The organism is Kiritimatiellales bacterium, assembly GCA_041656295.1.
Lineage (GTDB): Bacteria > Verrucomicrobiota > Kiritimatiellia > Kiritimatiellales > Tichowtungiaceae > Tichowtungia.
Genome location: JBBADV010000018.1, coordinates 1 through 51,330 on the forward strand (window position 1 = coordinate 1; position 51,330 = coordinate 51,330).

The following is a 51,330-nucleotide window of genomic DNA, read 5'->3' on the forward strand; positions in this document are numbered from 1 at the left end:
ACGGCTTTAGCCGTGGATGAATGAGCCTCCTGAATGCCGCGAACGCAAAGTTTCGCGGCGTTCAGGTCAGCTCCGGGAGGAGCTGTGATGAAAAAAAGAACCCCGAGTTTACTCGGGGGTATCTATTTTTACTTCGTCGTCATCAGAAAAATCCGCGACCCGAAGGCGAGAATGATGAACTCGCCGCCGTACAGCGGTTGAACAACCGCCACACCGGCGAGATCCATCGTAAAAAGTAAGGAATCAAACCGGCAGTGCCGATAAGTAACCCGATCACCCAGTGCCGGTTTCTAATCAACCGTTTCACAGATTTCCACGATTAAAAACGACAGACGCGGCAGATCGTTCTGCGCCGATTTCTGCAGTACCGGCGAAATGTTAAACAATCCCATCGCCAGTACCGCCAGCAACATCCCGATGATTTTTCCATCAGCCATATCACGTTGATAGCAGATACGGTCCCGCGCGCAATTCATCTGTGTTATCTGCGGTGAAATAAAAAACAAGATATTATCCGCCGAATTTATTGTATGCCTGGATAATGAACGGTTTTACCAATTCGAATTCATCTTCTGACTGAATAGTAAATTCAGATTCGCCGGTTCCCCAATGTCCAATATTTAGAACATTGCGATAAAATTTCGGCGCAGATTTTACTTCAGTGGGTCTGAGTTTCAGAAAAAGTTTAATGCATCGCACCTGAGGCTCAACGCAAATAATATTTTGAGACACTTTATATGCTATATAGTGTTTTTTGGGAACCTCTTCAATGGACGGATCAAGCCCTATGATGAAGTCCTGAATATTATGTAGCAGAGATTTTATCGTTTCGGATTTGCCGGTCAGATGCCTGTCGAATGTATATACTGGTGCTAAAGTTTTTTTCATTTTTCCGAGACCGGAAGCATTTTTCTTTTCTCCGGACATAACGCCGGAGTTTTTCTTAATGGGCGATGACACGGAGGAGCGCGTTGCCTGAAGTATTTCCTCTAGATGGAGTACATTGTTTTTGTAAAGGCGGTAAGTCCACAATTCAATATTCGCGCCCATAACCTGGACTGCGTGGATATCGTATTTTTTATAACTTGGCGCGATACAAATAACACGAACGTCCGACCAGTCCACTTTTACATCGTTACCGAGTGTGTTTTTGGCCGCCATTTCGAAATCACCTTTATGGTCGAAGATCCAGTGCAGATAAAAAAGGCTTTGGTTGATCAGCTCGGATGATTCGATTTTTTTGTATTCGATGATTACTGGATTGTTTTCTTCAGAAAGTGCGAGGCTGTCGATTCGTCCGGAGTGCACCGCGCCGGTGGAAAATTCCGTGGCAACAAACCGGCAGTTAAAAACCGGGCTAAGATTTTTCTCAATTAGAGTTTGAATGTCTTTTTCCACCGGGAAATTAGTTTTCGCAACCGGCGTTAGCGTTGTTTTGTTAATTTCAAATAGCGGCATAGCGTTTCCTTTAAAAAATCCTACATAAGCATAATATGATTTTAAAATCCGGCAACCATCCTGTTAATCCTGTCAAAATAATTTTTTCCGTGCCGAGTCAGGTTTTTTCTGCGTAGATACTGCAGTTTAACGAAGGAGATGTTGTGCCGGTTAAAAGTATGACAGGTTTTGGTACAGGTTCGGCGCGCGGCGGGAAATACCGTGTGTCGGCGGAGTTGAGTTCGGTGAACCGGAAACAGCTGGATGTAACTTTGCGTCTGCCGCCGCAGATTTCCGGCACGGAATCGAAAATTCAAAAGCTGATTCAGGATCAGATTTCGCGCGGACGGATTACCGGTGTAATCGCGGTGGAGATGAATTCCGGCAGCGGCGCAGCGGTGGATTCAAAACATGCGGAGGAGATGCTCGGCACCTTGCGCGGGCTGTCGAAAAAACTGAACCTGCCGGATGATCTGTCGGCGAAAGATTTGTTGCAGATTCCGGGGTGTTTAAAGTTTCCGGCGACAGCAGAAGACCATGATGAAATTTTTGCATTAACGGAAAAGGCGGTCACCAGTGCACTGAAAAAATTGAATACGATGCGTGTGCAGGAAGGGAAAATACTGGAAAAAGATTTTTTAGCGCGGCTGACCGTACTGGAATCAATCCGTAAAAAAATTGCCGCGCGTGCGCCGGTGATTGCGGCAATGTACCGGAAAAAACTTTTTGCCGGCCTGGAAAATGCAGGGCTTGAAAATCTGTCAAAAGATGATCGCGTGATTAAAGAGATCGCGCTGTTTGCAGAGCGCAGTGATATTTCTGAAGAGACGGTGCGGCTGGAAAGTCATATTCAGCAGTTTAAGAAAATGCTGCGCACGAATGAGCCGGCGGGACGTCCGCTGGATTTTCTGGCGCAGGAAATGTTCCGTGAGATTAATACGGTTGGATCGAAAGCGAACGATCTGCAAATCACAGAGCAGGTGGTGAAGTTTAAAACAGAACTGGAGCGTGTGCGGGAGCAGGTTCAAAATGTTGAATAAACACACCCCGTTACTTTTAGTGGTTTCAGCACCGTCCGGTGCCGGAAAATCATCGCTGTGCACCCGGCTGGCGGAGTTTTTTCCGGAACTGGTGTATTCCGTTTCATGCACCACGCGCGCACCGCGCGGGACAGAAAAAAACGGTGTGCATTATTTTTTTCTATCGCCGGACGAATTTGAAATACGGTTAAAAAATGATGAATTTCTTGAACATGCTCTGGTGCACGGCAACCGTTACGGGACGCTGAAGCAGACGGTATACGATGCACTTGCGCAGGGACGCGACATCATTATGGATATTGATGTGCAGGGCGCGCAGCAGATTCGCGACGCGTGTGCGGCACTGCCGAATGATGATCTGATTAAAAAAAGTTTCGTTGATATTTTTATCATTCCGCCGTCGATGGAAGAATTGCTGCGCCGGTTACGCGGACGTTCAACGGATGCAAAGGATGTGATTGAACAGAGAATGTGCAATGCAGTTGAAGAGATGAAACAGCAGTCGCACTATCAATATATTGTTGTGAATGATAAAATCGAAACAGCGGCAGACGAACTGAAAAAAATCATCCAGACAGAGCATAAAAAACGGCAATAAAAAAATTTGTTTTTATGTAAACAATCGTTGCAAGAATTTTTTTTAAGAGCTATATCTTCTCTTAACAGACACATAAACCATGGTGGTTTGTGGAGGAAACCTGAGGAGAACAGGATATGGCAGCTAAGAAGAAAGCAGTCAAGAAGGTTGCTAAGAAGGCTCCGGCGAAAAAAGCCGCGAAGAAAGTAGCGAAAAAAGCCCCAGCGAAAAAAATCGCGAAGAAAGCTCCGGCGAAAAAAGCGCCAGCTAAAAAAGCCGCGAAGAAAGTAGCGAAAAAAGCGCCAGCTAAAAAAGCTCCGGCGAAAAAAGCTGCGAAGAAAGTAGCGAAAAAGAAATAACAGCCTTCGCTGATTATTTTGGCAGCTCCGGATTTCCCGGAGCTGTTTTTTTATCTGTGCTGTTTTTCATTTTACTTCATATATGCGCGCGCTATGCTCATGCCGGTTAATGAAGGAGGCGGTCTCCCATGAAATGTCCTAAATGCGAACATCGCGAAGATAAGGTCATCGACAGTCGTGAAGTGCGCGAAGGCGCGTCCATCCGCCGCCGCCGGCTCTGTTTAAACTGCGGGCTGCGCTTTACCACCTATGAAGAAATTATGCGTGCCGCGATGCAGGTTATTAAACGCGATGGACGCCGCGAAGAATTTTCGCGGGAAAAACTGATCAACAGCCTGGTCATTGCCTGTCAGAAACGACCGATCAGCATTCAGCAGATTGATCAAATCGCCGGCAGCATTATCACACAGATCGAAGCAGAGTATGAGCGCGAAGTCCCTTCCACCGCCATCGGCACAAAGGTCATGGCCCTGCTTGAAAAACTTGATGAAGTAGCATACGTCCGGTTTGCATCGGTGTACCGCCGGTTTAAAGACGTCAGCCAGTTTATGAATGAGGCGGAAAGATTAATCGGTCGCGAATGATTGATGTGCATCAACAGAAAATTCTAAATGAACGCCGGCAGTGGTCCGGTTGCGTTCAGCGTTTTTTGCAGTACGCCGAAATTGAACCGCGCGAAACGGCAGAGGCAGTTATCGAAAGTCTCGCGGTTTTCTGCCAGGGGCGTACACAGATTCAAGGACATGAGCTTTCGCTTTTAACCGCACGCGCGTTTTGTGCCGCCGGCGATTGTGCCAGCGCCGGAAAAATTCTGCATGGTGAACGCACGTTCCGGCGGCACACAAACTCATGGCTGCGGGTTTTATCAGCACGCTATCCGTTTCCGGAACTCTTTCCGCTGTTTGCGGCACGCGCGCTGCGGCCGGTGCGTTTAACATCTGCCGGCGTGCTGTGGATACTCGATTTTTCCCGCATGGACTTTTCCGGCGTTGATTGTCATGAGCTGATTTTGTTTCAATCGCTGCGGCAGCTTACGGAAAAAATTTCAATGGTGTGGAGTAAAGATACCGGTGCCGGAATGTTAGGTATCAAATACATTTCTAAAATCGCCGGGGCAGTTTGTGAAGAGCAGCTGCTCGGTTATTTGCGCGCTGTACTGAACTGTTGTGCGCGCAAAAACAACTGGCACACTGTTCCGGAAATTTTACAGATTGATTTATGATCTCCGCTCCCAAATTTCAAATTTCAGACTTCAAACTTCGAATTGCCGGCGCTGCTTTTTCCGGCATGCTGTTGTTTTTCAGTTTCCCGCCGTTCCATTTTGCATTTTGCGGATGGTTTGCGTTAATTCCATTAATGTTCGCGTGCACCGGAGTTCCGGCACGGCGCGCGGCATGGCTCGGCTGGATTTCCGGCGCAGTGTTTTTTATCAGCACACTCTACTGGCTGCGCAATGTAACTATTCCCGGCGGATTATTTCTCGCGCTGTACTGTGCGCTGTATCTGATTCCGTTTGCGGTTTTCATTTCCTTGCGCTGCGACAACTGGCGCAGCGCCAGCGGCATTAAAAATATTCTGTGGAGCGCCGGCGCGGCGGCAGTCTGGGCGGCGGCGGAATATGCGCGCGCGATTTTTGCCACCGGCTTCCCGTGGAATATGCTCGGCGTCAGTCAGTATTTACAAACGCCGCTGATTCAAATTGCGGAGCTTGGCGGCGTGTATCTGATTTCGGCGCTGATGGTTTTCACAAACGTTTCCTCCGGAGTAACCGTCTTGCAATACGCCGCCGGAATTCGCGGGAAAAAATATCGTATGCATACGGAACTGATGGCGGCGCTGATTCTCGTCGCGGCGGCGTGGTCATTTGGTTTCCACCGCATGATTAACCGTCCGGCTCCGGTACGCGAACCGCTGCATGTCGCGTTAATTCAGCCGAATATTCCGGAAGTCGGCAACTGGGATCTCGCCGACCCCGAACTGATTTATGAGCGGCTTGAAACGCTGACGTCGTTCGCCGTGATTACGCCCAATCTTGATCTGGTCATCTGGCCGGAAACCGCCCTGCCGGACTTTGTACGCTTCAGTCCGCGCAGCGCCGATCTCGTGAAGAAAATGATCAACGCTGGCGGCGGCGTGCCGATGCTTGTTGGCAGTATGGACGTGCGGTATACGAAAACTAATGAGCCGCAGTTTTATAACGCATCATTTTTTTTCACCGGTGCCGGAAAGCTGCAGTCGGTTTACTACAAACAGCATCTTGTTCTGTTTGGCGAATACATTCCCTTTGAGAACTACATTCCATTCATTGCTGCACTGACGCCGATCGAAAGCAGTTTCCGGCCGGGCCGGGAAACAGTACTGTTTCCGTTTCCGGATGCAGAACACTGTTTTTCGGTGCTGATCTGTTTCGAAGATGTGCTGCCGTATCTTTCGTGGCGCGCGGTGAAGTCCGGTGCGGCGTGGCTGATTAATCAGACGAATGATTCATGGTTTGATCCGGACAGCGGATCGGTGCAGCATCTGGCGAACTCTGTTTTCCGGTGCATTGAAACGCGCCGGCCGATGCTGCGCTGCACAAATACCGGCATGACGTGCGCACTCAGCCCGTACGGCGAAATCAGCCGTACGCTGGCCGCGCGTACCGAAGGATTCCAGGTTGTCTCTGTAACTCCGGCGCCGCCGGAGTTGCCGGCGACATTTTATGTCCGTCACGGCGATCTTTTCGCGCAGGCTTGCCTGCTCACCGGCGTTGCGCTATTGATTGGACTTTTTATACAGCGGAAAAAATCCAATGCTTGAAGAGTTGAAAGAACAGATTTCGGGTGTCGATGCGCGACTGGAAGAGATGCGCGGTTATCTCGGCATCGCTGGAAAGATCAGAGAACTGGCCGTGCTCGAAACGCAAGCCGCCGCGCCGGAGTTCTGGAACGATCCAAATGCTGCGACCGCCAACATTGCCGCCGTAAAAAGTTTGAAAGCGGTTATCGAGCCGTTTCAAACGATTGAAGCGCTGCTTGACGATGCCGGAGTTCTGCTGGAGCTCGCCGCAACCGAAGACGAAGACGGGCAGCAAACGGCGGTTAAAGAAATTCAACAACTGCTGGACGACTGCGAGCAGAACTTTCAGTCGCTCGAAATGCAATCACTGCTCGGCGGACCGCTCGATGCAAAAAATGCCTATCTGAGTTTACACGCCGGCGCCGGCGGAACCGAATCATGCGACTGGGCGGATATACTGTACCGCATGTACCGTCGTTTTGCAGAGCGCTGCGGATTCACTGTAGAAGTACTTGATCTGCAGCCCGGTGAAGAAGCCGGTATTAAAAGCGTTACCTTTCAGATTTCCGGCGCGTACGCATACGGTAATTTAAAGAGCGAGCGCGGCGTTCACCGGCTTGTGCGCATCAGCCCGTTCGATTCAAATTCGCGCCGGCACACTTCGTTCGTCGCTCTCGATGTTACTGCTGAAATTGACGACGACATTGCTGTTGAGATCGAAGAAAAAGATATGCGCATCGATACTTACCGCTCCAGCGGCGCCGGCGGGCAGCATGTTAACACCACTGATTCCGCTGTGCGCATTGTACATGTTCCCACCGGAATCATTGTTCAGTGCCAGGCCGAGCGCTCGCAGCATAAGAATCGTGAAAAAGCATTGAAGATGCTTAAAGCCAAAGTATACGAGTACGAGCTCGATAAACAAAAACAGGCCGCAGAGCAGTTTTACGGCGCGAAGGGTGAGATTGCGTGGGGACATCAGATCCGCTCCTACGTCATGCAGCCCTATACTATGGTCAAAGACCACCGCACCGATTTCCAAATCGGCAATGTTCAGTCTGTACTCGACGGCAATCTGGACGGGTTCATCGAGGCCTATTTAAAACTGAAACAAAAAGAGAACGCTTAACATTGCAGATTTTTTAACCGCCAAGGCGCCAGGCTTTTTTCGAATCGTGATTTATGGATTTTTTTCAAAAATAATTCCTGGCGTCTTGGCGGTTAAGAAAATCCTGTTATTCTGTCGTAATGAACATGCTGGATAAAATTGTCGCTCGCAAACGGATTGAAATTGAAACACCGGGATATTTCCGCACTATTGAAACGGCGGTTGAACAGTTGCCGCATGTCGGAACCGCCTGTACCGAATGTGACGGCTCGCCGGCGCGCGAACCGGTTCCGGCGTTTGTGGCTGCATTAAAGGCGGCACCGGTCGGACTTATCGCCGAGGTCAAACGATGCTCACCGTCCGCCGGGATTATTCGTGATCCGTTTGATCCCGCCGGGATTGTGCAAAGATATGAAAATTCCGGTGCACAGGCTGTGTCCTGTTTAATGGACAGGGAATTTTTCGGCGGCGGTGAAACTCAGTGGAATGCTGTCCGCGCCGCAACCAAACTGCCGCTGCTCTATAAAGAGTTCGTTATCGACCCGCGCCAGATTTTTCATGCCGAAGCGCTTGGCGCATCCGCCGCTTTACTGATTGCCGCAATTTTAACCGGTACGGAATTAAGCGACTTCATCCGGTTGACTGAATCATGCGGCATGACGGCGCTCGTTGAAGTGCATACTGCCGAAGAGATGAAGCGCGCGGTTGACGCCGGCGCAGCACTGATTGGAATCAATAACCGGAATCTCAAAACATTTAAAACCGACCTTCAAACCACATTTGATCTGTGCGAACTTGCACCGGCAGATTGTACGCTTGTCAGCGAAAGCGGCATTCGCACCGCCGCTGATATTAAAAACCTGCATGCCGCCGGAATCTCTGCTGTCCTCGTCGGCGAAAGCCTGCTTCGTCAGCCGGACATCGGTGAGGCAGTTAAAAAATTGATGCAGATTTAAAAACGCTCAAAAATCACACGGCAGAATAAACTGCCGGCGAATTATTTATTTTCACTGAGATCGCAATTCGGCCGGAAAAATTCGAACCATTCGGCAAGTCCGTAGCTGATGTGCATGACGGGAACCATAAACAGAACAAGCAGGTCACGCGGCCGCCGCGTATGCACAACTGTCTCCAGTCCGATGAACGCGGCTGCAATTCCGTACAACAAAATATTTGCTGCAAGCAGTATCGCTGCACTGTTAAAAAACGGCGCCAGCGCTCCCAAAAACAGCAACGATAACACCCAGGCTGCCGGAATTAATGTGGCCCACTCAATGCCGGTGCCGGCGCGGATTAGACGAATGCGCGTTGCGCCGTAACCCCACATCTGCCGGCAGAACCGTTTTACAGACTGGCGCGGATAGTGGTACACCCACGCTGCCGGAATGAAGAGCAGTTTATAACCCAGCAGCTGCGTCCGCCAGGATGCGATCATTTCTTCGCCGGGATAAAATTCCGGCGGGAAGCCGCCCATTTCCTGGAAAGCTCTTTTCCGGTATGCGGCGTTACAGCCGATAATCCGGCTCCATATAATTTCGCGCGTACCGGTGTCACCGGTTTTATACCGTTCGGCAGCATAACCGGCGGCACGCGATGTCAACGCCAGACCGGCGAGCCGCGCAGCAAGGCCGATATCTTCCGGCACCAGCGACGGTCCGCTGACTAAACCGACATGCAGGTCTGTAAATGCGGCAAGAATATGTTCTGCCCAGTCCGGTGCGACGGTAACATCGTCATCCAGAAACGCGATAATCTCCGCTAAACTTTCTGATGCGCCGCGATTTTTTTTACGGCTTGAATCGCCGGTTTTATACGCAATAGAAATATGACGCACATTGGAATTGTTTGCGACAATGGCTGTGACTTCACTCAGAACAGAAGGACTGGAAATTTCGCCGACAATAATAATTTCAAGCCGGTTTGAATTTTGCATCGCCAGAACTGACGTGAGCGTACGCACCAGAATCGGCCGCCCCATCGTCGGAATCACAATCGAAATCGCCGGCGTTGTATTTCCTAATGTCATAGCAGCAGTTTATCGTGCAGCAGGAATCCTGCAAGGAGCTTGTCATAAAAGGACACATGAGCTCTTACAATGTCCTCCGCTGCAATTTGTCCGAAAAAATTCAGTACATCATTTGTAATTTCGCAGAGAAGGCGTATATTACATATTTTAAGCCGGTGCAAGGAAGGCGTCCCGGCGCACATGGAATTGAATGAAGGATATGTGATGCAAAGTTCAAACAACGCACAAGTAAAATTTTATACCGGTGAGAATATTCCGCTGGAGCTCCATAAAGTTCGTGTTGTTCAGAAGCTGCACCTCCGTCCAATTCAACGCCGTTACGACGCGCTGGAAGAGGCCGGCTACAACACGTTTCTATTAAACACCAAAGATGTATTTCTCGATATGCTCACCGATTCCGGCGTGAATGCTATGAGTGATAATCAGGTGGCGTCGATGATGGTTGCAGATGATGCATACGCCGGCTCGCAGAGTTTTGATAAGATGAAAGCGGCGGTTGAAGCGGTATTCGGCAAACGGTTGATTCTGCCGGTGCATCAGGGGCGCGCCGCCGAAAATATTATTGCGCGTACATTCATCAAGCCCGGCGATGTCATCCCGATGAATTATCATTTTACCACCACCAAAGCGCATTTTGAACTCAACGGCGGAACGCTGTGCGAAATTTATACGCCGGAAGCATTTGTGATCCATAGCGATTTCCCGTTTAAAGGCAATCTCGACATTGGCAAGCTGGAAGCCGTTATTCAGCAATACGGCACGGAGCGCGTACCGTTTATCCGCCTTGAAGCGTCAACCAATCTGATCGGCGGTCAGCCGTTTTCCATTGCTAATATGTATGAAGTCCGTAAAATTGCTGACAAATACGGTATCATGATGCTGCTTGATGCATCACTGCTCGGCGAAAACGCGTGGATGATCAAACAGCGCGAACCGGAATTTAAAAACAAGAGCATCAAAGAAATCCTTGCGACGATGTCCGGTCTTTGCGAGCTCGTTATTTCTCCAGCCGCAAAGTCAGTTCGTCGCGCGGCGGCTGTATCTGCACCAATGAGCCGGCACTGTTTGAAAAAATGAAAGAGCTGGTGCCGCTCTTCGAAGGCTTTATCACTTACGGCGGAATGTCAGTGCGTGAAATTGAAGCGATGGCTGTCGGACTGCATGAAACGCTCGACGAAACCGTTATTTCACAATCACCGGCATTTATTGCATATCTCGTTAATGAACTCGACAGCCGCGGCATTCCGGTGGTTACGCCGCCCGGTGCGCTCGGCTGCCATGTTGATGCGATGGAGTTTGTTTCCCACATTCCGCAGGAAGACTATCCCGCCGGCGCGCTCGCCGCAGCCTATTATTTGATTTCCGGCATTCGCTGCATGGAACGCGGAACACTGTCCAGTGTGCGCGACGAAAGCGGCAACGATGTGCTCAGCGACATGGAACTGATGCGTATGGCATTCCCGCGCCGCGTGTTCACACTCTCACAGACGCGCTACATGCTTGACCGTCTCATCTGGCTTTATGAAAATCGCAACCTCATCGGCGGACTCAAATGGCGCGAAGAGCCGAAAGTGCTCCGGTTTTTCCTTGGGAAACTCGATGCAAAAACCGGCTGGCCGCAAGAGCTGATCAAAAAATTCCGCGCCGATTTCGGCGACAGTTTATAATTTAGAGTCAATCGTTTTTGTTTGTAACCGCCGGGGAAAATTATGTCATTCACGGCCGTCAAAAAAATGCAGAATCCGGCGGACTGTCCGTTTGTTTTTTTTGTTGAGACGAGTCACGGCGGCGTAATCCATAAAGAACCGTAACCGTTGTGTGCGCGACAAAACTTTTTTAGCAACTTTATCCAGGCAGGCAATATCTTTAATCTTCCGGCGGGTCAGGAATGGCGGTATCCAGAATGTTCCGCACGGGCAGTCGATCAAAAAAACCTTTGGATCGCCGGATTTTGTAACGAGAATATTGCGCCATTTAAAATCTTCATGAGCAAACCGGCGCTCGTGCATGATACGGGCAATCCCGGCGAGCTGTTTTGATACCGCGTCGACCCACTCCGGGTTTTTTAGACGGGGGTCATCGGTCTCCGCCAGTTCCGTTAGATCCATCGTATCAGGAATTTCTTTTGTAACCAGTGCACCCCGGCGGAAAAGGAAAAGCCAGCGACGTTCGCAACCGTACGCCACGATGTCCGCTGTCGGAATCCCCCACGACCGGAAACGCTGCAGATTTTCGATTTCACCGAACAGCCGCGGACGCACAAAGCGCCGGCGCAGACGTTTACTGATGAAAAAATAACGTTTAATATAAAAAACTCCGCCGGCGATTTGTGCACGCACAACGGTGCCGAGAACGCCGCGTGAAACCTCATCGCCTTCCAGAGTAAACACAGAGTGCAGAGAGCTGAATGCTTCGCCGGTTTCCTCCTCTCGATAATCAGGATGAATATACCACGTTCTCAATATGACATTTCCGTTTTTTCCACTGCAGCTATCATTCATTAATTTTCGTTGGAATCAATGGCGAAGGCTCTTGCAGTTCAGGATGCAGGCGTTTTCTCCGCCGGTGTTTTTTTGCCCGCTTGGCAGTCATCAGTTTAAAACGGTTGTGCATCCAGAACCATTGTTCAGGATATTTGAGAATCATTGTTTCGATGATTGTTTGATAGTGCTGTGTCAATTTTAAAATCTGCGCCTCTTCCGGCGATCCGTCATCACTCCATTCCACCGGATCGAACATAATCCATGCATAATTTTGTTTGCCGGTTTTAACCATAAAGGCCGGCACAATGGTTGGATGAAACCTGATTTGCAATGCCGCTGCTGAAGCGACGGCGAGCACATCCCGGCCAAAAAATTTGACAGTCACACCTTCTTTTACATTCGTTTTCTGATCAATTAAAAACGATGCCGCTTCACCGCGTTTTAATGCTTTAACGATATGCAGCAATGCATTCTTTTTGGGAATAATCCGGTTGCCGAATTTTGTGCGTATCGGCGTTAGAATGTTTTTATCAATCAGCGCATTATCTCCTTTGCGGGCGATAATAACCGAGCTCCAGTTCTGCGCTGCGCCGTATGCCGCCAGCAGTTCCCAGTTTCCAAGATGCCCTGTCAAATGAATAACGCCGTGTTTTGCCGCCGACCTGATCTGTGAATATCTTTCATAGTTTGAGCCGGCGTCGACCATTTGAAGAATGCGTTCCGGCGTCAGTTTACCGGTCATGATCAAGAGGCTTTCGCCGGTAAATACCGCCATATTCTGAAATGACATCCACGCGATGCGAAACCGTTCGCTCCGGGTTTTCCCGGGGAAAACAATTTTCAGATTCTGAAATGTCAGTGTGCGCCGCCGGAAACTGAACATGAAAAACAGAGCGCCGAAAATTCTTAAAAGTACATAGATCAGCCATTCCGGAAGAAGTTTCAAAAAACCGTACAGTGTCAACAGCGCCGCGTATTCAATTCGTTCTCTGACCGGATTCATGACAGCATCTCCGTTGCGGCGCAAATCACTTCATCCGCTGGAATCGTTTCAATGAAGCGCATATCATTCCGGCGCGTGTGCTTTGAAATTTTTTTTGAGTTTTGCAGCAGCGGTGATTCAATCACGCGGCACCGCCTGCCGTAAGGGCCGGTGCGCACCGGCGATGTTGGACCGAACAGCGCCAGCACCGGAATGCCGGCCGCCGCACCCATGTGCATCGGACCGCTGTCGACAGTGATTAAGAGATTCATCTGTTTTAGCAGTGAGCCGAGTTCAATCAATGATGTTTTTCCGGTGTGGTTCTGCGCGCCGGAAATTGCTCCGGAAATTTTTTCACCGGTATCGCGATCCGCGGCAGAACCGATCAGGTGAATGGTTGCAGCATACTTTTTTTGCAAGGCAGCTGCCGTTTCAATAAACCGTTCTGCGGGCCAGTTTTTTCCCGCGGCACGTGAACAGGGGCAAAGTGCAATATTTATTTTTCCCGCCAACGGCTCCCTTGCAGGGAAGGTGACGGCGAATTCAGGAATTTCCGGCACCGGCAGGTTCAGAAATCGCACAACATCCAGCAGTTCATCGACGGCGTGCCGGTGTTTGTTTTTTTTACCGGCCACTGCGCTGTAAAAAATTCGTGTGCCTTCGCGCGCAGCAGACGGTCCAATGGTTTTTCCGGCACGCGCCGCTGCTGTAATGATTCCGCTTTTTAGCAGCCCTTGCAGATCAATTGCGTAATCATAGCAGCGCGACCGGAGTGCATGGAAAAACTTCCGGCCTTCTCCGATTAAATTCCGGCGGGGGAAACAGATGACATTTTGCACGTCGTCAAAATGCTGCACGAGCGTTTGATATTCCGGTTGAACCGCCCAGTCAATTTCAGCGCCGAGTCCCTCTTTCAATGCGCGTACCGTTGGCAGCGCATGGAACAGATCTCCGAGAGAACTCAGTTTGACGATTAAAATCCGCATGCTGAAAAAGTTAGATCACAATTTTTAATCCGAGCGCCTTGCAGAACTCAACAAAATCAAGGCAGCCTGTTTCTGCGATGTATTTCAGGATTCCGATGTCAAGCTGCTGATATTGGTGAACGGCGATATTTCTGAATCCTGTCATTCCGCGCATTTTCCGGCAGAGCTCATCAAAGATAATTCCGGCGTTTTTCAGCAGGTTAAATGATTCGGCTTTGCTTTGTGGAATGCCGAGATGATGTTTTGCTGCCAGGTGCATTGCCATATCAATTGCGGCTTCGCAGGCGCGCTGAATATTGAGCGTCAGCGCATCGACGCACGTGAAATCATCCAGTTGCGGACATGCATTATGTTCTTGTTTAATTCGGTGAACGCACCGTTCAATAATGGATGCTTTATTTAGAAGAACATCATCAGGCTGTATATGCATGAATTACCTCTTTTCGGCTTTCCTGAAGATCTGCGTACATCGACAGGCAGTGCATGATAAAGCTGTCACTGGAAAATTTATTTTTTGTGAATAGCGGGAGTCCGTGCTCAACTACTTCTTTTGCATAGATCAGGTTGTTTGTGCTGAGAATGCCAATATCCGCCGTGCGCTCAAAAATTTGTTCAAGATCGCCGGCGAGGCGCAAGCGTGTTTTTACATCAGTTGTTTCGCCGGACATTGGCAGAACGGCGATGTCGACATCACTGTCCGGACGCATTTTTCCGGCGGCGGCGGACCCATGAAGAAACGCGGCGCAAATTTCCGGCGTTTCCCGAAGCCGCTTTGTTGCGGATGCTTGCTGTTCGGTGGTCAGTTTCATAATTCTTCCAGTAAATCGTGCAGATAAAGCTGTGTGATCAGATCGCAGTCGAGGCGGTGCCCGGCTTTATAGGAGGTGATTTCGCCGACGAAACGCGCATCGGGAATCAGTGCAATGGCCGCGAGCAGGTCGAGCGAACTGCGGTGCCAGATCGCTTCAAGTGATTTCCCGTTGTAGATTAATCGCGGTTCATTCTGATATCGGCTTCTGCGTGCGATAAGAATATTTTTATCGGTGTATCCGAGGTTACGGATATCGGCGAAAATTTTCCCGAACGTTTTGCAGTAGATCCACTTGCTGTACGGTGTATTCGTGCGCGCTTCAGCGCCGGTAAGAATATTTTCATACGTTACCGGAAATGTGAGCCGCTGCTGTCCAATGGCAGTTGAAAAGTTGACCGCGGCGTCGATTGTCAGCATCGGAGTTTTATTCTCCGGCGGCGCAAGTGTCACAAACTGTCCGGCGCTCCAGCCGAGCGTCACCGGCTCTTTCACCGTAACATATTTAATCGGGCGATCGACATCCTTGCGTCCGGCGCGGTTCAGCGCTTCGATCAAATCCAGGCTGCCGCGTTCGAAAAGCGGAGGGTCTCCGGAATCAATTTTAATCATCAGATTATCGATATCCATGCCCATGCGCAGCGCAATGATGTGCTCCGCCATACGAACATAGTTGTGCGGATTGCCGGCGCGCAGCACAATGTTGCTGACGATAGAGCCGGTCGTCCAGACGTTGTCGATCGCAACGCGAACCGGCAGGGAGTTCGGCTGATCAGTGCGGTCGAGCCACCAGCCTTCGCGGCCGGTCGGTTCGAATGTGATTGTTGTCACTGATTTTCTGGAGAAGGTTCCCTGGCCGGAAACAGTTACGCCTTGTGCGATCGTTTGCTGTGCTGTGCGCGGCGCACCGCCGGTCTGTCCCCTTAGATCGCGATCAACCGGAATCCGGTTGAACTCGTCGTATGAAGCGGCAATGATATTTTGATTCCCCGCCAGCAGGCGTCCGGGAGTTTTTATATTCATGATATTATAATCCCATGGTTAATTTAACGTGGTCAACGATACGAAAGTCGTTATAGTGTTGCCATTCTAAACGTAAAAAATAACAGCACTGCAAAGCGGTTTTTAACAAAAAATCATCAAAAACGAAGAAATAAAAAACACGAGAGAAGCCTGCATGATTTGTGTCAGAAAAATAATTTTCAGATCCGGGTTTGAGATTTTTGAACGGTCGTCCGGTTTCCGCCCAAAAGCAGCCGCTTACAGCTCATAATTAAGGACTGAAAACGATGAGTCACATCCGGTTTAAACCCCTGTATTCACTTTTGCTTGTCTTCGTTATCGCGCCGGTGCTGGCTGCATTTGCAACGCCGTGGATCTATCAGTTGTTACAGAGTATCGCGCCGCCAGGCTCTGTTTTTGATGCGCCGTTCCACCGCGTCGGTTCCCGCCTGGTTGTAATTTTTGTTATGCTGTTTCTGTATCCCGCATACCGTCTAAGCGGACTGCAAAGCGGGGCGGATGTTGGATTAACTGATGCGCCGAACCGGTACGGACTTTTATTATCCGGTTTAAAGATCGGTATAATCAGTGTTTCGCTTGTTTACCTGCTTGGTCTGCTGCTCGATGTCTATTTTTGTGACGCCGGCACCAGAACGCCATCCTATCTAATCCGGAAATCCGTACAGGTACTTATCGGCGGAATACTGGTTGGTGTTTTTGAGGAAATCCTTTTCCGCGGATTTCTTTTTACGCTGTTTCGCAAGAGTTTGGGAGTTGTTGCCGCAATTTGTGTCGGCAGTTTTCTGTTCTCTATTGTTCACTTTATGCGCCCGTCCAATCCTGAAATTCTTACTCAGTGGAACTCCGGTTTTATGCTGCTTGCACATTTATTTGATCGCGCCGGCCACCATTTTCTGACGGAATTCTGCGCGCTTTTCATGATGGGTGTCGTGCTCTCCATCCTCACGCTTTGGACGCGCTCGGTATACGTTGCGATCGGGCTGCACACCGGCTGGGTCTGGGTCATGGGATTTTTCCGGCTCTTTATGGATAATAATAAAAGCATGCTCTGGCTTTATGGCGGCAATGAATGGATTTCCAATTCATGGAGCGGAACAATTCTCCTCGGCGCAGTTTTAATTTACATCTGCATCACACGCCGCCGGTGGATCGCGGCTGCTTCGCCGGAAAGCGAAACCGCACCGCCGGAAGCCGATGCGTTAGTAACAGAAGAATAATTCATTCGTCGCAAAAAATGCTATAGACGAAAAACAAATGAATAAAAATCGGCAATCGGTAATCGGCAATCATAAATTCTCAGTCCTTCGTTCTGCCGGAATCGTTAGCGGCTGCACCGTGTTCAGCCGTTTTCTTGGACTGATCCGCGACATTTTAATGGCCGGCGCATTTGGTACATCGCTCGTCATGTCCGCCTTTGTTGTGGCCTTCACGGTACCGAATCTGTTCCGGCGCCTGTTTGGTGAGGGGGCGCTGTCTGCCGCATTTGTACCGGTGCTGGTTGAAACGCGTGAGAAAGAGGGTGATGCCGCAGCCTGGAAATTCGTTAATCGCGTCCTCTCGCTGCTGTTCACCGTTCTAACAATAATGACGCTCATCATTATCGTTGCGGTTGCGTTCATTCCCGCCGCGAGCGAAAAAACCGGCGCTGTATTCAGTCTGTTGCAAATCATGATGCCCTATATGATTTTCATCTGTCTGGCCGCCGTATCCATGGGCATCCTCAATTCGTTTCACCACTTTGCCGTACCGGCGTTCGCGCCGGGAATTCTCAATATCCTCTGGATCGGCGCACTGATTTTTTGCGTACCGTTTTTTGGAAAAACGCCGGAAGAAAAAATCCGGTTCGTTGCATGGGCCGTCCTGCTCGCCGGAGTTTTGCAATGGGCAGTTCAGTGGCCGGTGTTACGGCGCTTCGGCTGGTCACCGGAGTTCACGGCGCAATGGAATACGCCGCGCATTCGTCGCATGCTGCTGCTCATGGGACCGGCGGCGGTCGGCATGGCCGTTACGCAGGTTAATGTTATGGTTGATCGACTGCTCGCGCTGTGGATCGGGCAGGGCGCGCCGGCAGCGCTTTTCTACAGCGAACGCCTCGTCTATTTCCCGCTCGGCATCATCGCTACCGCACTCGGCACCGTCCTGCTGCCGGTCTTTTCGAAACACGCCGCCCGCGCCGACCATTCACAAATTCTGGCCGGAATCAGCGACGGACTGCGCCATCTGCTTTTTATCATGACGCCCGCCGCCGCCGGACTTTTAATCATGGCGTTTCCCATTGTTCGAATGATCTTCGAGTGGCAGGCGTTCGACTCAGCCTCAACCTGGATGACCGCTGCTGCCCTCATCTGCTATGCGCCGGGACTGGTTGTCTTCAGCCTCGCAAAAGTATTTGTACCGGCATTTTATGCACTGAAAGACACTAAAACACCGGTGCGCATCGGTGCCGGCGCAGTACTGTTGAACCTGATTCTAAATCTGATTTTCATCTTTACCCTGCCGCAAAACATCAAACACGCCGGAATCGCCGCTGCCACCGTTATCGCCGAAGCCGCGAACATTTTCTGTTTAGCATTTATTTTACAGCGCCGCATCGGCGCGCCCGACTGGCGGCGTATCATTGCAACCGCGTGGCGCTCACTCACAGCGGCAGTTCTCATGAGTGCTGTTTGCATCCTCGTTTATAACCTGCTGCCGCACGGCAGTAAACCGGCACAAATCATCTCCGTACTGCTCAGCATCGGTGCCGGCGCCGGAATGTACTTTACCGTCGGAATTTTATTCCGTATGGAAGAAATCAGAGAATTTTTAAGAGTGTTTAACAAAAGGAATAACTCATGAAAAAAACAGGCATCTCATTAATCGCATGCGTCTCATTTCTCTCATTCATCTCTGCATGCAGCAATGAAAAGGAACGAAATCCAGATCGTTCACAGCCTGACGAAATCGTCACCTATAAAACAATTGGCGATACCGAACTCACCCTGCATTTTTTCTATCCGGAAAAACATAAAACCTTTGCCAAAAAACCGGCGATCGTCTTTTTCTTCGGCGGCGGATGGATTAACGGTGCCCCCGGGCAGTTTTTCGGACAAAGCCGCGCGCTCGCTGAACTCGGCATGGTCGCCATTAATGCCGACTACCGCGTTGAAAAACGTCACGGTACATCGCCGTCCGAATGTGTTAAAGACGGGAAATCCGCTCTGCGCTGGGTTCGCAAAAATGCCGGCAATTTTGGTATCGACCCGAACCGCATTGCCGCCGGCGGCGGTTCTGCCGGCGGACATATTGCCGCCGCCACTGCGCTCGTTGAAGGCTTCAATGAAGAGGGCGAAGATATATCCGTGGACTGCCGCCCGAACGCGCTGGTTCTCTTCAATCCCGTTTTTGACAACAGCGCAGCAGGCTACGGTTACGATCGCGTTAAAAAGTACTGGCAGGAATTTTCGCCGATGCACAACATAAAACCCGGTGCGCCGCCGACACTCGTCATGCTCGGAACGCAGGATAAATTGATCCCTGTGGCTACCGCCGAAAAATACAAAGCGTTAATGGAATCTGCCGGCGCGCGTTGCGACCTTAAACTCTATGAAGATCAGCCGCATGGCTTTTTCAATAAGATTAAATACGATGAAACTCTTGCCGATACGATTGAGTTTTTAAAATCGCTCGGGTATATAAAGTAAACGACAATCTTTAACTATGAAAACAATCGGTCCACATGTGAGTGCCGGCGGCGGTGTAGCAAATGCGCCGTTGAATGCGGTTGCCGTTGGTGCAAACGCGTTCGCCTTTTTTACGAAAAATCAGCGCCAGTGGCACGCCGCACCGCTGTCTGCAGAACATATTGCCGCCTTCAAAAAAAACTGTATCGAACATGGATTTACACCGGCACAGATTCTGCCGCACAACAGTTATCTGATTAACCTCGGGCATCCTGAAGAAGACGGACTTAACAAATCGCGCACGGCGTTTATCGATGAAATGCAGCGCTGCGAACAGCTGGGGCTCGACCGGTTGAATTTTCATCCCGGCAGCCATCTGAATAAAATTTCTGAACAGGAATGTCTGGCGCGCATTGCCGAATCCATCAATATTGCGCTTGCGAAGACCAAAGGGGTTACGGCTGTCATTGAAAACACCGCCGGACAAGGTTCAAATATGGGTTATACGTTTGAACAGCTGGCCGGAATTATTGAACAGGTGAACGACAAAAACCGCGTCGGTGTTTGCATCGACACCTGTCATGCATTTGCCGCCGGTTATGACCTGCGCACAAAAAAAACCTTTCATGCGGTGTTCGACGAACTGGAAAAAACCGTCGGCCTGAACTATCTATGCGGCATGCATCTGAACGACACAAAAAAAGATATCGGCAGTAAAGTTGACCGGCACGAACTGCTCGGTCAGGGCGCATTAGGCATAGAATGTTTTAAACTCATCATGCAGGACGACCGCTTTGAAGGTGTGCCGCTTATTATGGAAACACCGGACCCGGAACGCTGGCCGGAAGAAATAAAACTGCTGCGCAGTTTTGAAAAATAAATAAGTTAAGGTGCCGAAGGAATCCAGCGATAAAATGTTCCGGGAAAAAACTTATTGTAAAACCAGTGGCAGAGAAAAATCATCGCCGTTTTTTTGAATTGTATTAGTCACGATCCGATCTGACAGTCAACTCTGTCAGGATCGCGATTTTATCAAGCTAGAGCGTGTCGTCACGAAACTTTTAGCCAGAGCGCCAGACACCGGATATGAACTGCGGCGAGGAATGATGAGAGATGTTTGGCATATCGTGTCGCGATGCCGCGCCATTGCTTGAGATGGGCAAAAGCATTTTCCACCAGATGCCGCAACTTGTACAACGCCTCATCATAGAGGCGCTGTTCTTTATGATGTTTCCGCGGCGGGATCACCGGAACGATGAATGCGTCCCGGGCTTGTTGTATGAGCGCATCCGTGTCATAGCCGCGATCGGCCAGCAGATACTGCGCATTAATCCCTTCAATCAACCGGCCTGCATGAGTACAATCCGCTTCGGTACCGCTTGTAACAAACACTCGGACCGGCATACCATGCGCATCCACGGCCACATGTATCTTGGAGTTTCGCCCCCTTTGGTGAGCCCGATGCCCTGATTACCGCCTTTGGCTCCCGCACCGTGCTGATGAACTTTCACGTGACTGGCATCAATCATCAGCCATTCATAATCCGGCTCAACCACCAACATCTCCAGCAGTTTTTCCCATAACCCTTTATCACGCCAGCGGCAGAATCGGCGATGAGTATTCTTCCAGTCGCCGTAATCCGGCGGCAGATCCCGCCACGGCGCACCCGTGCGCAAAATCCAGAAAACAGCATTGATAAATCGCCGGTTATCGCGGGCTTTACCGCCCCAGCTGCCGGCTCTGCCGGGTAGTAACGGTTCAAGCAGACTCCAGGTTTTATCTGAAATGTCGTGCCGCCGATGGGAAGGAAGAGAGTCTTGTTTCATGCATCGGTTTTATTGAAATCATTTTCCTGTGTCAATCATATCCTGTGACGACACGCTCTAGGGAATGAAATATTAGATGTGCAGCAGATGTTATTTGAAAAAAAAGGCACAATCCCAATGTTTGGCAATAAAAACACCCCTCAAGAAACAGAGAATCCTTATGTGAAAAGTTCAATTTATAATAAACGAGATTTGGTAACTGACTTCGTATTACCAAATGGATGTTTAACAATGGAGCTTATGATTTCAGCAGGAGGGTGGAATTGCGAGTTTTGGGCAAGGAGCGGGTCGATAAATGATATTTTTGATGTAGTAGCAAAAGAATTATCGACGATCTGGTCAGAAGTCCGAGAAACTGAAAGAAAAAAAGGCAGAGGCATGCTATATGCGATAAGGCGATTCGATCTCGCCACCGAGAAAGAAACAATAGCTAACTTTCTTATCAATTGTATTGAATCCATTATGACGACGGTCAATGCGACCTTGAAATAGAATTGTGAACGAACAGCGCGAAAGGATCTCTTTCGCGCCGGTTTTCTTTTTACCGATTATATTTCCTGCAAATTGAGTTCGAGGCGCTGTTTTACGGAATCGAATGTTGCACCGTCAACGGAGGCTACTTTATAGCCTTTTTTCATTAAGCGGCGGATATACATCCGGTTGTAACAAAATGCAGCGACGGTGTTGGTTGCTGTCAGAAACATTAAAAACAGCAGCGTGATCACCAGCATGCCAGCAAAATCTTTCCGGAACAGACAGACAAACGGTCCCCAGAAAATCATGGTCCATGAAAATCCGGCAGGAGCTCTGCGGGTGGTTCCGATTTCCGGATGTTTAAAATGAATTACTGCATACGCCATACCAATCTCCTTTTGTTAATGGTTGGCTCACATTCTGCCTGTTCCAGTCGGACATACAGCGTCTGGCGGAAATTTTGTGACTTAAGAAATGATTGCCACAAAAAGACATCAAATTCACAAAAACAAATCAGACTCTGAAACCAGAAAAATCCTGTTTCTCTTGTCTAAAAAATAAACCGCAGATAACACAGATATAGACAGATGATTTTTGAACAAGAATCGAAAGGCACCAAAATGAATAATCATGGCGACTTGGCGGTTAAACGCAAATTTTAATACTAAAGCATCAAGAATTTTTTGACGGGATTAACGGGATTCACAAGATAAGAAAACAAAACATCCTACTAATCCTGTTTATCCTGTCTAAAAAATAAACCGCGGATAACGCAGATATAAACAGATATTTAAAGTCTTCATTTTCGTGTCATTCGTGTGCTTCGTGGGTGATTCCCATTTTATTGTGCCTAAAAAATTCAATGTAAGACGCTGTATGTCCGGGATACGGGTTTATTCTTATGAGAAAACTAAGGATGTGATTTGATGTCTACTTTTGACGATACAATAGAAAATTTTCCCGCGCCGCCGTTTGAGTCGCTCGACCGTGCAGTGCCGCTTTGTTCAATGGATGCGTTAAAAAAACACGGTTTGCTGGAGCTGGATTATATTCAGGAACGGCTGCCGGAAATTATTTCCGGCAGGCAATATATTTATCTCCAGCAGGAACCGGAATGGCTGGTCGTGATCCTTCGGTTTGTGCGCCGGCGTTATATACGTGATGGTGAGTGGATTATTGATGACCATTGGAAGATCGATGATTTGCGTGATGCCGCCGGAAGTTTTGCCAGAATTAATCGGAATAAACTTAGAAATGCCTGCGCAAAGCGGCAAATTCCAAAAAATAAATAATCAGTGCAAAAAACGCGTGGTGCGCAAGGAACTGCATGCCCCACCTTTTTTTCTTCGCGGCTTTGCGTGGAAATTTATTTTGCCAGGAGAATTTTATCCGCAGATTACGTAGATAAAAACCGCTCAATCAACAATCTAAAATCATCGATCGGCAATGTCGTCATCCTGTTATCCGGTCAAAAACTCTACATTCCGGTGCGGCGGCGGAAATATGAATCGAGTTCACGGGGCAGGGTTTCGCGAATTTCGAGCGCGAGTGTACGGTCGACGCGGGCGCGGGCTTCTGCGAGTGTGATGTGTCCTTCGCGCGATGTTTTATCGATGACAAATCCACTGCCGGAATTTGTTTTTATTTCCACATGCAGTTTCCACCGCATAAAAACAAGGCTGTTATGTTTTAGATCGGTGTCTTCAACGATGGCACTGCCTAAAATCCGGAACACGGGCGAATTTATATTTTCTGAAAACCCGTACGAAGAGAGCACGCTGCGAATGGCGTCGCGCACACCGGCGTTGTTGAGTTCAACGGAATAAAAAATGGATTTTGCAGCGCCGGCGATAGCATTGCGCAGCGCCGGGATTTCATAAGAAAGCTGAATGCTTTGCCGTGCCGCCGGTAAAATGATTTGCAGCTGCCGGAGCAGGAGTTCGTTTTCTTCGGCTTTTTCTCCGGCGGTGCGTAAACAGGCGTAACGTTTTACGGGATCGGCAGTAATTTCTCCGGCGCTGATGAGCTGCTGAATTTCACTGTCGATGCCGGAAATTTTCTGCCGGTAAATTCCGGCGGTTTCGGCGCGCGGCAGAATGGCAACGGTGTAAACACGGCCGCGCGAGTCGGTGAATGTTTCGCCGTAACGGACATTGAGCAGAGTCTGAGCGGAGTCAATTGTTATATCGGAACGCAGTTGTGCGGTGCGGTCGATACCGCCGGAGTTTTCGGTGATATTTTCAGCAAGTGTTTCAGTGGAACGGATTTGTGATTCAAAAATGCGTGATAAACCGGCGCCGGCATTATTTTCGGCGACGCGGCGCGTGTCGCCGGAACCGACAGCAACCAGATATTTGTCCGGCGGATATATTTCTGCCGGCGCCGTGATCCAGCGCGGTGCAGGTTCTGTTTTAGATGAACAGGAAATTAAAACAAGGATTAACCACAGAGAGCACAGAGTCCGCAGAAAAACATAACCGCGGGTTGAGCAGATATAAGCGAATTTTGAATGACCCTCGAATTGCACGAATACACACGAATCCGGTTTATTTTTATTCGTGAAGATCCGTCTAATTCGTGGGAGTTTTTTTTTGAGTGTCACTTGCGCCTTCTGCGGTTAAATTAATTCAAATAAACTGATTCAATGAAGTTGAGTCCGTCACGCCGGATTTCAACACCGTTGCGCCGGTCGGTGTAAAGCAGATTACCGTTTGCACCGTAATATACAACGTCGATTTGATACAGCCCCGGCGGCAGTTCAATCTCGGCGATGTGGGCTTCTGCCGGAAAAAACCGCGAGATGCGTAAGTCGGCATTCTCAGTAACTCCAACTGCTACGCCGGCGAGCAGTCCGGCGATGAGTCCATGCGATTCTCCCCAGTGGTTTTCAACCACGTTCTGCGCCTGTGCCGCACCGATACCTTTGACAACGGTGCGCGTGACGGTTTTCAAATAGATCACCGGTTTTTGCACCGCAAATGTTTCGGCGGCGACGTTTTCGAGACTTTCGATGCGCTGCATCTGCCATCCATTTTTGCCGTTAATGTTTATAACAATGCGCCGGACATTGCTGCCGTGTTTATAAATGTACGGCAGTTGAAATTTGAACGTGTAACCCGGTTCAATGCCCGGCCAGTGGAGTGATGCAAAACCGGCGAGATTTTTGCCGTAGTCACTGTCTTCAAGCCCGGCGATAAAAATTTGATCTGCCTGTGTATGGATGTAGAGTGTGTTGGCGCGTTTTTCCGGCGCCTGTCCGGTGAAACTTAGAAAGGACACTTTAACGTTGCCGCCTGCCGCCGGCGTTAATGCGCTGGAAAACTCCGGCGCGCTGAAATTATAGACAGCCGGCTGCAGCGCCCACGCCGCGCGGATTTTTTCAATATCGATACGCGCATCATCCCACCGGTTTTCGGCACGATACAGCAGCAGGCTTAGCCAGCGTCCGAACGCCGAATTTTGAAAATGATTTTTTGCCGGCGCGAATTCTTTGTCTGTTTCGCAGGCGGTATTATATTTCTGCGCGATTTTCCAGTGCCGGTCTTCGAGAATTTTCAGTTTCTCGTCGATGCGCCGGATTTCAATGAATGCGTTATCAGCCTGGTCAAGTGCAATATAATTGAGTGCTTTGAATCCATTGATGTAAACATCTTCGTAATCGGTGCCGCGATAGGTCTGCGCGTTATCATTCAGTAAAAGTGTCGCCGCGCCGCGCGAAATGCTGACGGTGAATGCCTCTTCAATCAGCCGTTCTGCTTCTTCGAGCGATGCATTGCTTTTTTCATATTCCCCCATGTAGTGCTGCAGCAGGCCGAGATCGAGCAGATAGAGGACGCGGTCTTTTGAACGGTAGTGTGTGTGCTGACTGCGTTGAATCTGCGCCGCCGCGGCGGAGAAATCACCCTCTTCCAGCATCCGTCCAACGCTGGAATATTGTCCGCGCGAAGTCCACAACGTTCCGCAGCCGGAGGAAATAAAAATTAAAAATATAATTTTAGACAGGATGAACAGGATTGCCTGAATCTGTTTTATCCTGCTCATCCGGTCAAAAAATCCATGGGTTCAATGTATTTCGCAAGTAAAATTTTAAGCGCCGAATCTGGCGCGCTTGACGGTTTTCTTGATTTTTTTCGTGCCGATCCAGACTTTTTCATTGCTCTCGATGTTCACGATTTCAAGATCGACCTGATAAAATTTCACCTGATTGCGGCCTTCGGTATCGAGTTGCGTTTTGATGCTGCCGTTCAGCATAAAATCAGCACCGGTTTCGGCGGCGAGACGTTTTGCCGTTTCTTCAGTAGCGAACTGCTGCTGTTCAAGCCGTTCCTGCCGCAATTCGCCGCGCTCGACCGACGCTGCAACAAATTTTACTTTGCCGCTGTTCACCAGTTCGCGTTCGACGTCTTTGATAAATACGCCGGTTTCCAGATGCTCAGCACTGAGGTTGCGTATGGTGCCGACGATGACCACCGGCTTACGGCCTTTTGCAGCAGTGAAAGCAGACGCCCACGAATGTGCAAAAACTTCAGCGATCATCTGTTCAGCGACAAGACGCGAATCCGTATCGTTCCAGCGTCCGCTCAAATCAATTGTTTCATCCACACCGACGCGGCTTACTTTCGTTGCACATCCGGCAAGCAGAAGCACGCAAAGAAAAACTCTGATCATACGAAATCCGTTATTCATAATATAACCTCCTGAAGTTCTGCGCACAGTTTACAGAAAAATGAAATGTATCGCTATGGAAAACACAAAAATATACAAAAACGAATCGCGAAATAGTTTTAACTGCAAGCGTACGCTCATTTAAGTATAAGAAAAAACTGGAAGAATAGCATAAAAAGCGGCTTGGAATGAGCGACTGCAGACTACCTCTTTCTTCCACATTGGAAATCAACAAAAAACTCCGCTATTCTCACCGGAACGTTTTATAACTCAAACCTGTCGAAAAAAATTCCACGCGCAGATACTTATTTTTCCGCTTCGGAACTTCTTCCGTAATCACCTCAAACCGATACATAGATGCTTGCTGTTTTTTATCAGACAAAGTCAGCAGGAGTACGCCTTCTTTTAAAGCATAAAAGTGGAACTAATATTTGTATTCGCTGCCGCCGATAAATTCACGGAAAAGCGATTTGCCGGGAACGGCAGAATCATTCGTCCAGGCGGTGAGCGGACTGAGGAGTTCGAATACACGGCGCGCGCGGATATAGGCGTCCTGTCGCGCCGGATTATTTTTAAACTGTTCCATCGCTGCCGGGAAATAGTTAAAAAGTTTGTGTTTCAGCACCGGGATTTCGTACGGCATGGCACTGTTCACCAGAAAGTCGACCGACGCATTATACGGAATAATATATTGCAGTTCACTTTTGCGCACATAATGCCAGTGCGTAATTGTGTCTTCCGGTTTATGGCCGCGGTGCCAGCTGTCGCGAATCATGCGACGCATTAACCGGTGATCCGCCCAGCGCATAAATTCGCCGGAATCACTGCGCAGCTGTCCAAGTGTTTCGATGTAGAGTTTAAACTTATTTTCCGGCGGTACGCTGCGCGTCATATCAGCATGAAGCCCGTGCAGGCTGTCGATAAGCAGAATTTCGTGCGGTGCAAGCACAAGTTCATGAACGCCCGGCGTACGCCGTCCGGTGTGGAAATTATAATCCGGCGCACGAATGGTTTCGCCGTTTAAAAGCTGTTCAAGATGCCGGTTGATTAATTCGAGATCGAGCGCCTGCGGCGTTTCATAATCGTAGTCGCCGAATTCATCTTTCGGATGTTCCATAAGATTAAAAAAATAGTGATCCATGTTAATCGCTTTGAGCGAACAGCCTTCGCGCTGCAGCGTTTCCATCATTTTAATCGTCGTGGTGGTTTTGCCGGATGATGACGGCCCGGCAACGATGATCACGCGTATATTACCGGTTTTTGAAAGTACATTTTCAGCGGCAGCACGGCATTCGGCGGCATACCGTTCTTCGCACGCATGAACAAGCGCTGAAAAATTCCCACTGGCAATAATCCGGTTTAAACCGTCCACCGATTCGCAGCCGTGATCTAGATTCCACCGCAGCACATCGTAGATTTTTTTATATGGAACGTTGTTGAACGTTGAGAGCGCAAGATCAGTGCGGCTTTCACGCAGCTGCGCGCGCCGGTTGCGGTACGAAATATATGCGCGCGCTGTTTCGGCGTGTCCCTCTTCAATCAGTACCGTTTCAACAAGGTCCTGAATATCCTCCACTGTCGACGGCTCGGTGCCGTACATTTGGACGAGCCGGCGCTCGACAATTCCGGCGAGCTGTTCCGCGATTAAACGGTCACGGCCGCCGATGGAGGCGACCGCTTTAAAAATGGCCGTAGCAATACGGTCGCGATCATACAAAACGCGTGTTCCGTCGCGTTTAATGATCGTGTCAGGCGCCATCATAAAATTATTCCATAATGGTAGGGCGCGTTCGATGAGCGCGCTGCGGACGGATCATCGATCCGTCCCTACCGTCCCTGCTCTATAAATCCTTCGAGTTTGCGGATGCGGGTCGGGTGGCGCATTTTACGCAATGCTTTTGCTTCGATCTGGCGAATGCGTTCGCGCGTGACATTAAACCGGCGCCCAACTTCTTCGAGCGTGCGCGGATAACCATCGGCCAGACCAAAGCGCAGCGTAAGCACTTCCTGCTCGCGTTCCGTGAGCGTTTCAAGGACATCCCCGATTTTTTCGCGCAGCAGACTGAACGCCGTCATTTCCGACGGATTTTCGGCAGATTTATCTTCGATGAAATCCCCGAAGCTCGTGTCGTCACTGTCGCCGATCGGCGCTTGCAGTGAAATCGGCTGCTGCGCAATTTTCAGAATTGCACGTACGCGCTCCACCGGCAGTTCCATTTCATCCGCCAGTTCTTCCGGCGTGGCTTCACGACCGAATTCCTGCAGCAGCGTCTTCTGAATGCGCAGCAGTTTATTAATGGTTTCGATCATGTGCACCGGAATACGAATGGTGCGCGCCTGGTCGGCAATCGACCGGGTAATCGCCTGACGAATCCACCACGTTGCATAGGTGGAGAATTTATAACCGCGCCGGTATTCAAATTTTTCTACCGCTTTCATCAAGCCCATATTGCCTTCCTGAATCAGGTCAAGAAATGACAGTCCGCGGTTAGTATATTTTTTTGCAATACTTATGACGAGCCGCAGGTTTGCTTCAATCATTTCCGTTTTCGCCTGCAGTCCTTTACGCAGCCAGGTACGCAATTGCAAATGGTGTTCAAGGAACGGCTCAATTTCCATGTGCAGAATGGATTCCAGCTCTTTCAGACGTTTCTGAACTTTCTTCAGATCATCCCCGGCGGATTTCGCACGGCTCTTTTTCAGGCGGGTAATTTCCGCCAGCAATTCTTTGATTTCTTTATGATATGGATCGACCTGCGGCACGATGTCTTCGATCGCTTTCTGCTTAAATTGCAATTGCACAAAATATTCAGAAAGACGTTTTTGTGCATTGTTATAATGCTTGTCCGCCTTTTCCCGGATTTTTTTGTTCTTCGCCTTTATAGATTCGTGAAAATATTTTTCCGCCAGGCCTTTGTTGCAGTGGATGTTCTGCAGAATTTTCGGCAGTGCGGCAAAATAATCTTCACGGCAGGTTACTTCTTTATCGCTGATAATGCGGTCGAAACGCAGTTTGCCTTCTTCAATTCTGGTGATCACACTCAGATACGCGTCCGTCGCACAGCCGACACGGTTGAACAGGCGCGTCGTATGCAATTCCGCCTCTTCAATACGTTTCGAAATTTCGACTTCCTGTTCGCGCGTCAGCAGCGGAACCTGCCCCATCTGCTTAAGATACATTCGTACCGGATCGTCCAGCACGTCGCTGCGCGCGCTCTGTTTCTCGCGTTCTTCTTTCTCCAGGCGCTGTTTATATTCTTCCACCTGATCGGCGCGAATCACGTCGATTTCCATGCTCTTCAGCAGCGCGGTAACCTTTTCAACATCGTCCGGCGACACAAGATCTTCCGGCAGTGCTTCGTCAATATCCTCGTTCGTCAGAAAACCGTGTTCCGACGCCAGTGCAATCAGTTCTTTGATTTTTTCGTTACGCTCTTCGCGCTGCATCACGGAACCGGGCTCAAGAATTTCCGGCGGGGCTTCGTGGAATTCCGAATCTTCCGGATTTTCACCGGCAAATGTCGGCGCTGTAATTCGTTCCGGAACTGATATTTTTTTGTCGGATTCTTTTTTTGCGGCGGATTTTTTTACCGGTCTGGCTGCCGGCTTCTTAACTGAAACTTTTTTCTTTGCTACCGGATTCTTTTCAACTTTCTCTACCACTGCTTTTTTTGCAGAAGATTTTTTCGCCGCTGTCGCAGGCTTTCTGGCTGCTGGTTTTGCTTTAGTTTTTACCGATTTTGCAACCTTTTTCGCCGGTTTTGCTTTCGCGGATTTCACTGCCGCCTTGGTCTTTTTCTTCATTTTTTTATCCGCCATAAAACCTCCAGTTCCGGGAGTAAGGTACAAAAATCCCATTATACACAAGAAAGCCGAGGATTAGTACGCAGAATAGACCTTGAGTCAAGTTTTATATTCAAACCGCACACTTCAGGGTATTTTGTTTTCCCGGCAGTATACGCCGGGTTGTCCGTTTTTTAGTTTATCGGAGCGACTGGATTTGAACCAGCGGCCTCTACCACCCCAAGGTAGCGCTCTAGCCAGACTGAGCTACGCCCCGGCATATAAAAACGCAACAACCTAGCACGCCCCGGCGGGACGGGTCAATGGATGAATAATCCGGACATCATTTCCGGAGATCCGGCAGATCAATTCCCCTCAAAATGAATACGTCGCACCGATGCCACAGTTCCAATGCCCGGTCCAGTTTTTTTCGCCGTCTTTGCTGTTCTGTTCATTCATCACAAACAGATCCATTGAGAGCGGTTTGGCCGGTTTGAATTCTACACCAATAGAAAAACGGTTGCGAAAAAAATTGTGCTCACAAAAGTCATACATCATTTCGTCAGCAATGTACGGCTTCACGTCCAATTTCGTGAGTCCTGTTTTCGGCAGCAGTGCAAACTTCGGGCGGACTTCGGTGCTGGAATCTTTATGTGATTCGCGTGAATCGAAATAGGCCAGCCGGAAACGCGATTTCAGCTCGAGCTCCCGGACTTTCAGCGAGTTGTTTACATCCAGCAGGTAGCCGTTGGTTGTTTTCCAGTCGCCGGCATCGTTTTTTGAACGCTGATGACGATAGATCGGAACAATATTCCAGTTTTTACTGAGCTTATACCCAGCCGAAAAGTCGGTTTCACTGTAATAAAACTCCCCGTCGCGCCAGCGAAACTGCTGCGAAACCCGTAAGGAAAATTCATCATCAATTTTCCATGAAACCGCCGGCGTAACCCAATATTGATCGTTTTCATCCGCAAACACATTCAGTACGGTGGCAGTGCTCAACACTGTTCCGGCAATCAAAAATTTATATCGCATGATCCCTCTTCCCGGTAAAAATTTCATCCAAATTTAAGGTTGTATATCATTTTTAAAGCGGTTTCACCGGAATTAAAATTCTTGTCTGTGCACCGGAATTTGTCCACGCTTCCGGCAGTCACTAAATAAAGGAGATGTATTATGACATTTTTCAAGGAGTTTAAGCAGTTCGCAATGCGCGGTAATGTAGTGGACATGGCCATCGGTGTCGTCATTGGCGGCGCATTCGGCAAGATCGTTTCGTCGCTCGTCGCAGATGTTATTATGCCGCCGCTCGGCATGGCGCTCGGCAGAGTAAATTTTGCGGAACTTGCGATAACACTTCATCCGGCAACAGAAGAGGCTGCCGCCGTTGTCATCAGCTATGGGAAATTCATTCAGGCGTGTGTCGACTTTACCATCATCGCATTTGCAATTTTCCTGATGATTAAACTGATTAATTCTATGAAGAAAAAAGAAGAGGCCGCACCGGCGGCACCGCCGGCACCGACCAACGAAGAAGTTCTGCTGACCGAAATCCGCGATATTCTGAAACAGAAATGATCCGCTATGTAACGGGTAATGTGTAAATTCCTGAGTTACACATTACCCGTTATTTATTTACTTTATCGGCCATTTCCAGTTTAATTTTGACTATGAAAAAGTTCTTATTCATCGCGCTTGCAATGCTCGTTGTCCTTATTGTTCTGAGCGTTGTCGGGCTGCAGGTTTTCCTGATGCGCGGTCTCACGCCGCTGCTGAACACCAAAATTTTTCCGGCGGTGAAGGACACATACGGACTCGAGGCATCCATTTCCGGCGCGGCGGTGAATCTGTTTAGAGGAACCGTAACCCTCGAAAACTTCGAACTCCGCAACCTCGACGGCTATACTGAACCGCATCTGCTCACGTTCGACCGTTGCCACGCTGCGATTGATCTCTTTTCGCTGTTGCGCCGTGATCCGGTTGTCATCAAAAAGATTGAAGCGCTCGGTGCAGTGCTGACAGTGGAAAAAAACGCCGGCGGAACAATCAACGTGGAGCAGCTTATCGCTGTGTTTCAACCGGAAGAAACGCCGGTGCTTGAGCCGGCGGCGATTGCGCCTGTGGTGGAAAGGCCGGCGCCAGTAGCTCCGGCAGAAGTCTCTATTGTTGAGGAGCCGCTGCCGGTGACTATTCCGTTGCATATTCAGAACATCATTGCTGAAATCCAAATCCGCGCCGTGAATTTCGTAGAGGAGGAGATCAGTTTAAATACACGCTTTACCGCAGGGAATATTTTCACCGTTCCGGCGGAAGATCAGCCCGATACACTGATTGTACTGCGCGGCGCGCTCACAAAAAATAAACAGGCTTACGTTACCGACCTCAACGCATTCGTCCAACCGCTCACTGATCCTGAAAAACCAAGCTTCAATGCCGCCGGTAGTGTCATCGATATTGATGCCGAATGGCTGGACAGCCTGCTCAAAAAGAACAGAGCTGAATGCAGCTCTTTTTCCATCAAGCCGTCCATTACCTGCCGCGCCGGGGTTCTCGACGGCTCACGCATTGAGTTTTCAATGAATGATCTCAATGTGCAAGGTGCAGAAATCGGTGCACTTACACTCAACGTACCACTTTCCGGAACAGTGCAAAACCCGGTATTTGAGTTCGGTGGCGCACTGCGGTCCGTCTTTTCCGAGCAGTCGCTCAGTATCGGCAAGACACTGCTGAAAAGCAGTCTGACGAACAATGTTAAAGAGCTGTCCGATGCGCCGGAAACTCAAAAACTAATCGAGCAAATACTTCCCGGGCAAACCGGCAACGCCGCGACCAATCGTGGTGAAGTCATCGGCGGCGCCATCGCCGAACAGCTCGAAAAAAATGTTAAAGAGCTTCAAGGCAACGAAGAAGTAAAAGACGCCATTAAAAAACTCGGTACATCCATTTTTGGGAAATAATGAGTGTTTTCTATAGTTTATTAATCCCCGTACTCTTCTCATATCTCATCGGCTCCATTCCGGTCGGGCTGCTGCTGGGGAAGACGCAGGGCAAAGATATCCGGCGGCTTGGCAGCGGGAATATCGGCGCAACGAATGTACTGCGCTGTCTCGGCAAACCGCTCGGCATCGCCTGTTTTATTCTTGATGTACTGAAAGGCTTTGTGCCGGCATTTTTTTTCTGGCGTATCGTCGGCGGAATTTCACCGGATTTCGGAATTCTATTCGGCGCGGCGGCGATCATCGGACACAACTTTCCGGTTTTCCTTAAATTTAAAGGCGGTAAAGGCGTGGCCACCAGCGCCGGCGTACTGCTCGGTGTTGCGCCGCTTGCGGTGGTCATCGGACTCGTCACCTGGATTATTGCATTCAAACTTTCCGGTTATGTTTCACTAGGCTCAATCATCGCTGCCATTGCGGTCGTCATCGCCAGCTGGGTTCATCCAAATTATACACTCGCAGTGCAAATTGCGTTAACTCTGCTCGGTGCCCTTTCCATTTGGCGTCATCGTTCAAATATTGTCCGCTTAAAAAATGGAACGGAGAATCGATTTAAAAAAGGCACAAAGGCATCGGGCACAGAGGCACAAAGTTTATGAACACGTTTGTCATTGGCAGCGGCGGCTGGGGAACAGCGCTTGGAATAGTACTTGCCGGCAACGGGCATCAGGTAAAAATCTGGGGCCCGATCGAAGAAGAAATTCAATCTATCCGCATCACCGGAGAAAATTCCATTTATCTGCCCGGCGTAAAAATTCCGCCGGCGATCCAGTGGACATCTGCCGCCGCCGGCGCTGCAACTGCTGATCTGATTGTTGTGGTTGTCCCGTCACGTTTTTTCCGTACAACGCTCGAAATTTTCAAACCGTTTCTCAAACCGGATACTGCAATCGTCAGCGCCACCAAAGGACTCGACGAAAAAACGCATCAGCGCATGAGTGAGGTTGCTCAAGAAATTCTGCACCGTGACGTCGCCGTGCTGTCCGGGCCTAGTCATGCCGAAGAGGTTGCACGCAATGTTCCGACCGCCGTTACCACTGCCGGTACGAATGCAGCACTGATTCAGAAAGCATTTTCCGGCGCGCATTTCCGTGTGTATACGTCCGACGACATGATCGGTGTTGAACTCGGCGGCGCATTGAAAAACATTATCGCCGTCGCCGCCGGAATTCTCGACGGCATGGGACTCGGCGATAATTCAAAAGCGGCGCTAATGACGCGCGGGCTCGCAGAAATTGCCCGGCTCGGGGTTGCGCTGGGCGCAAAACCGGAAACATTTTCGGGACTCAGCGGAATCGGTGATTTAATTGTCACCTGCGCCAGCCGGCACAGCCGCAACCGTTCTGTTGGCGAACGGCTGGGCCGGGGCGAAAAACTATCCGATATTATGGCCGGCATGAAACAGGTTGCCGAAGGAATATGGAACGCTGCTGCCGCGCGCGACCTTGCCAACGCACTCGGGATTGATATGCCGATCACTACCGAAGTCTGCGCTATTGTAGAAACCGGCAAAGATCCCTGTGCCGCACTCAAAGACTTAATGGCCCGTGATTTGAAGCCGGAATAACGGGCATTGCCGATTGACAGCTGATGGCTCAGATTTTTTACAATTAGATGTTTAGTTCCACAGTGTACTGGAGTGATGTATAACCAGCTCTGGATGGATGAATTATGGGACAGATAGTACAAGGGTGCGCCCGTACGACTGAGACGATGCGTCGAACGATACAACATCGTCAAGAGGGCCTGAATGGTCTGGCGCGGAGGCACGGTATTAACCCGAAAACTGCAGCGAAACGGCGACAGCGCACAACGACAAGATGTCCCATGGGGCCTGGGCAACCCCGGTCACAAGAGCTCATCCAGGCCGTTTCTTATACTATCCACACCGTATTAACGGATAACGGAACCCGGTTTACCCCGCCGGGGAACCGACGGTCTGCAACAGCGGATATCAAGCAGGTCATGGATTGCGGAAGTCCTTTTCGCGCACATGCCTTTGAACTGTCTTGTGCCCGAAACAATGCAGATCACCGGCTGACCCAACCCAACCATCCCTGGACAAACGGACGGGTTGAGCGGATGAACCGGACGTTGAAAGAAGCACTGGTGAAGCGTTATCACCACGGAACTCATGATCAGCTGAAAGAACATGTACAGACCTTTTTGATGGCCTATAATTTCGCCAAACGGCTCAAAGCATTACGCGGTCTTACATATCTGCAACATCTGGACTTCTGATCCGGATCGCTTTAAGTTTGATCCGTTCCATTACACTGTGGGATTAAATATCTAATGGGTGTTCGCGGGGCGTAATAATTTTTTAAATACCGCTTTCATCCTGCACATTTCATATCTCATACTTCCCGAATGGCGCAGTATAAATATCTTTTCGGCCCGGTTCCGTCGCGGCGGTTCAGACGGTCGCTGGGAATTGATCTTACGCCCTTCAAAACATGTTCGTTTAACTGCATGTTCTGTCAGTGCGGTACGACGACAAAGCTGACGGCCGAACGCGCAGAATTTTTTCCGCTGGCGGATATTTGCGCTGAAATTTCTGACTGGCTGAAACATGACGGCATTGCGGATGTGATCACGTTCGCCGGTTCCGGCGAACCGACGTTGTACAGCCGTCTCGGCGAACTGATTGCTTTTATCAAAGAAAAAACGACGATTCCGGTGATTCTTCTGTCGAACGGCACGCTGCTTCATCGCGCCGATGTTCGTGCGGAAACGGCACTGGCGGATATTGTGAAGATCAGTTTAAGCGCGTGGGATGAAGAGTCGTTCCGGCGCGTGAACGGCCCGGCGCCGGAAATTTCATTTGATCAATTTATGGCCGGCGCAAAGCAATTCCGGCGCGAATTTTCCGGCGAACTGCGGCTGGAGGTTTTTCTGATGGACGGTGTAAATTCCGCGCCGGAACAGGTGAAAAAAATTGCGGCAACGGCAGAAGAGATTATGCCGGATAAAATTCAGCTGAATACGGCGGTGCGGCCGGTCGCCGATCCGGCGGCGCGCGCGGTGGATGAAAAAACATTGGAATCGTTTTGTGAGTTGTTTACGCCGCACGCCGAAATTATTGCGGCATTTGGCAGGGCCGACGTGACGCCGCCATCCGGAATCGGCAGGGACGGCAGTCCCTTGCCGTCCGCAAAAAATTGCGGCGCTCAAGGGACTGAGCGCCCTGCCTTATCGGAATTAATCGAACTAATCCGCCGGCACCCGTCGACGGCAGCGCAGCTGGCGTTGATCACCGGCGCGCCGGCAAATGAAATTAAAATCGCGCTGCAACCACTGGTTGCTTCCGGTGAACTGACGGCGGAACAGATTTCCGGCGAAGTGTTTTACCGCTAAAAATTTCCACCGCGGATTAAGCGGATTCAGGGATTAGGCACGAGGCATCGAATGAAAATGGAGGAACGCCGGCATTTGCGGTGGAGCAGAGATTCCTGTCTGCCCCACCAAAAATTCATTATTCCACCGTTCCAATATTCCAGCCAAAAATGTCTTGCGCCGGCACCGGCATTTATGGTTTAAAAAGCGGCTCTTTTAGAAGGAACAGCGAAAATGAAAAAAACAATTCATCCTGAATATATTGAAGCAGAAGTTGCCTGCGCCTGCGGCAATGTACTGAAAACGCGTTCGACTGTGAAGGGTATGAATGTGAACCTCTGCTCTGCCTGTCACCCGTTTTTTACCGGACAGGCAAAATTTGTGGATACTGAAGGTCGCGTCGACCGCTTCCGCAAACGCTACGGCGGCAAGTAACCCATCCTCTGAAAAGACCGGATTTCTTCGCGAAGTCCGGTCTTTTTGTGTCCTGATATGATTGATAACACTTATCTTAAAAATCTGCGAAACCGTATTTCCGGACTTGAAACGGAAATGTCGGCGCCGGGTGTGGCGTCAAATCCGCAGAAAATGCAGGAACTGATGCGCAGCTATTCGCATCAGAAAAAAATTGCCGCCGCCGCAGAAGTATTTGTACGGCTGAAAGATTCCGCCAACGAAAGCCGCGCGATTCTGGACGATGCAAATGCCGATCCGGAACTGCGCGAAATGGCGGAAGCGGAACTTGCCGAAACGGAAGAAAAATTGCCGGCGGCGGAAAAAGAGGTGATGATTGCCCTGCTCCCGCCGGATCCGTCGGACGCCAAAGGCGTGATTATGGAAATCCGCGCCGGCACCGGCGGCGACGAAGCCGCGATTTTCGCCGGCGACCTGTACCGCATGTACAGCCGTTATGCCGAAAACAGCGGCATGAAAATCTCGCTGCTCGATATCAGCCCGGCAGAAGCCGGCGGCTATAAAGAGATCGTTTTTTCTGTTGAAGGCGAAATGGTTTATAAGCAGATGAAATATGAAAGCGGTACGCACCGCGTGCAGCGCGTGCCGGAAACCGAAACACAGGGGCGGATTCATACATCCGCCGCCACCGTTGCCGTGCTCGCCGAAGCCGAAGAGGTTGATGTTGAAATTAAAAACGAAGAGTTGAAAATCGACACTTATCGCGCCAGCGGCGCCGGCGGGCAGCATGTGAACACCACCGATTCCGCGATCCGCATCACACATATTCCCACCGGCACCGTTGTGCAGTGTCAGGACGAACGTTCGCAGCACAAAAATAAAGCCAAAGCTCTGCGCGTTCTGCGTGCCAAGCTGTTTGAAGTTCAGCAGCAGCAGATTGAATCCGAACAGGCGGCTGCACGCCGGTCACAGGTCGGTTCCGGCGACCGCAGCGAAAAAATCCGCACATACAATTATCCGCAAAACCGCGTAACGGATCACCGGATTAATTTAACACTCTACAAACTCGACCGGATTATGGAAGGCGATCTGGACGAACTGCTCACCGCACTTTACGACCACGACATCGAATTGAAAATCAAAGTGCAGACCGAAAAATAATTTTAGAATGCAGCGCTAAAGCGAAACATATCGCCGGTTTAACAATAGTGGCGCAACGGATACCTCTTTATCACCGCACGCCAATGCTTCGCTCACATCGCGACGAAAAAGAAGATTCCGAAAAAATGACACAGGCTGCCGGCAAAAACGAACAGATGCCAGATCGCGTGCGCGAACGGCATGCGCTGCCAGATATAAAAGATGACGCCGAGGGTATACAGCAGTCCGCCGAGTGCCAGCCACATAATTCCGGCGGCGGGCAGAATTTTAATCAACGGAACCACTGCCACTGCAACCATCCAGCCCATGGCCAGATACGTTAATGTGGAAAATATTTTCCACCGGCTGATGAACAGCGCCTGAAAAATTATCCCGGTCAATGCCAGTCCCCAGATCACGCCGAACAGCGACCACCCCAGTCCGCCGCGCAACGGAACCAGCAGATACAGCGTATATGTTCCGGCGATCAGCAGGTAAATTGCACCATGATCAATAATATTCAAAATCCGGCGAATATGCGGAATATGGATGCTGTGATACAGCGTCGACGCCAGATAAAGAATCACCAGCATCGCACCATAAATTGAACAGCTTACAATTTCCCAGGCGCCTTTGCGCAAACTCGCGAAAACAGTCAGCAAAACCAAACAGGCAATGCTGACGCCCAACGCGACCCCGTGTGTAATTGCATTTGCCAGATGCTCTGCCACCGTTTCTTTGCGTTCGTCGGTTTTTATTAATTCTTGATTCATGCCGCCATTTTTTTCGTCAACTTCATGCAGACTCACGCACAACAAGTCTGCCAGACAGATAAACACTTTTGAGCGGTTCCGGCTTGAGAATGTGCTGAAATGCGCGCTGCACCATTTGGGTAATTGGCTGCTGAATGGTGGTGAGTGCCGGTATGAATTGCGCCGCAGCGGGAATATCGTCAAAGCCGGTAACGCAAATCTGTTGCGGAACGGAAATGCCAGCGGCGATGAGTTCGTGAATGAGTCCCATGGCGAATTGATCATTAATACAAACCACGGCGCAGTTTTCCGGCAGCGGTTTCTGCCGGATTTTTTCAACCGCAGATTCTCCGGCACTAAAGGGTTCGCAATCCGCCGGCGGCAGACTGCCGGTTTGTATTCCGGCGGCTTTGGCGGCGGCGGTAAGCGCATCGCAACGCAGCCGGTGTACGGGCAGGTTATCTTCCGGACAGATGATTTTTTTTATCCGGCGTGTTTTTAAATGCGTAATTAACTGTTGTGCTGCGTCAGTTTCGTCGATAGCAACGCGCAGGCTGTGTTCATTTCCGGCACCGTGTCCGATGCGCGCGACAGGAAACTTTTTAAAATCGTTCAGCCACGGCGCGTTCATGTCAGAGCCGAGAATAATCAGCCCGTCGATGAAATGTTTGTGCAGCGGCTGAAGATCCTGTTCGGTTGGAACACGATTGAGGAATCCGGCGAGGACAAGTGAATAGTTATGCCGGTGCGCTTCAGTTTGAATCTGACGAATGAGTGCGCCGAAAAACGGATCGTTAAAATCATACACTGCGACGCCGACGGTGCGCGTCGGCTTGCCTTTCAGCGAAAGAGCGGCGGCGCTTGGAACGTAGCCCATTTCAGCGGCGGTTTTCAGAACTCTCTGAATCGTCGCCGGGGTAATGCCGATTTCTTCAGCTTTGCCGGAAAGCACGCGCGATACGAGCGCAATAGAAACGCCGAGTTTTTCTGCTATCTGTTTCTGACTGACTTTTGCCATAGTCCGGCAACGATGCCGTAAATATCTCTGTAACGCAAGTTTCGGCTTGAAAAGTGCATCGAAAAATTATTTTCTCAAAGCATTGAGAAAACCAAAGGATCCTCGATGAAAACGCCGTTCATGAATAAAGATTTCTTGCTGCAGTCTAAAACCGCGCGCCGGCTTTATCACGAACATGCCGCCGGGATGCCGATTTTTGATTACCACTGCCATTTGTCACCGCAGGAAATCGCTGAAGATAAACGCTATGACAATCTCGGCGAAGTATGGCTCGCCGGCGATCATTATAAATGGCGTGCGATGCGTACGAACGGCGTGAGCGAGGAATTCTGTACCGGCGCAAAACCGTGGCGCACAAAATTCCAACAATGGGCGGAGACTGTTCCGCAAACCATTCGCAATCCGCTGTATCACTGGACGCATCTGGAACTGCAGCGCTATTTCGGAATTCACACGGTGCTGAATGAAAAAACGGCGGACAAAATTTATGAGCAGGCGACTGCAATGCTGCGTACACCGGAATTCTCGGCGCGCAATCTGATGCGCCGGATGAATGTAAAAGTGGTTTGTACAACTGACGATCCGGTGGATTCACTCAAATATCATCAACAGCTTGCCGGCGAAAAATTTGAAATCCGCGTTCTGCCGACGTTCCGTCCGGACAAAGCGATGAATCTGAACAGTACATGGCCGGCGTATATAAAAACGCTGGCGGAAATTTCGGGCATTCATATACACGATTTTGAGTCGCTGATTGCGGCGATTGAAACCCGGCACGCATTTTTTCATTCGGCCGGCTGCCGGCTTTCAGATCACGGCGTGGCATATATACCGGATGCTTCAGCGACACCGGCGGAATTAAATGCAATTTTTAAAACAGCATTTGCCGGCGGCGGAATCAGCCTGCCGGAATGTGAACAGTTTGAAGCGGCATTTTTATATGAGGTTGGAAAAATGAATCACGCGCGCGGCTGGGTCCAGCAATTCCATGTCGGCGCCTTTCGGAATAATAACAGCCGTCTGCTTGCAAAGCTCGGGCCGGATACCGGTTTTGATTCAATCGGTGATTTCCGGCAGGGACCGGGATTGGCTCGCCTGCTCGACCGGCTCGACAATTCCGATCAGCTCGCGAAAACCATTCTGTATAATATTCATCCCGGTGATAACGAACTGATGGCGACGCTCGCCGGATGTTTTCAGGACGGTTCATGCCCCGGGAAAATTCAGTTCGGTTCGGGCTGGTGGTTTCTGGATCAGAAAGACGGAATGGAAAAGCAGATGAACGCGCTGTCGGCGCTCGGACTGCTCAGCCGGTTTGTCGGTATGCTGACGGATTCGCGCAGTTTTCTTTCCTATCCGCGGCATGAATATTTCCGGCGCATTCTCTGCAACCTGATTGGGCGCGAGGTGGAAAACGGAGAAATTCCGGCGGATATGGGGCTGCTCGGAACAATGGTTGAGAACATCAGTTTTAATAATGCGAAAGAATATTTTAATGTTCTATAGCGGAAAGACCCATGGACGTCGCGGATGAGAATAAAACCACAGAGTTCACGGAGATTCGAAGAATACCTGCTCTGCACCTCCGATCTCTGTGGTTGAAATTTGTTTCGTGCTTGGGTCTTTTGCTTCGATTCGAAATAAAAAAGTGGAGCAGGGTTTTGCGAATGCAACACTGCAAAGCGGCAATTTTCAGATGAAGTATTAACGGAGATGAACATGTCAGAAAAAGTTGTTTATACATTAGGATGCGGCGACCGGTTCGGTCATCAGGGCAAAGCGCAGCTGGCCGCTTATATTGAGGCGGGGAAAAAAGGCGTACAGGTTTTTCCGGTGTGGAATAAATCCAACCGGGAACACAAAACAGTGCATACAGAACCGGCATCGCTGCGCGTTGAAGCGGATGCCGCAGTGCAAGCATTGAATTGGCATGCGCCGTATTTTGTGGATGCAGATCATATTTCGCTGGCGAATGTTGACGGCTTTATTGACGCGTCCGATTTTTTCACGCTCGACGTAGCAGGAGAAATCGGAAAACCGGCGGCGCAAAATGATATTGATTCATTTGTTGCCGCAATGCAGAAATTTTCCGGCGCTATCGAGCTGCCGGGATTGAATGAAAAACTCTCGGTGACGTCGGATGAGCTTCGCCGCATTGCCGAACACTATTTGCATGCCGTGCAGGAAGCCGGACGGATTTACCGGCACATTGCAGCGAAAAAATCCGGCGCGTTTGCCGTTGAAGTTTCGATGGACGAAACGGACGCGCCGCAAACACCGCTGGAAATGCTGTTTATTCTGGCGATGATTGCGCAGGAAAAAATCCCGGTGGACACCATCGCGCCGAAATTCAGCGGACGGTTTAATAAAGGCGTCGATTATGCCGGTGATGTGGCGCAGTTCGAAAAAGAGTTTGAACAGGATGTGGCGGTACTGCGGTTTGCGGCGGAGCAGTTCGGCTTGAAAAACACGCTGCGGTTGAGCGTTCATTCCGGCAGCGACAAATTTGCCATTTATCCGGCGATGAACCGCATCATAAAAAAATATAATGCCGGACTGCATGTAAAAACCGCCGGCACCACCTGGCTCGAAGAAGTCATTGGACTCGCCGAGGCCGACGGCGACGGATTGGACGTAGCGAAAAAAATCTATGCGAATGCGCTTGGCCGTTACGATGAACTCGCCGCACCGTATGCCACCGTGATTGATATTGATCCGGCAAAACTTCCGCCGGTTGAAACTGTGAACAGCTGGAGCAGCGGACAGTTCGTGAATGCACTGCGGCATGAACAAAACTGTTCGGAATATAATCCAAGTTTGCGGCAGTTAATCCACGTTGCCTATAAAGTTGCTTATGAACTCGGCGATGAATTTTTTAGCGCGCTCGAAAAACACGCAGATATTGTCAACCGCAACGTAACACATAATCTGTTGAACCGCCATCTTCTGCCTGTATTCGGTTAAAAAACACACACAAGCAGGCATAAAACGAGAGTCAAACAAAGACACGGCCGGTGTTTATATCCCGAGGTACGGTCAAAATATGATCCGCGAATTCAATTTTTAAAATGTTCGAACGCCTTGCGTTCCAGTGGTTCACCGGCAAGGGTTAAAATTTCCGGTGCAGCGGTTACAGTTCCGATGCGATGGAATTTGTGTTCGAGTTCGTGGAGGCAATCAAAATCAAACCGATCGGCTTCGTCGCCGCGCACGGTGAAAAGCAGCTCAAAATCTTCACCGTCATAGAGCGCCTGTTCGAGTGTCCCGTTTAACGGAATTTGCGCCGGAATCAGATCTGCGCCGCTGCCGGAAGCTTTTAGAATATGACGGATATCAGTGGCAAGTCCGTCGCTGATATCAATCATTGCGCGCGCATAACCGGACTGCCGGAGCCATTTGCCCTCTTTGACGCGCGGCGTAAATGTCAGATGTTTACCGGTATTCAGCGAATCGCCCAGTGCGCCGGTAACATAAATCGCATCGCCGGCGCGTGCGCCGGAACGGAACACGGCTTTATCTTTCGGCACGCATCCGGCGCCGAAGACGTGCAGTTCAAGCGCCGGTCCCTGCGCGAGATCGCCGCCGGCGAGTTCAACGGAAAATTGCGCGCAAACATCATGTACGCCGGAATATATTTTTTTGAGCGTTTCGAAATTCTGTTCCGGCGGAGCCACCGCGTTGATGAGCAGATATTGCGGATCGGCACCCATCGCCGCAAAATCGCTGAACACGCGCGCAGCGGCTTTCCAGCCGATCTGTTCCGGCGGCGCAGCGGCTGTAAAATGAATTCCGGCGATGAGCGGGTCGGAGGTTAACACCAAATCATACGGCGCGCCGGCAAACGGCAGCACGGCGCAGTCATCGCCGGCGGCTTTCAGATTTGCAGTCAGTGCGGCAATTGCGTTATGCTCTCCAAGGTCTTTTAATGTTTTCATGCACCGATACAACCATTTAAACCCGCCGGCGTAAACCGCTTTCATTATCCGTGGGTGGATTTCATCCCCGGCATTTCTTCATTAGATTTGCAGTGCACACGATGGTTGCATTATAGTTTTCCTGTTCTTTTAACGATATATGTAAATCATTCATTCAGGATTCGGATATGAATAAGAGGGTTTTAGTTACCGGCGGCGCGGGATTTCTCGGCATTAATCTGATTCGCCATCTGATACACCAGGGTGTCACCGATATCGTCTCGCTCGATTTTGCGGAGTTTGACTATCCGGAGCGCGACCGTGTGAACGTGATTACCGGCGACATCCGCGACAAAGCCGCAGTGAAAGCAGCGATGCAGGGCGTGCAATGGGTGATTCACACCGCCGCTGCACTGCCGCTTTACACCAAAGAAGCAATTTTTTCGACGGATATTGAAGGCACGCAAAACCTGCTCGAAGAAGCATATCACCAGAATGTCGAACGCTTCGTGCATATCTCATCGACAGCGGTTTACGGCATCCCCGACCATCATCCGCTGCGTGAAGATGATCAACTGATCGGCGTCGGACCGTACGGCATCGCCAAAATCGAAGCAGAAAAGGTCTGCCTTGAATATCGCGAAAAAGGTATGTGTATTCCGATTATCCGCCCGAAATCATTTATCGGCCCGGAACGTCTCGGTGTCTTTGCATTATTCTACGACTGGGCAAAAGACGGCAAAAACTTCCCGATGATCGGCAGCGGCAAAAACCGGTATCAACTGCTCGATGTTGAAGATTTGTGCGCATCAGTTTATCTCTGCCTGATCAAGGACAAAGATACAGTCAACGATATTTTCAATGTGGGCGCCACCGATTTTACCACGATGAAAGAAGACTATCAGGCCGTGCTCGACCGCGCCGGTTTCGGGAAAAAGATCATCGGATTTCCAGCGAAACCGCTGATCTGGACGCTGCGCATTCTGGAATTTTTCAAACTGTCGCCGCTTTATAAATGGGTTTATGAAACCGCATGCGAAGACTCGTTTGTTTCCACTGAAAAAATTGAAACGCAGCTGCAGTTTTTTCCGGAATATTCCAATCAGCAGGCGCTCGTGCGAAACTATGAGTGGTATCTTGCCAACCTGCACTCGTTCGAAAACAAAGGCGGCGTTTCACATCGCGTCCCGTGGAAACAGGGCATTCTTAAATTTTTTAAACTGTTTTTCTAATTTTGCCGGCGGTTACAGATTTTCAATCCGGCGGATGATGGAGCGGATGATGGTTAGATACAGTTCATCTTTGAGGACGAGGTCTTCAATGCCGGCGTCGATGCTGGGATTGTCATTCACTTCGATGACATAAATTTTCCCGTCAATCTCTTTCAGGTCAACGCCGTACAGTCCGTCGCCCATCAGGTTGGCGGCTTTCAGCGCGGTTTGCACCACTGCCGCCGGCGCGTCTTCCACCCGGAGTGTTTCAGTGTTGCCGAAACGGTTGCCGTTTGTGCCGGACCAGTTGCAAATCTGCCAGTGGCCGCGCGCCATATAATATTTACAAACGTAAAGCGGCCGGCGGTCGAGAATGCCGACGCGCCAGTCAAACTCCGATTGCATGAATTCCTGCGCAATGATCAGGTCGGACTTTTCAAACAGCATTTCGAGCTTCTGACGGAATTCGATTTCGTCGTTGGCTTTGGTAACACCTTTTGAAAACGCGCTGTCAGGCTGTTTTAAAACGCACGGCAGCGTGACTCCCGGCAGTATCGGAATTTTTTTCAGACAGTCTTTTTGCAAGATGACGGTTTTGGGCGCCGGAACTTTGGCGAGCGCAAGCCGTTCAGCGAGATAGACTTTATTCGCGCAGCGCAGAATCGAAAATGGATCATCAATCACAGCCAGCCCTTCAGCAAATGCTTTGCGCGAAAAACGGTAGGTGTGGTGATTCACCGCAGTGGTTTCACGAATGAACAGCGCATCAAATTCCGGCAGACGGTTGTAATCTTCTTTGGTGATAAATTCAGTATAAACATTCAGTTCATCGGCGGCGTCCTGAAATTTTTTCAGCGCGCGTTTAGACGACGGCGCAGAGCTCCCTTCCTCCGGATTCACCAGAATCGCGAGATCGTATGCGTACTGCTGAATTTCAGTTTTGTGAAACCGTTTGCGCGAAAAATAACGCCGTGCAAATTCAGAAAGATGGGGCCGGTCGGTTTCCAATACACCGCCGAGCGACAGCGGTGCGAGCTGCTGAATCAACCATTTTTCGCTGCAGGCAAACGTCACCTTCAAAAGCGGGGATTCAAACAGATTATACAACGCACGGCCGATATAACGGTATTCCGGTTGTACCGTCTGCCCGAAATACACATACAATGTGAATTCCTTTGCCGGTACTTTTGCCAGCGTTTTCTGGATCAGTTCATCGATATCTTCAGCGATGGTCCGCACAATGGTTTGCGACTTAAAATCCTGCATTGTCGTCACGCTTGGAATCGCGCGATGGTCGCGTGCCGCCGCCAGCAACGAAACATAATAGCCGACGGACTGATAACGGTATGACCGGCATAAATTAAAAACACGGGCGTTTTTCATCGTTGCATAGCGCGTATCCGTCAAATACGCCTTCGCAGAGACAATCTCAACTTCCTCAATATCAAATTGCCAGTGCGCCGGGTTGTTCAGAATAATCAAATTATGCACGGCCATATACCAGCTCTCTTTCCGGCGCGGTTTCCAGTGTCAAGCGCATGCGCACCGCAGCGCGTCCTGGCGCATAATAATCTTTTAAAACGCAACCGGTTTCGAAGCCGAACGACTCATACCAGCGGATCAGCCGCCGGTTGCGCCGGTCGGCTTCCAGGCTGACGGCGTTCCGGTTGCGCCGGCGCGCAACGGTAATTGCACGGTGAATTAATTTTTTTCCAATTCCGCTGCCGCGAAACGCCGGCAGAACAGCGATTGAATAGATGCGAACGGTGCGCATGTGAATGTGCAATGTCATCGCACCGGCAATCTGCCGCACGCCGCCGGTTTTTGTCACGGCAATCAGAACCTCCTGCGCCGGACTGTGCAGACTGTGTTGTAATGCGCGCCGCGAACTGCGCCGGGATGCTGTAAAACAGCGGTTTTCAACGGATTCAAGTGCCGGCAGATCTGCCGGCACTGCGGAACGGATTGTCAGAGTGTCCATGCGCCTTTCATAAATTTTTGAACGCTACTACTCCTTTGCCGGAGCGCTGGCAACAGGAATCTTTATGCCGGCATAAAAAAGTTGTTTTGCTGACGAATGGAGATCAATCAATCGTGTTTTCCGGACAAAGCCGGCGTAAGATTTTTCTATCTGTATGTTATCGATATCTGCTAACGTGGCGGTATGAGTACACTGCGCGTTTTGATGGTCGCTGCCGAAAATGACGGCATTGCCAACTGCAAAGTCGGCGGGATTGCCGATGTGATCCGCGACATTCCGGCGGCGCTCACGAAGGAAGGCTGCTGCGTTTCAGTGGTTACACCCTCGTACGGTTATTTGCATGAAGCCGCCGGCGCGGTAAAAATGGCAGATATCCGTTTCTATTTTGCCGGTCAATTTGAAACCGCGACGCTGTATCGTGTCCGCCCGAAAAGTGACGCGTTCAATCAGTCCGGGCATTTCGTTATCGACCATCCCGGATTTCTGCACCGGAACTCTGCCGGACAGCCGGTGATCTACAGCGATGATCCGCCCTCACGCCCGTTCTGTACCGATGCAACCAAATTTGCCCGCTTCTGCACCGCCGCCGCAACGGCAGTGAATGAAACCCTTTGCGGCGAGTTGAATATTCTGCATCTGCACGACTGGCACGCCGCATTTCTGCTGATCCTGAGGAAATACAGCTCAGAATTTGCTGCGCTGCAAAACCTGCGCACCGTCTACACCATTCATAATCTTGCGCTGCAGGGCATCCGTCCGGTTGCCGGCGATCTGTCGTCGCTCCGGCACTGGTTTCCTGGTCTGTTTCCCGGCGATAGAATTCCGGCGGAGCTGCTCGACCCGCGCTGGACCGACTGCATCAATCCCATGGCCATTGGAATCCGGCTGGCTGACGCCGTGCACGCCGTTTCGCCGACTTATGCCGAAGAAATTCTGCGCCCGGGCAATCCGCCGCAGTTTTCCGGCGGTGAAGGACTCGAAAAAGAGCTGCAGCATGCCGCCGGCGCCGGAAAACTATTCGGCATTCTGAACGGCTGCGATTATCCGCCGGAACACAAAACCGGTAAACTGAAGGCCGGCAGGCTTTTTGAACTGCTGAAACGTGAAACCGCACACATTGCCGCGCAGCGGGGCGCCGTGAACCTTGCCGATGTTACGGCGCTGCAAACGCTTGAAAAAATTATTACCGCCAAGAAAAAACCGGCATTCATCGCCACCGGCATCAGTCGTGCAGTGGATCAAAAAATGCTGCTGCTGAAAGCGCGCGGCACCGACGGGAAAACCGGGCTCGAAAAAATTCTCAGCGCGATCGGAAGCTCCGGTGTGTATATTCTTATCGGCTCCGGCGATCAATCCATTGAAGCTTTTCTTGCCGAAACCGCCGCACTGAACAGTAATTTTATTTTTATCAACGGGTACGCCGCCAAAGCCGCCGAGGCACTCTACGCTTCCGGCGATCTGTTTATTATGCCGAGTTCCTTTGAGCCGTGCGGCATCGGGCAGATGCTTGCCATGCGCGCCGGACAACCCTGTCTCGTCCACCGCACCGGCGGACTGCGTGACACCGTTCAGCCCGGCATCACCGGTTTCAGTTTCAAAGGCGAAACACTTGTTGCACAGGTCGATGCCATGCAAACAGCATTCAGTGATGCCCTCGCTTTGCGCGCCGGAAACCCGGAGGAGTGGAACTCTGTTTGCACCGCCGCCGCCGCCGCGCGCTTCCTCTGGAGCGACAGCGCGAAGCAGTATATTGAAAAATTATATTCCAAAAGGTAGGGACGGCAGTCCCTTGCCGTCCGCATTTTTTCGGCGCTCAAAGGACTGAGCGCCCTACCTTTTCAATTCGCGCAAATCATTCCCCGATGGAACCTGGAATGTGCGCAATCCGAATTGCGGCAGCATGGCGAGCAGGTGATCAAAAATATCCGCCTGTACACTTTCATGCACCACCCAGCGTGTGTCTTTGGTGAAGACATAAATCTCCACCGGAATTCCGTGCTCGGTCGGCTGCAGATGACGGATCAGGAAAATCATCTCCTGATTAATTTCCGGATTGGCGCGCAGATATGCCGAACAATAGGCGCGGAATGTGCCGAGATTGGTCAACCGCCGGCCGTTGCCGAGGATCCCGCTGTCTTCGCCGATCGTTTCATGATCAGCGGCAATCTCCGCGAGCTTTGTTTTCAGGTAGGGGCGCAGCAGAAGGATTTTCTGCCAGCTCTTCAGCATCTCTTCGTCAGCAAAACGCACCGTTTGCATGTCGATATGCAGGGCGCGTTTAATGCGCCGCCCGCCGGATTCAAACATGCCGCGCCAGTTTTTAAACGACTCTGAAATCAGCGCATAGGTTGGAATTGTAGAAATCGTTTTATCCCAGTTCTGCACCTTCACCGTGGTAAGTGACACATCGATTACAAAACCGTCGGCGCCCTGCTGCGGCATCTCAATCCAGTCACCGAGCTTGATCATCTGGTTGGCTGAAATTTGAATGCCGGCGACAAAGCCGAGAATCGCATCTTTAAAAATCAGCATGGTTACGGCGGTCAGCGCTGTTAAACCGGAAAAGAAAAACACCGGCGACCGCCCGAGCAGGATAGAGAGCAGCAGAATGGCGCCGATCACATAAATGGTCAGTCGCGCCGCCTGAATTAGTCCTTTCAGCGGCATGGTGCCGGCGCGCGTTTCGGCGAGGATCAACTGCGTTGCGGTGAGCAGCGCTGTAAGCAGGCCGATTAGAATGAGCAGGAGATAGGCCTGTAAGATGGCATCGAACCAGAGCGGAGTTTCAGTGCCGCCGGAAGAAACAAGCAGCGCGCCGAGCCATTGAATAATCGTCAGCGGCACAATGTGCGCAAGACGCGCAAAAAATCCGGATGCGACCAGCTGGTCATCCCACGTCACTTTTGTTTTCGCTGCAATTTTGACGGCGGTACGTACCACCGCTATCCGCACAATGGCATAAGCAATAAACGCGACAATCGCTACCGGAATCAGCATCAGTCCGTGCGCCGCATTTCCGGCGAGCTCTTCCGTTAATCCGCTGCGCATTAGCCAGTGAGTTGTTTGATTCAAAAGCTCTAAATACATTTTTGATTCCCGATCGCCGATTTACAATTATTTCAACTGCTCTTTTTCCAGTGTTATAAGTTCGTTATAAAGTTTTTCCGTTTCCGGCATCGCAACGCCGGCGGCGCCGGCCATGCGCACCGGCGCGCCGTAGATGCTTTCAATTTCCATCGGGCGGCCGTGATCGTAATCCACGCGCATGCTCGGCGCGTATGCCGTCATCGATTCAGTATACGCCATCATCTGATCTAAAAACTCCGGCGCAACCGGACGTGCAACCGCCGCCGATCCGGCGGCGACCTCTTCCATTAATTTCAGGCACAGTGCGCGCAGCTCCGGATTGCCGGCGAGCTCATCCGTCAGCGCATTTTTCACAACGGACGTTCCGTTAAACGGGATGTTCCAGCACAGTTTTTTCCACCGCACCAGCGGCAGGTCTTCTGCCAGCACAACATTCACGCCGGCGTTTTTCATCACGCCGCCGAGCCGCTGGAGGCGCGGTGTAATTCCGGCAGGTGCGCCGTCAGTGCGATACTCGCCAAGCGTAATCTGTCCGGCGTCCGTGTGCCTGATTAATCCCGGAGCCATTTTAGTGGAACCGATAAAACAGGACCCGCCGGCGGTGCGTTCCGCACCGACAATTGACGCAACGGCTTCTTCGTTCCCCAGTCCGTTCTGTAATGAAATTGCGATGCCGTTATCTTTCACCGTATGCGGCAGAATGCCGGGCAGGAGTGAGTTTTGTGTCGTTTTCAGTGCGATCAGAGTAACATCACACGCCGGCATTTTTTTGGGATCATTATAGGCGTTCACCTGCGGCAGGTTAAAATCACCATGCGCCGATTCAATCGTCAGCCCGTTCTTCTTCACAAATTCATAATCACTGTGCAAAAGAAAATGAACCTCCAGCCCGCCGCGCTGCAGCAGTCCGCCGAAAAACCCGCCGATTCCGCCGGTTCCGATAATCGCAAAACTTTTCATGGTGAATAATGCGTAACGGGTAATACCTAAAAATGGAAGCTAATAGTTAAAACGCTGCGCCGGACAACCGTGAAATGCAGGCGGTATTTATAAATTTTAATTAACCGCCAGGCCGCCAAGGTTTTTTGGAAAGGTAGGACACTTCGACGAGCGTCCGTTTTCTTCCCGCGGATAACACGGATATAAACGGATGAGAATGTTTAACAGAAGGGAACGCTTGTTTAAAAATATCTAACAGGAAGGTCGCAAAGACCGCCAAGATTTTTAATCACAGGGGAAAGAATCAGAATATTGACTGCCCACTAGAGCATTTAACGATTGGAACACCGCTGATATTGTTTTAGTGTTCTGTTCATGGGAATCGCAACAGAACAGAGACGTAAACGCGCCATTACGGCGTACCTGAAGCATCAGGGCACTCAGGCACAAATTGCAGCATTGTACGGAGTAAACATCCGCACATTTCAGGACTGGCTTGAACGGTACAGAAAAACCGGCCGTACA

The 51,330-nt window shown here is 50.3% G+C and carries 52 protein-coding genes, 1 tRNA gene and 1 pseudogene; 29 read left to right on the plus strand and 25 right to left on the minus strand.

Annotated features, from left to right (window positions below; translation table 11 throughout):
• Positions 1-20 precede the first annotated feature (20 nt).
• Positions 21-239 carry a hypothetical protein gene (locus WC959_10290; GenBank protein MFA5689518.1) on the plus strand — a complete coding sequence of 73 codons (219 nt, stop codon included), beginning with the start codon at positions 21-23 and terminating at the stop codon, positions 237-239.
• Between the two features lie 51 nt (positions 240-290).
• Here WC959_10290 and WC959_10295 read toward each other — a convergent pair whose 3' ends face one another.
• Both WC959_10295 and WC959_10300 read right to left on the minus strand, forming a co-directional pair.
• Positions 291-476 carry a hypothetical protein gene (locus tag WC959_10295; GenBank protein ID MFA5689519.1) on the minus strand — a complete coding sequence of 62 codons (186 nt, stop codon included), beginning with the start codon at positions 474-476 and terminating at the stop codon, positions 291-293.
• Between the two features lie 34 nt (positions 477-510).
• Positions 511-1,458, minus strand: a complete 948-nt coding sequence (locus tag WC959_10300; protein MFA5689520.1) for a DUF5655 domain-containing protein — start codon at positions 1,456-1,458, stop codon at positions 511-513.
• A gap of 143 nt (positions 1,459-1,601) precedes the next feature.
• On the opposite strand from WC959_10300, the gene WC959_10305 reads away from it, so the two are divergent.
• The 8 genes from WC959_10305 to trpC all read left to right on the plus strand — a co-directional run bounded on the left by WC959_10305 (position 1,602) and on the right by trpC (position 8,255).
• Positions 1,602-2,477, plus strand: coding sequence for a YicC/YloC family endoribonuclease (locus WC959_10305; protein MFA5689521.1), 876 nt, complete (start codon positions 1,602-1,604; stop codon positions 2,475-2,477).
• Positions 2,467-3,075 carry a guanylate kinase gene (gene gmk / locus WC959_10310; protein ID MFA5689522.1) on the plus strand — a complete coding sequence of 203 codons (609 nt, stop codon included), beginning with the start codon at positions 2,467-2,469 and terminating at the stop codon, positions 3,073-3,075. The genes WC959_10305 and gmk overlap by 11 nt, the downstream gene beginning before the upstream one ends.
• Before the next feature lie 116 nt (positions 3,076-3,191).
• A complete protein-coding gene (locus tag WC959_10315; protein ID MFA5689523.1) occupies positions 3,192-3,413 on the plus strand; it encodes a hypothetical protein in 222 nt (73 codons plus the stop codon).
• A 128-nt stretch (positions 3,414-3,541) separates the two neighbouring features.
• Positions 3,542-3,997, plus strand: a complete 456-nt coding sequence (nrdR, locus tag WC959_10320; protein ID MFA5689524.1) for a transcriptional regulator NrdR — start codon at positions 3,542-3,544, stop codon at positions 3,995-3,997.
• Entirely contained in the window at positions 3,994-4,635 is a 642-nt protein-coding gene (locus WC959_10325) for a hypothetical protein (GenBank protein MFA5689525.1), read from the plus strand. The genes nrdR and WC959_10325 overlap by 4 nt, the downstream gene beginning before the upstream one ends.
• Positions 4,632-6,212: an apolipoprotein N-acyltransferase gene (gene lnt / locus WC959_10330; protein ID MFA5689526.1), complete on the plus strand. Its 1,581-nt coding sequence runs from the start codon at positions 4,632-4,634 to the stop codon at positions 6,210-6,212. The genes WC959_10325 and lnt overlap by 4 nt, the downstream gene beginning before the upstream one ends.
• Entirely contained in the window at positions 6,205-7,320 is a 1,116-nt protein-coding gene (prfB, locus tag WC959_10335; protein ID MFA5689527.1) for a peptide chain release factor 2, read from the plus strand. The genes lnt and prfB overlap by 8 nt, the downstream gene beginning before the upstream one ends.
• Before the next feature lie 125 nt (positions 7,321-7,445).
• Positions 7,446-8,255, plus strand: a complete 810-nt coding sequence (gene trpC / locus WC959_10340) for an indole-3-glycerol phosphate synthase TrpC (protein ID MFA5689528.1) — start codon at positions 7,446-7,448, stop codon at positions 8,253-8,255.
• A gap of 41 nt (positions 8,256-8,296) precedes the next feature.
• Here the strand turns inward: trpC and WC959_10345 are convergent, their stop codons facing one another.
• The gene (locus WC959_10345) at positions 8,297-9,325 is read right to left on the minus strand and encodes a glycosyltransferase (protein MFA5689529.1); all 1,029 of its coding nucleotides are present in this window, start codon (positions 9,323-9,325) and stop codon (positions 8,297-8,299) included.
• A gap of 180 nt (positions 9,326-9,505) precedes the next feature.
• On the opposite strand from WC959_10345, the gene WC959_10350 reads away from it, so the two are divergent.
• Both WC959_10350 and WC959_10355 read left to right on the plus strand, forming a co-directional pair.
• Entirely contained in the window at positions 9,506-10,402 is an 897-nt protein-coding gene (locus WC959_10350; protein ID MFA5689530.1) for a tryptophanase, read from the plus strand.
• Positions 10,399-10,992 carry a hypothetical protein gene (locus tag WC959_10355; protein ID MFA5689531.1) on the plus strand — a complete coding sequence of 198 codons (594 nt, stop codon included), beginning with the start codon at positions 10,399-10,401 and terminating at the stop codon, positions 10,990-10,992. The genes WC959_10350 and WC959_10355 overlap by 4 nt, the downstream gene beginning before the upstream one ends.
• 45 nt (positions 10,993-11,037) lie before the next feature.
• Here WC959_10355 and WC959_10360 read toward each other — a convergent pair whose 3' ends face one another.
• Genes WC959_10360 through WC959_10385 form a run of 6 tightly spaced genes read right to left on the minus strand, consistent with a single transcriptional unit; the run spans position 11,038 to position 15,607 of the window.
• On the minus strand, positions 11,038-11,787 hold the full coding sequence (locus WC959_10360) for a lipopolysaccharide kinase InaA family protein (GenBank protein MFA5689532.1): 750 nt from the start codon (positions 11,785-11,787) through the stop codon (positions 11,038-11,040).
• 31 nt (positions 11,788-11,818) lie between these two features.
• Entirely contained in the window at positions 11,819-12,811 is a 993-nt protein-coding gene (locus WC959_10365; protein ID MFA5689533.1) for a hypothetical protein, read from the minus strand.
• Entirely contained in the window at positions 12,808-13,776 is a 969-nt protein-coding gene (locus WC959_10370; protein ID MFA5689534.1) for a glycosyltransferase family 9 protein, read from the minus strand. Before WC959_10370 ends, WC959_10365 begins: the two co-directional genes overlap by 4 nt.
• Positions 13,777-13,786: 10 nt before the next feature.
• Positions 13,787-14,206: a DUF86 domain-containing protein gene (locus WC959_10375; protein MFA5689535.1), complete on the minus strand. Its 420-nt coding sequence runs from the start codon at positions 14,204-14,206 to the stop codon at positions 13,787-13,789.
• On the minus strand, positions 14,190-14,585 hold the full coding sequence (locus tag WC959_10380) for a nucleotidyltransferase domain-containing protein (GenBank protein ID MFA5689536.1): 396 nt from the start codon (positions 14,583-14,585) through the stop codon (positions 14,190-14,192). Before WC959_10380 ends, WC959_10375 begins: the two co-directional genes overlap by 17 nt.
• The gene (locus tag WC959_10385; GenBank protein MFA5689537.1) at positions 14,582-15,607 is read right to left on the minus strand and encodes a UDP-3-O-acyl-N-acetylglucosamine deacetylase; all 1,026 of its coding nucleotides are present in this window, start codon (positions 15,605-15,607) and stop codon (positions 14,582-14,584) included. The genes WC959_10380 and WC959_10385 overlap by 4 nt, the downstream gene beginning before the upstream one ends.
• Before the next feature lie 266 nt (positions 15,608-15,873).
• Here WC959_10385 and WC959_10390 point away from each other — a divergent pair, with 266 nt between their 5' ends.
• Genes WC959_10390 through nfo form a run of 4 tightly spaced genes read left to right on the plus strand, consistent with a single transcriptional unit; the run spans position 15,874 to position 20,149 of the window.
• Entirely contained in the window at positions 15,874-16,824 is a 951-nt protein-coding gene (locus WC959_10390; protein ID MFA5689538.1) for a type II CAAX endopeptidase family protein, read from the plus strand.
• A 37-nt stretch (positions 16,825-16,861) separates the two neighbouring features.
• Positions 16,862-18,445 carry a murein biosynthesis integral membrane protein MurJ gene (gene murJ, locus WC959_10395; GenBank protein ID MFA5689539.1) on the plus strand — a complete coding sequence of 528 codons (1,584 nt, stop codon included), beginning with the start codon at positions 16,862-16,864 and terminating at the stop codon, positions 18,443-18,445.
• Positions 18,442-19,290: an alpha/beta hydrolase fold domain-containing protein gene (locus WC959_10400; GenBank protein MFA5689540.1), complete on the plus strand. Its 849-nt coding sequence runs from the start codon at positions 18,442-18,444 to the stop codon at positions 19,288-19,290. The genes murJ and WC959_10400 overlap by 4 nt, the downstream gene beginning before the upstream one ends.
• Before the next feature lie 16 nt (positions 19,291-19,306).
• Positions 19,307-20,149 (plus strand): deoxyribonuclease IV, encoded by an 843-nt coding sequence (gene nfo, locus WC959_10405; GenBank protein MFA5689541.1) that lies wholly within the window; start codon positions 19,307-19,309, stop codon positions 20,147-20,149.
• A gap of 170 nt (positions 20,150-20,319) precedes the next feature.
• On the opposite strand, the gene WC959_10410 is transcribed toward nfo, so the two are convergent.
• Positions 20,320-21,095 (minus strand): IS5 family transposase gene (locus WC959_10410; GenBank protein MFA5689542.1). Its coding sequence is split into 2 segments (ribosomal slippage): positions 20,320-20,711 and positions 20,711-21,095, totalling 777 coding nucleotides; the frame shifts between segments, so codons are not numbered across the junction.
• A 78-nt stretch (positions 21,096-21,173) separates the two neighbouring features.
• On the opposite strand from WC959_10410, the gene WC959_10415 reads away from it, so the two are divergent.
• Entirely contained in the window at positions 21,174-21,587 is a 414-nt protein-coding gene (locus WC959_10415; protein MFA5689543.1) for a hypothetical protein, read from the plus strand.
• Positions 21,588-21,643: 56 nt separating this feature from the next.
• Here WC959_10415 and WC959_10420 read toward each other — a convergent pair whose 3' ends face one another.
• Positions 21,644-21,955, minus strand: a complete 312-nt coding sequence (locus tag WC959_10420) for a hypothetical protein (GenBank protein MFA5689544.1) — start codon at positions 21,953-21,955, stop codon at positions 21,644-21,646.
• A gap of 540 nt (positions 21,956-22,495) precedes the next feature.
• Between WC959_10420 and WC959_10425 the strand changes: the two genes are divergently transcribed.
• A complete protein-coding gene (locus WC959_10425; GenBank protein MFA5689545.1) occupies positions 22,496-22,861 on the plus strand; it encodes a hypothetical protein in 366 nt (121 codons plus the stop codon).
• A 185-nt stretch (positions 22,862-23,046) separates the two neighbouring features.
• On the opposite strand, the gene WC959_10430 is transcribed toward WC959_10425, so the two are convergent.
• The 7 genes from WC959_10430 to WC959_10460 form a co-directional block, all read right to left on the minus strand.
• Positions 23,047-24,096 carry a hypothetical protein gene (locus WC959_10430; GenBank protein MFA5689546.1) on the minus strand — a complete coding sequence of 350 codons (1,050 nt, stop codon included), beginning with the start codon at positions 24,094-24,096 and terminating at the stop codon, positions 23,047-23,049.
• Positions 24,097-24,191: 95 nt separating this feature from the next.
• Positions 24,192-25,610, minus strand: a complete 1,419-nt coding sequence (locus tag WC959_10435; protein ID MFA5689547.1) for a hypothetical protein — start codon at positions 25,608-25,610, stop codon at positions 24,192-24,194.
• Positions 25,611-25,655: 45 nt separating this feature from the next.
• A complete protein-coding gene (locus tag WC959_10440) occupies positions 25,656-26,255 on the minus strand; it encodes a penicillin-binding protein activator LpoB (protein ID MFA5689548.1) in 600 nt (199 codons plus the stop codon).
• Positions 26,256-26,658: 403 nt separating this feature from the next.
• The gene (locus WC959_10445) at positions 26,659-27,996 is read right to left on the minus strand and encodes an ATP cone domain-containing protein (GenBank protein ID MFA5689549.1); all 1,338 of its coding nucleotides are present in this window, start codon (positions 27,994-27,996) and stop codon (positions 26,659-26,661) included.
• A gap of 65 nt (positions 27,997-28,061) precedes the next feature.
• Positions 28,062-30,053, minus strand: coding sequence for an RNA polymerase sigma factor RpoD (gene rpoD / locus WC959_10450; GenBank protein ID MFA5689550.1), 1,992 nt, complete (start codon positions 30,051-30,053; stop codon positions 28,062-28,064).
• Positions 30,054-30,219: 166 nt separating this feature from the next.
• Positions 30,220-30,294 (minus strand) — tRNA-Pro (locus WC959_10455).
• 98 nt (positions 30,295-30,392) lie between these two features.
• Positions 30,393-31,052 carry a DUF2490 domain-containing protein gene (locus WC959_10460; protein ID MFA5689551.1) on the minus strand — a complete coding sequence of 220 codons (660 nt, stop codon included), beginning with the start codon at positions 31,050-31,052 and terminating at the stop codon, positions 30,393-30,395.
• Between the two features lie 141 nt (positions 31,053-31,193).
• Here WC959_10460 and mscL point away from each other — a divergent pair, with 141 nt between their 5' ends.
• The 8 genes and pseudogenes from mscL to prfA all read left to right on the plus strand — a co-directional run bounded on the left by mscL (position 31,194) and on the right by prfA (position 37,924).
• Positions 31,194-31,595, plus strand: coding sequence for a large-conductance mechanosensitive channel protein MscL (gene mscL / locus WC959_10465; protein MFA5689552.1), 402 nt, complete (start codon positions 31,194-31,196; stop codon positions 31,593-31,595).
• 92 nt (positions 31,596-31,687) lie between these two features.
• Entirely contained in the window at positions 31,688-32,974 is a 1,287-nt protein-coding gene (locus WC959_10470; GenBank protein MFA5689553.1) for a hypothetical protein, read from the plus strand.
• Entirely contained in the window at positions 32,974-33,612 is a 639-nt protein-coding gene (gene plsY, locus WC959_10475; protein ID MFA5689554.1) for a glycerol-3-phosphate 1-O-acyltransferase PlsY, read from the plus strand. Before WC959_10470 ends, plsY begins: the two co-directional genes overlap by 1 nt.
• Positions 33,609-34,580 (plus strand): NAD(P)H-dependent glycerol-3-phosphate dehydrogenase, encoded by a 972-nt coding sequence (locus WC959_10480; protein MFA5689555.1) that lies wholly within the window; start codon positions 33,609-33,611, stop codon positions 34,578-34,580. The genes plsY and WC959_10480 overlap by 4 nt, the downstream gene beginning before the upstream one ends.
• A gap of 104 nt (positions 34,581-34,684) precedes the next feature.
• Positions 34,685-35,309 (plus strand): annotated as a pseudogene (locus tag WC959_10485) (integrase core domain-containing protein).
• A gap of 74 nt (positions 35,310-35,383) precedes the next feature.
• Positions 35,384-36,370 (plus strand): radical SAM protein, encoded by a 987-nt coding sequence (locus tag WC959_10490; GenBank protein MFA5689556.1) that lies wholly within the window; start codon positions 35,384-35,386, stop codon positions 36,368-36,370.
• A gap of 213 nt (positions 36,371-36,583) precedes the next feature.
• Complete coding sequence (gene rpmE / locus WC959_10495) at positions 36,584-36,784, plus strand: 50S ribosomal protein L31 (GenBank protein MFA5689557.1); 201 nt, start codon at positions 36,584-36,586, stop codon at positions 36,782-36,784.
• A gap of 57 nt (positions 36,785-36,841) precedes the next feature.
• Positions 36,842-37,924 (plus strand): peptide chain release factor 1, encoded by a 1,083-nt coding sequence (prfA, locus tag WC959_10500; GenBank protein MFA5689558.1) that lies wholly within the window; start codon positions 36,842-36,844, stop codon positions 37,922-37,924.
• Between the two features lie 92 nt (positions 37,925-38,016).
• Here prfA and WC959_10505 read toward each other — a convergent pair whose 3' ends face one another.
• Both WC959_10505 and WC959_10510 read right to left on the minus strand, forming a co-directional pair.
• Positions 38,017-38,676 (minus strand): hemolysin III family protein, encoded by a 660-nt coding sequence (locus WC959_10505; GenBank protein MFA5689559.1) that lies wholly within the window; start codon positions 38,674-38,676, stop codon positions 38,017-38,019.
• A gap of 22 nt (positions 38,677-38,698) precedes the next feature.
• On the minus strand, positions 38,699-39,673 hold the full coding sequence (locus WC959_10510) for a LacI family DNA-binding transcriptional regulator (GenBank protein ID MFA5689560.1): 975 nt from the start codon (positions 39,671-39,673) through the stop codon (positions 38,699-38,701).
• Positions 39,674-39,778: 105 nt separating this feature from the next.
• Here WC959_10510 and uxaC point away from each other — a divergent pair, with 105 nt between their 5' ends.
• Both uxaC and WC959_10520 read left to right on the plus strand, forming a co-directional pair.
• On the plus strand, positions 39,779-41,179 hold the full coding sequence (gene uxaC / locus WC959_10515; protein ID MFA5689561.1) for a glucuronate isomerase: 1,401 nt from the start codon (positions 39,779-39,781) through the stop codon (positions 41,177-41,179).
• A gap of 213 nt (positions 41,180-41,392) precedes the next feature.
• Complete coding sequence (locus tag WC959_10520) at positions 41,393-42,637, plus strand: tagaturonate epimerase family protein (protein MFA5689562.1); 1,245 nt, start codon at positions 41,393-41,395, stop codon at positions 42,635-42,637.
• Positions 42,638-42,729: 92 nt separating this feature from the next.
• On the opposite strand, the gene thiL is transcribed toward WC959_10520, so the two are convergent.
• On the minus strand, positions 42,730-43,653 hold the full coding sequence (gene thiL, locus WC959_10525) for a thiamine-phosphate kinase (GenBank protein MFA5689563.1): 924 nt from the start codon (positions 43,651-43,653) through the stop codon (positions 42,730-42,732).
• Between the two features lie 122 nt (positions 43,654-43,775).
• Between thiL and WC959_10530 the strand changes: the two genes are divergently transcribed.
• Positions 43,776-44,819: an NAD(P)-dependent oxidoreductase gene (locus tag WC959_10530; GenBank protein ID MFA5689564.1), complete on the plus strand. Its 1,044-nt coding sequence runs from the start codon at positions 43,776-43,778 to the stop codon at positions 44,817-44,819.
• 12 nt (positions 44,820-44,831) lie between these two features.
• On the opposite strand, the gene WC959_10535 is transcribed toward WC959_10530, so the two are convergent.
• Together WC959_10535 and WC959_10540 are read right to left on the minus strand one after the other, a co-directional pair.
• Positions 44,832-46,295, minus strand: a complete 1,464-nt coding sequence (locus WC959_10535) for a RimK family protein (protein ID MFA5689565.1) — start codon at positions 46,293-46,295, stop codon at positions 44,832-44,834.
• On the minus strand, positions 46,282-46,779 hold the full coding sequence (locus tag WC959_10540; GenBank protein ID MFA5689566.1) for an N-acetyltransferase: 498 nt from the start codon (positions 46,777-46,779) through the stop codon (positions 46,282-46,284). Before WC959_10540 ends, WC959_10535 begins: the two co-directional genes overlap by 14 nt.
• Before the next feature lie 183 nt (positions 46,780-46,962).
• Between WC959_10540 and WC959_10545 the strand changes: the two genes are divergently transcribed.
• Entirely contained in the window at positions 46,963-48,555 is a 1,593-nt protein-coding gene (locus WC959_10545) for a glycogen/starch synthase (protein ID MFA5689567.1), read from the plus strand.
• Positions 48,556-48,609: 54 nt separating this feature from the next.
• On the opposite strand, the gene WC959_10550 is transcribed toward WC959_10545, so the two are convergent.
• The gene (locus tag WC959_10550; protein MFA5689568.1) at positions 48,610-49,866 is read right to left on the minus strand and encodes a mechanosensitive ion channel domain-containing protein; all 1,257 of its coding nucleotides are present in this window, start codon (positions 49,864-49,866) and stop codon (positions 48,610-48,612) included.
• A gap of 27 nt (positions 49,867-49,893) precedes the next feature.
• Positions 49,894-50,826: a putative 2-dehydropantoate 2-reductase gene (locus tag WC959_10555; GenBank protein ID MFA5689569.1), complete on the minus strand. Its 933-nt coding sequence runs from the start codon at positions 50,824-50,826 to the stop codon at positions 49,894-49,896.
• Positions 50,827-51,330: the final 504 nt, after the last annotated feature.

Bases quoted from the DNA above. Each gene is read 5' to 3' on its own strand.
- nrdR (MFA5689524.1), top strand. From the start codon at position 3,542: ATGAAATGTCCTAAATGCGAACATCGCGAAGATAAGGTCATCGACAGT.
- WC959_10290 (MFA5689518.1), top strand. From the start codon at position 21: ATGAGCCTCCTGAATGCCGCGAACGCAAAGTTTCGCGGCGTTCAGGTC.
- gmk (MFA5689522.1), top strand. From the start codon at position 2,467: ATGTTGAATAAACACACCCCGTTACTTTTAGTGGTTTCAGCACCGTCC.
- WC959_10365 (MFA5689533.1), bottom strand. From the start codon at position 12,811: ATGAATCCGGTCAGAGAACGAATTGAATACGCGGCGCTGTTGACACTG.
- WC959_10510 (MFA5689560.1), bottom strand. From the start codon at position 39,673: ATGGCAAAAGTCAGTCAGAAACAGATAGCAGAAAAACTCGGCGTTTCT.
- uxaC (MFA5689561.1), top strand. From the start codon at position 39,779: ATGAAAACGCCGTTCATGAATAAAGATTTCTTGCTGCAGTCTAAAACC.
- WC959_10390 (MFA5689538.1), top strand. From the start codon at position 15,874: ATGAGTCACATCCGGTTTAAACCCCTGTATTCACTTTTGCTTGTCTTC.
- WC959_10535 (MFA5689565.1), bottom strand. From the start codon at position 46,295: ATGGCCGTGCATAATTTGATTATTCTGAACAACCCGGCGCACTGGCAA.
- murJ (MFA5689539.1), top strand. From the start codon at position 16,862: ATGAATAAAAATCGGCAATCGGTAATCGGCAATCATAAATTCTCAGTC.
- WC959_10505 (MFA5689559.1), bottom strand. From the start codon at position 38,676: ATGAATCAAGAATTAATAAAAACCGACGAACGCAAAGAAACGGTGGCA.
- WC959_10425 (MFA5689545.1), top strand. From the start codon at position 22,496: ATGTCTACTTTTGACGATACAATAGAAAATTTTCCCGCGCCGCCGTTT.
- WC959_10420 (MFA5689544.1), bottom strand. From the start codon at position 21,955: ATGGCGTATGCAGTAATTCATTTTAAACATCCGGAAATCGGAACCACC.
- WC959_10375 (MFA5689535.1), bottom strand. From the start codon at position 14,206: ATGCATATACAGCCTGATGATGTTCTTCTAAATAAAGCATCCATTATT.
- lnt (MFA5689526.1), top strand. From the start codon at position 4,632: ATGATCTCCGCTCCCAAATTTCAAATTTCAGACTTCAAACTTCGAATT.
- WC959_10480 (MFA5689555.1), top strand. From the start codon at position 33,609: ATGAACACGTTTGTCATTGGCAGCGGCGGCTGGGGAACAGCGCTTGGA.
- WC959_10400 (MFA5689540.1), top strand. From the start codon at position 18,442: ATGAAAAAAACAGGCATCTCATTAATCGCATGCGTCTCATTTCTCTCA.
- WC959_10435 (MFA5689547.1), bottom strand. From the start codon at position 25,610: ATGAGCAGGATAAAACAGATTCAGGCAATCCTGTTCATCCTGTCTAAA.
- prfA (MFA5689558.1), top strand. From the start codon at position 36,842: ATGATTGATAACACTTATCTTAAAAATCTGCGAAACCGTATTTCCGGA.
- WC959_10520 (MFA5689562.1), top strand. From the start codon at position 41,393: ATGTCAGAAAAAGTTGTTTATACATTAGGATGCGGCGACCGGTTCGGT.
- prfB (MFA5689527.1), top strand. From the start codon at position 6,205: ATGCTTGAAGAGTTGAAAGAACAGATTTCGGGTGTCGATGCGCGACTG.
- rpoD (MFA5689550.1), bottom strand. From the start codon at position 30,053: ATGGCGGATAAAAAAATGAAGAAAAAGACCAAGGCGGCAGTGAAATCC.
- WC959_10325 (MFA5689525.1), top strand. From the start codon at position 3,994: ATGATTGATGTGCATCAACAGAAAATTCTAAATGAACGCCGGCAGTGG.
- plsY (MFA5689554.1), top strand. From the start codon at position 32,974: ATGAGTGTTTTCTATAGTTTATTAATCCCCGTACTCTTCTCATATCTC.
- WC959_10440 (MFA5689548.1), bottom strand. From the start codon at position 26,255: ATGAATAACGGATTTCGTATGATCAGAGTTTTTCTTTGCGTGCTTCTG.
- WC959_10555 (MFA5689569.1), bottom strand. From the start codon at position 50,826: ATGAAAAGTTTTGCGATTATCGGAACCGGCGGAATCGGCGGGTTTTTC.
- mscL (MFA5689552.1), top strand. From the start codon at position 31,194: ATGACATTTTTCAAGGAGTTTAAGCAGTTCGCAATGCGCGGTAATGTA.
- WC959_10345 (MFA5689529.1), bottom strand. From the start codon at position 9,325: ATGACATTAGGAAATACAACGCCGGCGATTTCGATTGTGATTCCGACG.
- WC959_10490 (MFA5689556.1), top strand. From the start codon at position 35,384: ATGGCGCAGTATAAATATCTTTTCGGCCCGGTTCCGTCGCGGCGGTTC.
- WC959_10460 (MFA5689551.1), bottom strand. From the start codon at position 31,052: ATGCGATATAAATTTTTGATTGCCGGAACAGTGTTGAGCACTGCCACC.
- WC959_10315 (MFA5689523.1), top strand. From the start codon at position 3,192: ATGGCAGCTAAGAAGAAAGCAGTCAAGAAGGTTGCTAAGAAGGCTCCG.
- WC959_10385 (MFA5689537.1), bottom strand. From the start codon at position 15,607: ATGAATATAAAAACTCCCGGACGCCTGCTGGCGGGGAATCAAAATATC.
- WC959_10300 (MFA5689520.1), bottom strand. From the start codon at position 1,458: ATGCCGCTATTTGAAATTAACAAAACAACGCTAACGCCGGTTGCGAAA.
- WC959_10530 (MFA5689564.1), top strand. From the start codon at position 43,776: ATGAATAAGAGGGTTTTAGTTACCGGCGGCGCGGGATTTCTCGGCATT.
- trpC (MFA5689528.1), top strand. From the start codon at position 7,446: ATGCTGGATAAAATTGTCGCTCGCAAACGGATTGAAATTGAAACACCG.
- WC959_10545 (MFA5689567.1), top strand. From the start codon at position 46,963: ATGAGTACACTGCGCGTTTTGATGGTCGCTGCCGAAAATGACGGCATT.
- WC959_10470 (MFA5689553.1), top strand. From the start codon at position 31,688: ATGAAAAAGTTCTTATTCATCGCGCTTGCAATGCTCGTTGTCCTTATT.
- WC959_10355 (MFA5689531.1), top strand. From the start codon at position 10,399: ATGAAAGAGCTGGTGCCGCTCTTCGAAGGCTTTATCACTTACGGCGGA.
- rpmE (MFA5689557.1), top strand. From the start codon at position 36,584: ATGAAAAAAACAATTCATCCTGAATATATTGAAGCAGAAGTTGCCTGC.
- WC959_10540 (MFA5689566.1), bottom strand. From the start codon at position 46,779: ATGGACACTCTGACAATCCGTTCCGCAGTGCCGGCAGATCTGCCGGCA.
- WC959_10370 (MFA5689534.1), bottom strand. From the start codon at position 13,776: ATGCGGATTTTAATCGTCAAACTGAGTTCTCTCGGAGATCTGTTCCAT.
- WC959_10445 (MFA5689549.1), bottom strand. From the start codon at position 27,996: ATGATGGCGCCTGACACGATCATTAAACGCGACGGAACACGCGTTTTG.
- WC959_10350 (MFA5689530.1), top strand. From the start codon at position 9,506: ATGGAATTGAATGAAGGATATGTGATGCAAAGTTCAAACAACGCACAA.
- WC959_10380 (MFA5689536.1), bottom strand. From the start codon at position 14,585: ATGAAACTGACCACCGAACAGCAAGCATCCGCAACAAAGCGGCTTCGG.
- WC959_10550 (MFA5689568.1), bottom strand. From the start codon at position 49,866: ATGTATTTAGAGCTTTTGAATCAAACAACTCACTGGCTAATGCGCAGC.
- thiL (MFA5689563.1), bottom strand. From the start codon at position 43,653: ATGAAAGCGGTTTACGCCGGCGGGTTTAAATGGTTGTATCGGTGCATG.
- WC959_10295 (MFA5689519.1), bottom strand. From the start codon at position 476: ATGAATTGCGCGCGGGACCGTATCTGCTATCAACGTGATATGGCTGAT.
- nfo (MFA5689541.1), top strand. From the start codon at position 19,307: ATGAAAACAATCGGTCCACATGTGAGTGCCGGCGGCGGTGTAGCAAAT.